Annotated in this window: 56 protein-coding genes and 1 pseudogene (2 of these 57 only partly in view); 28 read left to right on the top strand and 29 right to left on the bottom strand. The window is 62.9% G+C overall.

Going from position 1 to position 56,384, the window contains the following annotated elements; translation table 11 throughout:
* The 10 genes from V5F23_RS24605 to V5F23_RS24650 all read left to right on the top strand — a co-directional run.
* Window positions 1–856 carry the 3' portion of an aldehyde dehydrogenase family protein gene (locus V5F23_RS24605; RefSeq protein WP_042732236.1) on the top strand. 665 nt of this gene lie to the left of the window's left edge, so the window shows 856 of its 1,521 coding nt (coding positions 666–1,521); its start codon lies off the left edge, out of view; the stop codon is at window positions 854–856.
* Between the two features lie 260 nt (window positions 857–1,116).
* Window positions 1,117–2,487 (top strand): ethanolamine permease, encoded by a 1,371-nt coding sequence (eat, locus tag V5F23_RS24610; RefSeq protein WP_047736351.1) that lies wholly within the window; start codon window positions 1,117–1,119, stop codon window positions 2,485–2,487.
* Window positions 2,488–2,686: 199 nt separating this feature from the next.
* Window positions 2,687–4,081, top strand: a complete 1,395-nt coding sequence (locus tag V5F23_RS24615; protein ID WP_047736352.1) for an ethanolamine ammonia-lyase subunit EutB — start codon at window positions 2,687–2,689, stop codon at window positions 4,079–4,081.
* 11 nt (window positions 4,082–4,092) lie between these two features.
* Window positions 4,093–4,917, top strand: a complete 825-nt coding sequence (gene eutC, locus V5F23_RS24620) for an ethanolamine ammonia-lyase subunit EutC (protein WP_338496854.1) — start codon at window positions 4,093–4,095, stop codon at window positions 4,915–4,917.
* Window positions 4,918–5,024: 107 nt separating this feature from the next.
* Entirely contained in the window at window positions 5,025–5,486 is a 462-nt protein-coding gene (locus V5F23_RS24625) for a GNAT family N-acetyltransferase (RefSeq protein WP_042732233.1), read from the top strand.
* Window positions 5,487–5,839: 353 nt separating this feature from the next.
* A complete protein-coding gene (locus V5F23_RS24630) occupies window positions 5,840–6,487 on the top strand; it encodes a DedA family protein (RefSeq protein ID WP_047736353.1) in 648 nt (215 codons plus the stop codon).
* A 6-nt stretch (window positions 6,488–6,493) separates the two neighbouring features.
* Entirely contained in the window at window positions 6,494–7,306 is an 813-nt protein-coding gene (locus tag V5F23_RS24635) for a M90 family metallopeptidase (protein ID WP_338496856.1), read from the top strand.
* A gap of 111 nt (window positions 7,307–7,417) precedes the next feature.
* The gene (gene ppa / locus V5F23_RS24640) at window positions 7,418–7,945 is read left to right on the top strand and encodes an inorganic diphosphatase (protein ID WP_003205933.1); all 528 of its coding nucleotides are present in this window, start codon (window positions 7,418–7,420) and stop codon (window positions 7,943–7,945) included.
* A 196-nt stretch (window positions 7,946–8,141) separates the two neighbouring features.
* The gene (locus V5F23_RS24645) at window positions 8,142–8,873 is read left to right on the top strand and encodes a helix-turn-helix transcriptional regulator (protein WP_042730590.1); all 732 of its coding nucleotides are present in this window, start codon (window positions 8,142–8,144) and stop codon (window positions 8,871–8,873) included.
* 600 nt (window positions 8,874–9,473) lie between these two features.
* The gene (locus V5F23_RS24650; RefSeq protein WP_212803063.1) at window positions 9,474–10,532 is read left to right on the top strand and encodes a PDDEXK nuclease domain-containing protein; all 1,059 of its coding nucleotides are present in this window, start codon (window positions 9,474–9,476) and stop codon (window positions 10,530–10,532) included.
* 92 nt (window positions 10,533–10,624) lie between these two features.
* Here the strand turns inward: V5F23_RS24650 and V5F23_RS24655 are convergent, their stop codons facing one another.
* Complete coding sequence (locus V5F23_RS24655) at window positions 10,625–11,053, bottom strand: type I restriction-modification system subunit M N-terminal domain-containing protein (protein WP_244868243.1); 429 nt, start codon at window positions 11,051–11,053, stop codon at window positions 10,625–10,627.
* 217 nt (window positions 11,054–11,270) lie between these two features.
* Between V5F23_RS24655 and V5F23_RS24660 the strand changes: the two are divergent.
* Window positions 11,271–11,693: pseudogene (locus tag V5F23_RS24660) on the top strand (restriction endonuclease); the annotation flags it as partial.
* 269 nt (window positions 11,694–11,962) lie between these two features.
* On the opposite strand, the gene V5F23_RS24665 reads toward V5F23_RS24660, so the two are convergent.
* Together V5F23_RS24665 and V5F23_RS24670 are read right to left on the bottom strand one after the other, a co-directional pair.
* A complete protein-coding gene (locus V5F23_RS24665; protein WP_212803064.1) occupies window positions 11,963–12,322 on the bottom strand; it encodes a DUF6124 family protein in 360 nt (119 codons plus the stop codon).
* Between the two features lie 459 nt (window positions 12,323–12,781).
* Window positions 12,782–13,954, bottom strand: coding sequence for a hypothetical protein (locus V5F23_RS24670; RefSeq protein ID WP_212803065.1), 1,173 nt, complete (start codon window positions 13,952–13,954; stop codon window positions 12,782–12,784).
* A gap of 119 nt (window positions 13,955–14,073) precedes the next feature.
* Between V5F23_RS24670 and V5F23_RS24675 the strand changes: the two genes are divergently transcribed.
* The 6 genes from V5F23_RS24675 to V5F23_RS24700 are packed head-to-tail and all read left to right on the top strand — an operon-like array spanning window position 14,074 to window position 19,809.
* Entirely contained in the window at window positions 14,074–14,697 is a 624-nt protein-coding gene (locus V5F23_RS24675; RefSeq protein WP_212803066.1) for a CDP-alcohol phosphatidyltransferase family protein, read from the top strand.
* Window positions 14,698–14,708: 11 nt separating this feature from the next.
* Window positions 14,709–16,466: a bifunctional alpha/beta hydrolase/class I SAM-dependent methyltransferase gene (locus V5F23_RS24680; protein ID WP_212803067.1), complete on the top strand. Its 1,758-nt coding sequence runs from the start codon at window positions 14,709–14,711 to the stop codon at window positions 16,464–16,466.
* Complete coding sequence (locus V5F23_RS24685) at window positions 16,466–17,800, top strand: phosphatase PAP2/dual specificity phosphatase family protein (protein ID WP_042730586.1); 1,335 nt, start codon at window positions 16,466–16,468, stop codon at window positions 17,798–17,800. The genes V5F23_RS24680 and V5F23_RS24685 overlap by 1 nt, the downstream gene beginning before the upstream one ends.
* Window positions 17,793–18,245 carry a hypothetical protein gene (locus V5F23_RS24690; protein ID WP_047736360.1) on the top strand — a complete coding sequence of 151 codons (453 nt, stop codon included), beginning with the start codon at window positions 17,793–17,795 and terminating at the stop codon, window positions 18,243–18,245. The genes V5F23_RS24685 and V5F23_RS24690 overlap by 8 nt, the downstream gene beginning before the upstream one ends.
* A gap of 9 nt (window positions 18,246–18,254) precedes the next feature.
* The gene (locus V5F23_RS24695; protein ID WP_042730584.1) at window positions 18,255–18,875 is read left to right on the top strand and encodes a lysophospholipid acyltransferase family protein; all 621 of its coding nucleotides are present in this window, start codon (window positions 18,255–18,257) and stop codon (window positions 18,873–18,875) included.
* 1 nt (window position 18,876) lies between these two features.
* A complete protein-coding gene (locus V5F23_RS24700; RefSeq protein WP_042730583.1) occupies window positions 18,877–19,809 on the top strand; it encodes a phosphatidate cytidylyltransferase in 933 nt (310 codons plus the stop codon).
* A 126-nt stretch (window positions 19,810–19,935) separates the two neighbouring features.
* On the opposite strand, the gene V5F23_RS24705 is transcribed toward V5F23_RS24700, so the two are convergent.
* From V5F23_RS24705 to V5F23_RS24765, 13 genes are all read right to left on the bottom strand, one after another.
* Window positions 19,936–21,093 (bottom strand): glutathionylspermidine synthase family protein, encoded by a 1,158-nt coding sequence (locus V5F23_RS24705; protein ID WP_338496866.1) that lies wholly within the window; start codon window positions 21,091–21,093, stop codon window positions 19,936–19,938.
* Between the two features lie 12 nt (window positions 21,094–21,105).
* A complete protein-coding gene (locus tag V5F23_RS24710) occupies window positions 21,106–21,804 on the bottom strand; it encodes a DUF1190 domain-containing protein (RefSeq protein WP_042730581.1) in 699 nt (232 codons plus the stop codon).
* Window positions 21,805–21,822: 18 nt separating this feature from the next.
* Window positions 21,823–22,251: a DUF350 domain-containing protein gene (locus tag V5F23_RS24715; protein WP_042730580.1), complete on the bottom strand. Its 429-nt coding sequence runs from the start codon at window positions 22,249–22,251 to the stop codon at window positions 21,823–21,825.
* Window positions 22,252–22,266: 15 nt separating this feature from the next.
* A complete protein-coding gene (locus V5F23_RS24720) occupies window positions 22,267–22,932 on the bottom strand; it encodes a DUF2491 family protein (protein WP_212803068.1) in 666 nt (221 codons plus the stop codon).
* Window positions 22,919–23,953, bottom strand: a complete 1,035-nt coding sequence (locus V5F23_RS24725) for an ion channel (protein WP_042730578.1) — start codon at window positions 23,951–23,953, stop codon at window positions 22,919–22,921. Before V5F23_RS24725 ends, V5F23_RS24720 begins: the two co-directional genes overlap by 14 nt.
* Window positions 23,954–24,239: 286 nt before the next feature.
* Window positions 24,240–24,938: a PspA/IM30 family protein gene (locus V5F23_RS24730; protein ID WP_042732433.1), complete on the bottom strand. Its 699-nt coding sequence runs from the start codon at window positions 24,936–24,938 to the stop codon at window positions 24,240–24,242.
* Window positions 24,939–24,960: 22 nt separating this feature from the next.
* Entirely contained in the window at window positions 24,961–25,542 is a 582-nt protein-coding gene (locus V5F23_RS24735; RefSeq protein ID WP_338496870.1) for a YjfI family protein, read from the bottom strand.
* Between the two features lie 294 nt (window positions 25,543–25,836).
* Complete coding sequence (locus V5F23_RS24740; RefSeq protein WP_042732431.1) at window positions 25,837–26,682, bottom strand: DUF2135 domain-containing protein; 846 nt, start codon at window positions 26,680–26,682, stop codon at window positions 25,837–25,839.
* Window positions 26,683–26,685: 3 nt separating this feature from the next.
* Window positions 26,686–28,305, bottom strand: coding sequence for a DUF2300 domain-containing protein (locus V5F23_RS24745; protein WP_123579634.1), 1,620 nt, complete (start codon window positions 28,303–28,305; stop codon window positions 26,686–26,688).
* Window position 28,306: 1 nt separating this feature from the next.
* On the bottom strand, window positions 28,307–32,875 hold the full coding sequence (locus tag V5F23_RS24750) for an alpha-2-macroglobulin (protein ID WP_338498987.1): 4,569 nt from the start codon (window positions 32,873–32,875) through the stop codon (window positions 28,307–28,309).
* Window positions 32,872–33,510 (bottom strand): DUF1175 family protein, encoded by a 639-nt coding sequence (locus V5F23_RS24755; protein WP_162489263.1) that lies wholly within the window; start codon window positions 33,508–33,510, stop codon window positions 32,872–32,874. The genes V5F23_RS24750 and V5F23_RS24755 overlap by 4 nt, the downstream gene beginning before the upstream one ends.
* Window positions 33,511–33,518: 8 nt before the next feature.
* Entirely contained in the window at window positions 33,519–35,228 is a 1,710-nt protein-coding gene (locus tag V5F23_RS24760; RefSeq protein ID WP_338496873.1) for a DUF2138 domain-containing protein, read from the bottom strand.
* A gap of 33 nt (window positions 35,229–35,261) precedes the next feature.
* Complete coding sequence (locus V5F23_RS24765; RefSeq protein ID WP_042731665.1) at window positions 35,262–36,050, bottom strand: DUF2135 domain-containing protein; 789 nt, start codon at window positions 36,048–36,050, stop codon at window positions 35,262–35,264.
* 270 nt (window positions 36,051–36,320) lie between these two features.
* On the opposite strand from V5F23_RS24765, the gene V5F23_RS24770 reads away from it, so the two are divergent.
* The 5 genes from V5F23_RS24770 to V5F23_RS24790 all read left to right on the top strand — a co-directional run bounded on the left by V5F23_RS24770 (window position 36,321) and on the right by V5F23_RS24790 (window position 42,743).
* On the top strand, window positions 36,321–37,454 hold the full coding sequence (locus V5F23_RS24770) for a Fic family protein (protein ID WP_212803071.1): 1,134 nt from the start codon (window positions 36,321–36,323) through the stop codon (window positions 37,452–37,454).
* A 123-nt stretch (window positions 37,455–37,577) separates the two neighbouring features.
* A complete protein-coding gene (locus V5F23_RS24775) occupies window positions 37,578–37,820 on the top strand; it encodes an exodeoxyribonuclease VII small subunit (RefSeq protein ID WP_003185917.1) in 243 nt (80 codons plus the stop codon).
* Complete coding sequence (gene ispA / locus V5F23_RS24780) at window positions 37,817–38,704, top strand: (2E,6E)-farnesyl diphosphate synthase (protein ID WP_042731667.1); 888 nt, start codon at window positions 37,817–37,819, stop codon at window positions 38,702–38,704. The genes V5F23_RS24775 and ispA overlap by 4 nt, the downstream gene beginning before the upstream one ends.
* Window positions 38,705–38,817: 113 nt before the next feature.
* On the top strand, window positions 38,818–40,716 hold the full coding sequence (gene dxs / locus V5F23_RS24785) for a 1-deoxy-D-xylulose-5-phosphate synthase (protein ID WP_338496875.1): 1,899 nt from the start codon (window positions 38,818–38,820) through the stop codon (window positions 40,714–40,716).
* A 146-nt stretch (window positions 40,717–40,862) separates the two neighbouring features.
* The gene (locus V5F23_RS24790) at window positions 40,863–42,743 is read left to right on the top strand and encodes a TonB-dependent receptor (RefSeq protein WP_338496876.1); all 1,881 of its coding nucleotides are present in this window, start codon (window positions 40,863–40,865) and stop codon (window positions 42,741–42,743) included.
* 126 nt (window positions 42,744–42,869) lie between these two features.
* Here V5F23_RS24790 and V5F23_RS24795 read toward each other — a convergent pair whose 3' ends face one another.
* From V5F23_RS24795 to nrdR, 12 genes are all read right to left on the bottom strand, one after another.
* Window positions 42,870–43,655, bottom strand: coding sequence for a cobalamin-binding protein (locus tag V5F23_RS24795; RefSeq protein ID WP_338496878.1), 786 nt, complete (start codon window positions 43,653–43,655; stop codon window positions 42,870–42,872).
* Window positions 43,655–44,074, bottom strand: coding sequence for a hypothetical protein (locus V5F23_RS24800; RefSeq protein WP_042729439.1), 420 nt, complete (start codon window positions 44,072–44,074; stop codon window positions 43,655–43,657). Before V5F23_RS24800 ends, V5F23_RS24795 begins: the two co-directional genes overlap by 1 nt.
* Window positions 44,071–44,688 (bottom strand): GTP cyclohydrolase II, encoded by a 618-nt coding sequence (gene ribA / locus V5F23_RS24805; protein WP_042729440.1) that lies wholly within the window; start codon window positions 44,686–44,688, stop codon window positions 44,071–44,073. Before ribA ends, V5F23_RS24800 begins: the two co-directional genes overlap by 4 nt.
* A gap of 109 nt (window positions 44,689–44,797) precedes the next feature.
* Entirely contained in the window at window positions 44,798–45,556 is a 759-nt protein-coding gene (locus V5F23_RS24810; protein WP_212803074.1) for a transporter substrate-binding domain-containing protein, read from the bottom strand.
* An 11-nt stretch (window positions 45,557–45,567) separates the two neighbouring features.
* Window positions 45,568–46,071 (bottom strand): phosphatidylglycerophosphatase A, encoded by a 504-nt coding sequence (locus V5F23_RS24815; protein ID WP_042729442.1) that lies wholly within the window; start codon window positions 46,069–46,071, stop codon window positions 45,568–45,570.
* On the bottom strand, window positions 46,068–47,033 hold the full coding sequence (thiL, locus tag V5F23_RS24820) for a thiamine-phosphate kinase (protein WP_123579627.1): 966 nt from the start codon (window positions 47,031–47,033) through the stop codon (window positions 46,068–46,070). Before thiL ends, V5F23_RS24815 begins: the two co-directional genes overlap by 4 nt.
* A gap of 18 nt (window positions 47,034–47,051) precedes the next feature.
* Entirely contained in the window at window positions 47,052–47,552 is a 501-nt protein-coding gene (gene nusB, locus V5F23_RS24825) for a transcription antitermination factor NusB (RefSeq protein WP_042729444.1), read from the bottom strand.
* Complete coding sequence (gene ribE, locus V5F23_RS24830) at window positions 47,549–48,025, bottom strand: 6,7-dimethyl-8-ribityllumazine synthase (RefSeq protein ID WP_003206025.1); 477 nt, start codon at window positions 48,023–48,025, stop codon at window positions 47,549–47,551. Before ribE ends, nusB begins: the two co-directional genes overlap by 4 nt.
* A gap of 216 nt (window positions 48,026–48,241) precedes the next feature.
* Window positions 48,242–49,333, bottom strand: coding sequence for a bifunctional 3,4-dihydroxy-2-butanone-4-phosphate synthase/GTP cyclohydrolase II (ribBA, locus tag V5F23_RS24835; protein WP_042729445.1), 1,092 nt, complete (start codon window positions 49,331–49,333; stop codon window positions 48,242–48,244).
* A gap of 16 nt (window positions 49,334–49,349) precedes the next feature.
* Complete coding sequence (locus V5F23_RS24840) at window positions 49,350–50,015, bottom strand: riboflavin synthase (RefSeq protein ID WP_053144091.1); 666 nt, start codon at window positions 50,013–50,015, stop codon at window positions 49,350–49,352.
* A gap of 46 nt (window positions 50,016–50,061) precedes the next feature.
* Entirely contained in the window at window positions 50,062–51,195 is a 1,134-nt protein-coding gene (ribD, locus tag V5F23_RS24845) for a bifunctional diaminohydroxyphosphoribosylaminopyrimidine deaminase/5-amino-6-(5-phosphoribosylamino)uracil reductase RibD (RefSeq protein WP_053144089.1), read from the bottom strand.
* Window positions 51,192–51,656, bottom strand: coding sequence for a transcriptional regulator NrdR (gene nrdR / locus V5F23_RS24850; RefSeq protein WP_013694316.1), 465 nt, complete (start codon window positions 51,654–51,656; stop codon window positions 51,192–51,194). Before nrdR ends, ribD begins: the two co-directional genes overlap by 4 nt.
* 127 nt (window positions 51,657–51,783) lie before the next feature.
* Here nrdR and V5F23_RS24855 point away from each other — a divergent pair, with 127 nt between their 5' ends.
* The 3 genes from V5F23_RS24855 to trxA all read left to right on the top strand — a co-directional run bounded on the left by V5F23_RS24855 (window position 51,784) and on the right by trxA (window position 53,955).
* The gene (locus V5F23_RS24855; protein WP_042729448.1) at window positions 51,784–52,248 is read left to right on the top strand and encodes a YbaY family lipoprotein; all 465 of its coding nucleotides are present in this window, start codon (window positions 51,784–51,786) and stop codon (window positions 52,246–52,248) included.
* Window positions 52,245–52,904 carry a 50S ribosomal protein L11 methyltransferase gene (locus tag V5F23_RS24860; RefSeq protein ID WP_123579624.1) on the top strand — a complete coding sequence of 220 codons (660 nt, stop codon included), beginning with the start codon at window positions 52,245–52,247 and terminating at the stop codon, window positions 52,902–52,904. Before V5F23_RS24855 ends, V5F23_RS24860 begins: the two co-directional genes overlap by 4 nt.
* A 178-nt stretch (window positions 52,905–53,082) precedes the next feature.
* Window positions 53,083–53,955: a thioredoxin gene (trxA, locus tag V5F23_RS24865; protein ID WP_123579623.1), complete on the top strand. Its 873-nt coding sequence runs from the start codon at window positions 53,083–53,085 to the stop codon at window positions 53,953–53,955.
* Between the two features lie 42 nt (window positions 53,956–53,997).
* Here trxA and V5F23_RS24870 read toward each other — a convergent pair whose 3' ends face one another.
* Window positions 53,998–54,357, bottom strand: a complete 360-nt coding sequence (locus V5F23_RS24870; protein ID WP_338496888.1) for a hypothetical protein — start codon at window positions 54,355–54,357, stop codon at window positions 53,998–54,000.
* Window positions 54,358–54,483: 126 nt separating this feature from the next.
* Between V5F23_RS24870 and V5F23_RS24875 the strand changes: the two genes are divergently transcribed.
* From V5F23_RS24875 to V5F23_RS24885, 3 genes are all read left to right on the top strand, one after another.
* Entirely contained in the window at window positions 54,484–55,071 is a 588-nt protein-coding gene (locus V5F23_RS24875; RefSeq protein ID WP_338496891.1) for a DUF2796 domain-containing protein, read from the top strand.
* 139 nt (window positions 55,072–55,210) lie between these two features.
* A complete protein-coding gene (locus V5F23_RS24880) occupies window positions 55,211–55,921 on the top strand; it encodes an ABC transporter ATP-binding protein (RefSeq protein ID WP_053144081.1) in 711 nt (236 codons plus the stop codon).
* A 1-nt stretch (window position 55,922) separates the two neighbouring features.
* A protein-coding gene (locus V5F23_RS24885) for an ABC transporter permease (RefSeq protein WP_338496893.1) crosses the window boundary here: on the top strand, window positions 55,923–56,384 show its 5' end (the start). Its footprint extends 804 nt past the window's final position; only the first 462 of its 1,266 coding nucleotides appear in the window; the start codon lies at window positions 55,923–55,925; its stop codon lies beyond the right edge, outside the window.

The following is a 56,384-nucleotide window of genomic DNA, read 5'->3' on the forward strand; positions in this document are numbered from 1 at the left end:
GGCCGGCGAGGCCCTGGCCACCAGCAAGCGCATCGCCAAGATCGCCTTCACCGGTTCCACCCCGGTGGGCTCGCACATCATGAAATGCGCCGCCGAAAACATCATCCCGTCTACCGTGGAACTGGGCGGCAAATCGCCGAATATCTTCTTCGAAGACATCATGCAGGCCGAGCCGAGCTTCATCGAAAAAGCCGCCGAAGGCCTGGTGCTGGCGTTCTTCAACCAGGGTGAAGTCTGCACCTGCCCGTCCCGCGCCCTGGTCCAGGAGTCGATCTACGACGAATTCATGCAAGTGGTGATGAAGAAGATCGAACAGATCAAGCGTGGCGACCCGCTGGACACCGACACCATGGTCGGCGCCCAGGCGTCCGAGCAGCAGTTCGACAAAATCCTCTCGTACCTGGAAATCGCCAAGGGCGAAGGCGCCCAGTTGCTGACCGGCGGCCAGGTGGAAAAACTCGAAGGCAACCTCGCCAGCGGCTACTACATCCAGCCGACCCTGCTCAAGGGCACCAACAAGATGCGCGTGTTCCAGGAAGAAATCTTCGGCCCGGTGGTAAGCATCACCACCTTCAAGGACGAAGCCGAAGCCCTGGCGATCGCCAACGACACCGAGTTCGGCCTCGGCGCCGGCCTGTGGACCCGCGACATCAACCGCGCCTACCGCATGGGCCGGGCCATCAAGGCCGGTCGCGTCTGGACCAACTGCTACCACCTGTACCCGGCGCATGCCGCGTTCGGTGGCTACAAGAAGTCGGGCGTCGGGCGTGAAACCCACAAGATGATGCTCGACCACTACCAGCAGACCAAGAACCTGCTGGTGAGCTACGACATCAATCCGCTGGGGTTCTTCTAAGCCCTTGGGGCAAGGCAGGTTCTCCTGCTTTGCCCCTTCGACAGCTATCGTGAGCAAGCTCGCTCCCACAGGGATCTGTGGATAACTCTTTTTCCAGGGTTGGCAACAGTTCCACTGTGGGAGCGAGCTTGCTCGCGATGGCGCCCTCACTGACAACATCAATTTACCGCCCCAACGCTCTGGCACGAGCCTTGCGTGCCCGCTCCACAGCAATCCCGAAAGTCCAACAGATCAAACAATAAAAAAGACAGAGAGGACTTATGACTTCTACCACCCAACTCAAACCCACACTCGGCACCCTGCATTTATGGGGCATTGCCGTCGGCCTGGTGATTTCCGGCGAGTACTTCGGCTGGAGCTATGGCTGGGGCACCGCCGGGACCCTGGGGTTCCTCGTCACCGCGCTGATGGTCGCGCTGATGTACACCTGCTTCATCTTCAGCTTCACCGAACTGACCACCGCCATCCCCCATGCGGGCGGGCCGTTCGCCTACAGCCGGCGGGCGTTTGGCGAAAAAGGCGGACTGATCGCCGGGATCGCCACGTTGATCGAATTCGTCTTTGCGCCACCGGCCATTGCCATGGCCATTGGCGCCTACCTCAATGTGCAGTTTCCGGAACTGGACCCCAAGGTCGCGGCGGTCGGCGCGTACGCGGTGTTCATGACCCTGAACATCCTCGGCGTCAGCATCGCCGCGGCGTTCGAGCTGGTGGTCACCGTGCTGGCGGTGGCCGAATTGCTGGTGTTCATGGGCGTGGTTGCGCCTGGCTTCAGCTTCAGCAATTTCGTGCTCAACGGCTGGTCCGGTGCAAATGAGTTCAGCCTTGCCTCAATACCGGGCATTTTTGCGGCGATTCCGTTCGCGATCTGGTTCTTCCTCGCCATCGAAGGCGCGGCCATGGCCGCCGAAGAAGCCAAGGACCCGAAACGCACGATTCCTCGCGCCTATGTCAGCGGCATCCTGACCCTGGTCTTCCTGGCGATCGGCGTGATGATCATGGCCGGCGGCGTGGGCGACTGGCGGCAACTGTCGAACATCAACGACCCGCTGCCCCAGGCAATGAAAGCCGTGGTCGGCAACAATTCGACCTGGATGCACATGCTGGTGTGGATCGGCCTGTTCGGCCTGGTGGCGAGTTTCCACGGGATCATCCTGGGTTACTCGCGGCAGTTCTTCGCCCTGGCCCGGGCCGGCTACCTGCCGCGGGGCCTGGCGAAACTGTCGCGCTTCCAGACCCCGCACCGGGCAATCCTGGCCGGCGGCGTGATCGGCATCGCGGCGATCTACAGCGACGGCCTGGTGAACCTGCAGGGCATGAGCCTGACGGCCGCGATGATCACCATGTCGGTGTTCGGCGCCATCGTGATGTACATCATCAGCATGCTCAGCCTGTTCCGGCTGCGTAAGGTCGAACCAGACCTGGAACGCACCTTCCGCGCACCGGGCTACCCGATCGTGCCGGGCATTGCACTGTTCCTGGCCGTGGTCTGCCTGGTGGCGATGGCCTGGTTCAACACCGTGATCGGCCTGGTGTTCCTGGCTTTCATGGTGGTCGGCTACCTGTACTTCCAACTGACCGCCAAACAACGCTCCAGCGCCCCGGCGGACGCTATGCTCACAGGTATATGAGGTTGCATCGGCGCCGGGCCGAGGGCCAGGTGCCTGCTATCTGAAAGTGGACACTGCCCCTGTGGGAGCGAGCTTGCTCGCGATAGCTGTGTATCAGTCGACAAGTATTTTGCTGACACCCTGCTATCGCGAGCAAGCTCGCTCCCACAGGGTTACGGGTTGTATTTGAGTCATTTAGAAAACCAGGAGGACACCGCCCATGGCCGGATTCGCCCATTCCGTCGGCGCCCAGACCTATCGCTTCGACAGCCTCAAGGACCTGATGGCCAAGGCCAGCCCGGCGCGTTCCGGGGATTTGCTCGCTGGCGTCGCGGCGCTCAACGATGGCGAGCGGGTGGCCGCGCAAATGGCCCTGGCTGACCTGCCCCTCAGCCATTTCCTGCAAGAAATGCTGATTCCTTACGAGAGCGACGAAGTCACCCGGCTGATCGTCGACACCCACGACAAACACGCCTTCGCCACCGTCAGCCACCTCACGGTCGGCGGTTTTCGCGACTGGCTGCTCAGCGACGCCGCCGACGAGCACAGCCTGCGCGCCTTGGCCCCCGGCCTGACGCCGGAAATGGTCGCCGCCGTGTCGAAAATCATGCGCGTGCAAGACCTGGTGCTGGTGGCGCAGAAAATCCGCGTGGTGACGAAATTCCGCGGCACCCTCGGCCTGCGCGGGCGCCTGTCCACACGCCTGCAACCCAACCACCCCACCGACGAACCGGCCGGCATCGCCGCAAGCATCCTCGACGGCCTGCTCTACGGCAACGGCGACGCCATGATCGGCATCAACCCGGCCACCGACAGCACGGCCTCGATCTGCGCCATGCTGGAAATGCTCGACGCCATCATCCAGCGCTACGACATCCCAACCCAAGGCTGTGTGCTGACCCACGTCACCACCTCCATCGAGGCGGCCAACCGGGGCGTGCCCCTGGACCTGGTGTTCCAGTCCATCGCCGGCACCGAAGCGGCCAACGCCAGTTTCGGCATCAACCTGAACGTGCTGAAAGAAGGCTACGACGCTGGCCTCAGCCTGAACCGCGGCACCCTCGGCAACAACCTGATGTATTTCGAAACCGGTCAGGGCAGCGCGCTGTCGGCCAACGCCCACCACGGCGTGGATCAACAGACCTGCGAAACCCGGGCCTACGCCGTGGCACGGCATTTCAACCCGTTCCTGGTCAACACCGTTGTAGGCTTCATCGGCCCCGAGTACCTGTACAACGGCAAGCAGATCATCCGCGCCGGCCTCGAAGACCACTTCTGCGGCAAGTTGCTGGGCGTGCCGATGGGCTGCGACATCTGCTACACCAACCACGCCGAAGCCGACCAGGATGACATGGACACCCTGCTGACCCTGCTGGGCGTGGCCGGGATCAACTTCATCATGGGCATCCCCGGCTCCGACGACATCATGCTCAACTACCAGACCACCTCGTTCCACGACGCCCTCTACGCCCGCCAGACCCTGGGCCTGAAGCCGGCGCCGGAGTTCGAGCAATGGTTGGCGAACATGGGCATCTTCACCCAGGCCGACGGCCGGGTGCGGTTTGGCGACAACCTGCCACCGGCGTTTCGTCACGCCCTGGCTCACCTGGGATGAGTGACCTGCCGATGGACAAAAAACCAGTCGATTCGCAAAACCCCTGGCTGGAACTGCGCCGCCTGACCCCGGCGCGCATCGCCCTGGGCCGCACCGGTACCAGCCTGCCGACCCAGGCACAATTGGACTTCCAGTACGCCCATGCCCAGGCACGGGACGCGGTGCACCTGGCCTTCGATCACCAGGGCCTTCGCGCACAACTGGCCGAGCGCGGCCGCGAGAGCCTGTCGCTCCACAGCGCCGCCAGCGACCGCAACAGCTACCTGCAACGGCCGGACCTGGGCCGCCGCCTGGACGAGGCCTCGGCGCAGGCACTGGACGACTACGCGGCCGCCCATCCCGGTGGCGTGGACCTGGCCATTGTCGTGGCCGACGGCCTGTCGGCGCTGGCGGTGCATCGCCATACCCTGCCCTTCCTGGCGCGGCTGGAGGAGCAGCTCGCCGACGACGGCTGGTCGGTGTCGCCGATCGTCCTGGTGGAACAGGGCCGGGTCGCAGTGGCCGATGAAGTGGCCGAACGGCTCGGCGCCAAAATGTCGGTGATTCTCATCGGCGAACGCCCCGGCCTCAGCTCGCCGGACAGCCTGGGGCTGTATTTCACCTACGCCCCCAAGGTGGGGCTGACCGACGCGTACCGCAACTGCATCTCCAACGTCAGGCTCGAAGGCCTGAGCTACGGCATGGCGGCCCATCGTTTGATCTACCTGATGCGCGAGGCCTGTCGCAGACAGCTTTCGGGGGTCAATCTGAAGGACGAAGCCCAGCTCCAAACGCTTGAATCGGAAAATGGTGCCGATATGAAAGGTAATTTCCTACTGATGCCGCCCCGAAGCTGATCCGTACTGCCAATTGCGTTTTTGATCCAATTTCAGGCAGCATCAAAAGCACGGCAGAACGCCGTTGTTGTCAGACTCCATGTCGACCTTTGTAAACGAGACCTGCCATGCGGATTATTCAAGCGACCCTGGAACACCTGGACCTGCTGACCCCATTGTTCGTCAAATACCGGGAATTCTATGGCTCGCTGCCATACCCGGACTCGTCCCGGGCCTTTCTCGAAAAGCGCCTGCGTCGCAAGGAGTCGGTGATCTACCTGGCCCTGCCCGATGACGACGACAGCAAGCTGCTGGGCTTCTGCCAGCTCTACCCGAGCTACTCGTCGCTGTCCCTCAAGCGCGTGTGGATCCTCAACGACATCTACGTCGCCGAAGATGCCCGCCGCCAACTGGTGGCCGACCACCTGATCCGCACGGCGAAAAAAATGGCCAAGGAAACCCATGCCGTGCGCATGCGCGTCTCCACCAGCAGCAACAACGAAGTGGCGCAGAAGACCTACGAATCCATCGGTTTCAAGGAAGACACCGAGTTCAAGAACTACGTGTTGCCGATCAGCGACGACATCTGACCCCTGTAGCTGAGTCCCCCTGCCACAACACCAAACCTTCTGTGGCGAGGGGATTTATCCCCGCTGGACTGCGAAGCAGTCCCAAAACCTGTGCATGCTGTGTATCAGACTGACCGAGTCGCCTGCTTCAGGGCCGCTCCGCGCCCCAGCGGGAGCAAGCTCCCTCGCCACAAGAGCCTTCACTCAATTGCACACCACCGAAATCCCTAGCTACAAACTCACCACGCTCCCCGCCCTCCAGCCCGTATAATCCCGGTCTTCCCGGCTTGTAAGCAAAAGCTACATACTCTGTAGCCATACTCAAAGCCAGACCCAAACGCCTGCCCCTCAGGCCGTCACCACAGGTGTATTGCATGGATTTCAATCCCCTCGACCTCATTCTGCATCTCGACGTGTACCTCGACATGCTGGTGACCAACTACGGCACTTGGGTCTACGCCATCCTGTTCCTGGTGATCTTCTGTGAAACCGGCCTGGTGGTGATGCCCTTCCTGCCGGGGGATTCGCTGCTGTTCATCGCCGGCGCGGTGGCCGCCGGGGGGGCCATGGACCCGCTCCTGCTGGGTGGCCTGCTGATGCTGGCGGCGATCCTCGGCGACAGCACCAACTACCTCATCGGACGCACCGCGGGCGAAAAACTGTTCAGCAACCCGAACTCGAAAATCTTCCGCCGCGACTACCTTCAGCAAACCCATGACTTCTACGACAAGCACGGCGGCAAAACCGTGACCCTGGCGCGCTTCCTGCCGATCATCCGCACCTTCGCCCCCTTCGTCGCCGGCGTGGGGAAAATGCCGTATGCACGTTTCTTCGGCTTCAGCGTCCTGGGCACCGTCCTGTGGGTCGGCGGCCTGGTCACCCTCGGTTTCTTCTTCGGCAACGTGCCCTTCATCAAGCAGAACCTGTCGTTGCTGGTGGTGGGCATCATCCTGGTGTCGCTGTTGCCGATGGTCATCAGCCTGGTCCGCAGCAAAATGGGCCAGCGCGCTTCGAAAGCCTGATCGCCCATGTGGTCCCTCAGCAACTGGCGCCGCCAACGCACCCTGGCCAAGCATCCCGTGGCCGAAGACACCTGGCAACGCGTGCGCCATCAGTTGAGTTTCCTCGACGGTATCAGCGCCGCCGAGGACCAGTGGCTGCGTGAAGCCTGCGTGTTGTTCCTGCATGACAAACACCTGACCGCCCTGCCCGGCGTCGAACTGCACCAGGAACAGCGCCTGCTGCTCGCCGCCCAGGCCCAGTTGCCGTTGATGCACCTGGGCGAGCTGAACTGGTACCAGGGTTTCCACGAAATCGTGCTCTACCCCGACGATTTCCTCAGCCCCCAGCGCTACCGCGACGCCAGCGGCATCGAACATGAATGGGACGGCGAACACAGCGGCGAAGCCTGGCCACAAGGGCCGATCATCCTCGCATGGGACGGCGTGCTCGCCAGCGGCGGCTGGGAGGGCTACAACCTGGTGATCCACGAGCTGGCGCACAAACTCGACATGCTCAACGGCGACGCCAACGGCCTGCCGCCCCTGCACGCCGACATGCGGGTCAGCGACTGGGCCGAGGCCATGCAACAGGCCTACGATGACCTCAATCGCCAGCTGGACCAGGACCCGGACGTCGAAACCGCCATTGACCCGTACGCGGCGGAAAACCCCGCGGAGTTCTTCGCCGTCACCAGCGAATACTTCTTCAGCGCCCCAGACCTGCTGCACCAGGCCTATCCACGTGTCTACGAACAGCTCAAGGCGTTCTACCGCCAGGACCCGTTGGCCCGGTTGCGGCAACTTCAGGCCGAAGATCCGGTCTATCAGGCGTCATACTAAGGTCTCTACGACCCTGGTAACGTGGCAACAGCGGCTGAATATGCCTATAATCGCCGCCACTTTTTGGTCAATCCGACCAGTCATTTGGTCAACTAACGGGGGCACCGCCCAATGAGCTACAGCAAGATTCCGGCTGGCAAAGACCTGCCGAACGACATCTACGTCGCGATCGAAATCCCGGCCAACCATGCCCCGATCAAATACGAAATCGACAAAGACAGCGATTGCCTGTTCGTTGACCGTTTCATGGCCACCCCGATGTTCTACCCGGCCAACTACGGTTACATCCCCAACACCCTGGCCGACGACGGCGACCCCCTCGACGTGCTGGTCGTGACCCCCTACCCGGTTGCTCCAGGCTCGGTCATCCGCGCCCGTCCAGTCGGCATCCTGAACATGACCGACGACGGCGGCGGCGATGCCAAAGTCATCGCAGTGCCACACGACAAACTGTCGCAACTGTATGTCGACGTGAAGGAATACACCGACCTGCCACCGCTGCTGATCCAGCAGATCGAACACTTCTTCGCGAACTACAAAGACCTCGAAAAAGGCAAGTGGGTCAAGATCGAAGGCTGGGCCGGCGCAGACGCCGCCCGCGAAGCCATCACCAAGTCGGTTGCCGCCTACAAGGGCTGATACTGAATGTGTGGAAGAACCCCGGTTTGCACCGGGGTTTTTTTATGATTGAATTTAAATAAATACAACTATGTATTAACAACGTTTAACTGCGTTTAGCCCATCTATTTCAAATCCTGCAAACGGAAAGATTGTCTTATAAATCTGCACGACATGTTTATTGCTCAAAACACGGTCGCCTCTAAACTTTCCGTTTATGAAAATTATCTCCAGTGGCGACCGCTTCAGAGCCCTTCTCAAAGAAGCCAACATCCGTTCCGCCGACTTCGCGAAGTTGTACGGTGTGAAATCCCAGCACGTGAACAACTGGTTCAATCGTGGCATTCCGCCCGGTCGCATCCACGCCATCGCGGGCCTGCTGACCGTCAGCCCGCAATGGCTCGCCACCGGAGAAGGCCCGCAAACCCCGCTGGGCCTCGGCCCCGGCACCACCTATGAAGCCGCTGAAGTCCAAGGCGTCTACAGCGTGCTGGAAACCCAGGACATCGACCTGCCCTTCTACACCGAAGCCCCGGTCAGCCCGGGCAGCAGCAAGACCCACATCATCGAAGTCCCCGACCAAACCATCCGCCTGCCCCGCAGCCACCTCGAATCCCTGGAAATAAATCCCGGCGACGCCATCTGCACGACCATGGTCGGCGACAGCATGGCCGAACGCATCGAAGACGGCTCCACCCTCGCCATCGACCGCGGCCTCACCCAGGTCGTCGACGGCCAGATCTACGCCCTCGAGCACGACGGCATGCTGCGTATCAAATACCTGCACCGAGTCCCCGGCAACCGCCTGCGCCTACGCAGCCACAACAGCGCTGCCTACCCCGACGAAGTCTTCAGCGCCGAACAGATCGAAGCGCAAAACATCAGGGTATTGGGCTGGGTATTCTGGTGGTCGACCCTCAATAAGCAGCGACCGCAGGTGTACGAATGAGCCCGTGGACATAAGGCTGTGACAGGCGCTTTTGTGGCGAGGGAGCTTGCTCCCGCTGGGCTGCAAAGCAGCCTCTGCTTTCCTCTGAATCACCCTAACCCAATGATTCCACACCACTTACCCCTAGGCTTCCAACCAAAACCCGCGTATCCTCCGCCCCACCTTTGCGAGCCCACGCCTCGCACCGACAAGGCAGATCACTTTCTGACCAAGTCCCACAGCCGGCCGCAAGAGCCGGATGTACGTTTTGAAGGCTGGTAAGGTTTGTCAAAAACGAATTGAATCAGTCAACGAGAAGCCGGCCATAAGCCGGCTTTTTAATGTCTGGTGGAAAGTTATACATTCGCGTCAGCGGCGCAGACACTTTCCCCTAGCAGCGAGCAACAAAGCCCCTAAAGTAAGCAGTTTCATTTTTTATTGAGGGAAATCTCCGAGAGGATCCAACCCGCTTGCGCCTGACAAACGCGCAGCTTAGTCTTCGATCGTCGCTGCCAAGTCAATGACCAGACCTAACAGCCCGCCACTGATTAGACGCCAAGCGTCCTCATTCGCATGACGCTTATGATCCCTGTCTGTTGCCCTAAACCATGAGGGAAAAGCATGAGCGAACCCCCTGCTAGCCTAAGCATGCCTCCAGAGGGTTATGGTGACTGGCTGACTGACCTCAAGAGCCGTATTCATCATGCGCAACAGCGCGCCTCATTGGCAGTGAATCGCGAACTGGTCTTGCTCTATTGGCAGATCGGTCACGATATTTTGATCCGGCAAACACAGCAGGGCTGGGGAGCCAAGGTGATCGACCGCTTGTCTCAAGACTTGCATGCGGCCTTTCCCGATATGAAAGGCTTTTCCCCACGTAACCTCAAATACATGCGCGCCTTTGCCGAGGCCTGGCCGGACGCAGAATTTGTGCAAGGGGTGCTTGCACAATTGCCTTGGTACCACCAGTTGGCGCTGCTGGACAAACTGCCAAACCCTGAAACCCGCTGCTGGTATGCCGCCAAAGCAATCGAGCACAACTGGTCACGTAACATTTTAGTGATGCAGATCGAGACCCGCCTGCTAGAGCGCAGCGGCAAGGCAGTCAGCAACTTCGAGAGCCATCTGCCCAAACCACAGTCCGACCTGGCTCGCGAATCACTGAAAGATCCTTACCGCTTCGACTTCCTCGGCCTGACCTATGAAGCACAGGAGCGTGAGATCGAAAACGCCCTGATCAAACATGTCACCGATTTCCTGCTGGAACTAGGCGCAGGCTTTGCCTTCGTCGGTCAACAGGTGTTGCTGGATGTAGGCGGCGACGAGTTTTTCATCGACCTGCTGTTCTATCACCTCAAGCTACGCTGCTATGTCGTGATCGAACTCAAGGCAGGCAAGTTCAAACCCGAACATCTGGGCCAGCTAAGCTTTTACCTCACCGCAGTAGATGCCCAGCTCAAACACCCTCAGGACGGCCCGACCATTGGCCTTCTGCTGTGCAAAAGCAAGAATAAGGTAGTGGCTGAATACGCTCTGCGTGATAACGCCCGCCCCATCGGGGTGGCTGAATACCAATTAGTGGAGTCCCTGCCCGCGGAACTGCAAACCAGCCTACCGAGCATTGAACAGATCGAGCGGGAGCTGGCAAGTGATGACAAGTCCATGGAGGACGATTCGTAATGAAATTGCTACCTCACTCCCTCCAGGCCTCAGCCGTCAACGGCAGATCATTCAGCTCAGCGCGGGCTTCACGCCAGGTCGGGTAGTGTTCCTCAATCATTCCCCTCGCCGAGTTTGCTCGGGTCGTTGAAATCAGAGAAATCACTGCGGGCAAGCCGGGCGTTGGCGTCGATCAGCGGCTGGATGATCTGCGTATTGATTTTGTCGCCGATATCAGGCTTGCCCTTCAGGGCGACCATGTCCGTGAAGCTGGCACCAAATGGAATGGTCACCGGCGGAGCGAAGTCATCCGAGTTACCGTATTTATCTGAAATGTATTTGATGAACAGCATGAACAGGACGTAGTCCTTGTACTGGCTGGCATCCATCCCGCCGCGCAACTCGTCACATGCGGCCCAGAGAGATGAGTAAAGGTCAGATTTTTTGATAGCCATTGGCAATCCTAGCTGGGAGGAAAAAAGCGCATAGCCGTCGCCTCGCCTGTTGCTGCGCTTGGGAAATGCCCATTGCGCCGGCGCCATACGAAAACTCAGAATTGTTTTTTGCGAGGCGGACGTTTTACCTTGGGTTAACTAGCGAACCTCATCCATTTCAGTCCCGCCGGGCCAGTAGATTGTCCATAGTTTTGAAGCATTCCGTCTTAAGGGCAGCTCTGACGCACCGGAAACGGCAAGCAGCAGATCATGGAAGTCTCACCCGAAGCCGCATGACATTCAGTGAAGTGGATTCTGGCTGCCTCCCTCTAACCGTTTTGAAGTGATCGTGCTGGATGTGCTGCACCGTCTGGGCTATGGCGCGAGCCGCAATGATCTTCAACGAGTGGGTGGCTCCGGCGATGCGGGGATCGACGGAATCATTTCGCTCGACAAGCTAGGGCTTGAGAAAGTTTACGTTCAGGCGAAACGCTGGCAGAACACCGTTGGCCGTCCTGAGCTACAGGCCTTCTATGGAGCGCTCGCAGGACAGAAAGCAAAGCGAGGCGTGTTTATTACTACTTCAGGGTTTACCGCTCATGCGATCGATTTCGCCAAGTCGGTAGAAGGCATTGTGTTAGTAGATGGAAATCGTCTGGTGAACCTGATGATGGATCATGAAGTGGGTGTTACTTCACGCTTGCTGAAGCTTCCAGCATTGGATCGTGATTATTTTGATGATGAGTGATGAAGGCTGTTCCAAGTCCTCGGCCATAAAAGGTAGAAAATTCGGAAATACCGATTTCTCATCACCGCCTCCGGCACCAGCACGCCTTGCTCGAAAACGTTCTTGATGTGCTCTTTGATAGTCGACTTGGCCTTTCCTGGAGTAACGCTGCGGATTTGTGCAAGGGGTACTTGCATAATTACCCTGTTAGCGTTTGACAACCCTTCGCCTACAAAAAAGGTCTTGCCGAGCAAGACCTTTTTTCATACCTGGGGTGAGCGCGGCCCTTGTTACCTCACCTCAACAATATCCAAAGCCCGATTCGCCAGCAGCTCACTCACCTCAATCACCTGCAAAATCCCCAACGCAAAATGCCGTCGTGATCCCTCAAGACCAAACGCCAAATCACTGATCATGGCATTGGCCGAAGCCAGGTTTTCACTGAGATTAGCCAGCAGACATTCCGAATCAACATCCGGTGCGATACAGAAGATGGTGCCGGGCTTGTCAGGCGTTTCGTCCTTCGGCGTAGGCTTCAGGTGGTAATCCAATGCCCGGTTGGCAGCGTCATCAAGCTTATTGTTACGAGCAGACTGAGCGCGAGATACATGCTCATCTGCGGTCGGAGGGTTGGGTGTAATTTTTGCCATCGACTTAGGTTCCTATAAGTGATGCTGCTACCACCTCGCGACTAAACGAGAGGGCGGCAGCTGTGCGCAGGTTAGTCGACCGGTGAACCTAAGAATCCCGGCGCGCCCGGGGGCGCCCTACGCACAGCCACCATCAATACAGGAACAGCACAGCCTGTCCGACGGGACTTGGTACGCCTTAGGTTGAAACGGGCGACTAAACCCGATCACTGATGCTCAGTGATAGGACTCAAACTACCGACGCCCTCCAAGGTGCACAAGCCGGCGGATTCTGGCGTAGTTGTAGGCAATAGCGCAAGGCGATGTCGGTCGGGGCTAGCCTCGTGGAATCACGATAAACAGCTGGTCAGGATGTGGCTGATGAGCCGTTATCGCGAGCTGGCTCACTCCCACAGTGGGGGCGCGGATGCCTGCTATGGCGGTGAATCTGTTGGTTTGATGTGCCTGATCCGGCTCGGTCTACGCAATAGGGCAAACAAAACTCCTGGCACCCCCGGCTGCAACGCCCATCAAGTTTACGGGTCGTTGATCGATGGCTTGGAGTCGAACCAACTCCATGCCTTCACGTCGGTACACTGAGCTGCCATTTGAATCAGCGTGAACGACATACCCTCCGTGTTTTACACCCACGCGTTTTTTTTCGAGCTCGATGCTGGCCGAGACCAGGACATGAAAATCCAGTACGTTGTTCTTATGCAGGATCGTTGCGCCCACAAAGTGTTCTGCACATATTTCCAAAGCGATTTGCAGCCCATGAACAGCAGGGGTTTCTCGATAACCGCCTGGCATGAATATCTTGTCGAACCATAACTCCGCCCCATACAACTCTTCCAGTCCTTCATTTCCTATGTTGGGGTAGCGTTTATGCTGATAAAAAACGTTTCCTTGCCAGATGATGAAACCGGTATTCCTGACGATTCCATGTGCGGTTCTCGCGCCTTTTGATCCCATATCGGTGATGACCGCTTTCGTAGACCTTGCGTAATCGCCATAAACCCCCTTGTTCAGGCGATCCCTCTGCGGTATTTCGTCCACCACCGCGTCCATTTCCGCACCATATTTAACCTTGTTGATATCCCTGGCTTGCCCCAAGGATTTCAACTCCCCCGTCTCCCTTTTCAACATCCTGGAATCGGGTCGTACCATTGATTTGGACCACAGTGTCGTACCCGGGACCAGTATCAGCGTCGGGTTTCTATTTGAGACATCAACCCATGCAGCCCGGATGATTTCCTTTTCTTCTTCCGAAAGAAACGAAACAGGTTTTTCCTTGGAAAAGAAGTATTCGGGGGCGACAGCCAGACAGTAATCCAATTGATGCTGAACGACATTAGCGGCGAATATTGTTGTCGCCATGTGCTCCAGGGCTCCAATCCTGTTGTGTATGTGGACAAGGCTATCCCTGACCGGGATTCGTAATCTGCGCGTATCGAAGTCCCAGATCACCACTAGCACGTTTGGCATCCTTTCCTCCCCCTGGCTGCTGAGCGGTGCCGCAAGCCGGATGGCCGCATGGTGCGTTAAGGCACTTGGCGCATGTCCAGGAAAATTCAGCTTAGGTGAGCCAACGCATTCAAACAAACCACCTCGACTGGATGACTTCTCATGCACCACTAAAATCTGGCGACTCATTGCGTCCTAGATGCCTACCCGCACGCATTCCCAACAAATACCCACCAGCAACCCCTCAACCTATCGTAATCTCGCACCTGAATCCTTCACGCCCGCCACCGGCCCGAGATCCCGCCCCGATGCCTTCCATTTACCAGCTCAAGCCCGCCTTCCAGAACCTGCTGCGCCCTACCGTCCAACGGCTCTACGACAAGGGCGTCACGGCGAACCAGGTCACGCTGCTGGCCGGTGTGGTTTCCGTGCTGGTGGGGGTGGTGGTCGCCTGGTTTGCCAGCCATCCGTGGGTGTTTGCGCTGGTCCCCGCGTGGATGTTCCTGCGCATGGCCCTGAACGCCGTGGACGGCATGCTGGCGCGGGAGTTTGGCCAGCAATCGCATCTGGGCGCCTACCTCAATGAGCTATGCGATATCATCGCCGACGCTGCCCTGATCCTGCCTTTCGCCCTGCTTCCCGATGCCAGCCTGCTGTTGGTGTTGGGGGTCACGCTGCTGGCGTTGTTCAGTGAATACGCCGGTGTGCTGGGGGCGATGGTCGGGGCTTCGCGGCGCTATGACGGGCCCATGGGCAAAAGTGACCGGGCCTTTGCGCTTGGCGTGCTGGCGACCGGCATAGCGTTAGGCTGGCTCGGCGCCGCGTGGGTCAACGGTGTGATGGCGGTGGTTGCCGCCCTGCTGGTTTATACCTTGGTCAACCGGGTCCGTCGTGGCCTGGGCCAAGTGAAGGAAAACGCTCCCTCAGCATAAAGGAACTTGCAATGCGCGAAGCTCAAGACCGGACATTCACCACCCATGACGGCGTGGAGTTGTTCTACCGGCACTGGCCGGCCGTGGCCGCGGACCCGGGTGAACCCCGCAAGGCCGTGCTGTTGTTTCACCGGGGTCATGAGCACTCCGGGCGCATCGCGCACCTGGTGGATGAACTGGATCTGCCCGGCTTCGAGTTTTTCGCCTGGGACGCACGGGGCCACGGCCAGTCGCCCGGCGCACGGGGCGACAGCCCGAGTTTCGCCACCAGCGCGCGGGATGTGCAGACCTTCTGCGACCACATCGGCGCAACGCACCAGATCGACGAACAGAACATCGCCGTGGTGGCGCAAAGCGTCGGCGCGGTGATCGCCTCCACCTGGGTCCACGACTACGCGCCGCGCATTCGCTCGCTGGTGCTGGCCTCGCCGGCATTCAAAGTGAAGCTCTACGTGCCGTTCGCCCGTCCGGGGCTGGCGCTGATGCGCAAGTTTCGCGGCAATTTCTTCGTCAACAGTTACGTCAAGGCCAAGTTCCTCAGCCATGATCCAGAGCGGGTGGCGTCCTACGACAACGACCCACTGATCACCAAGGCGATTTCGGTGAACGTGCTGCTGGGCCTGTACGAAGCCGCCGATCGCGTGGTGGCCGACGCCCAGGCGATCCAGGTGCCGACGCAGTTGCTGATCTCCGGCTCCGACTTCGTCGTGCATCGCAAACCCCAGGAGCAGTTCTTCGAACGGCTGGGCAGCGTGCACAAGGAAAAACACATCCTGCCGGGGTTCTTCCACGACACCCTGGGCGAGAAGCACCGCGCGCCGGCCGTCGCCAGCGCCCGCCGCTTCATCCTGCAGAATTTTGCCCGCCCGCTGGACCGCCCCTCCTTGCTGGATGCGGACCGCATCGGCGCGACCTGCGCCGAGTCCGAAGCCCTGGCAACCCCCCTGCCCCACAATTCGCCGCGCGACCTGTACTGGCGCATGACCCGCGCCAGCATGCGCTTTGGCAGCAAACTGTCGGCCGGGGTGAAGCTGGGGTTCGACACCGGGTTCGATTCCGGCAGCACGCTGGACTACGTATACCGCAACCGCCCCACCGGCACCTCGCCGATCGGCAGGATGATCGACCAGAACTACCTGAACTCCATCGGCTGGCGCGGCATTCGCCAGCGCAAGCTGAACGTCGAGGAGTTGCTGCGCCTGGCGATGGGCAAGTTGCGCGATGAGAATCGCGAGGTACGCATCGTCGACATCGCGGCCGGTCATGGCCGCTACATTCTCGAGGCACTGCAAGGCGTCAGCCCGCTGCCGGAGTCGATCCTGCTGCGTGACTACAGCGACATCAACGTGCGCGACGGCAGCGCGCTGATCGTCGAAAAAGGCCTGGGCGAGATCGCGCGCTTCGTCAAGGGCGATGCCTTCGACCGCCAGGACCTCGCGGCCCTGGACCCCAAGCCGACCCTCGCAGTGGTGTCCGGCCTGTACGAGTTGTTTGCCGACAACCAGATGGTCGGCGGTTCTCTCGCCGGCCTGGCCGAAGCCGTGGAGCCCGGTGGTTTCCTGGTCTACACCGGCCAGCCGTGGCACCCGCAACTGGAGCTGATCGCCCGCGCCCTCACCAGCCACCGCGCTGGCCAGGCCTGGGTGATGCGTCGACGCAGCCAGGCCGAGATGGACCAACTGGTGGAAGCGGCGGGTTTCCGCAAGATCACCCTGCGGGTCGATGAGTGGGGCATCTTCAGCGTTTCGCTGGCGCAGCGCGTGCAGTGATGAGCGCTGTCATCGCCCCGCCTCGCGAGCCCGGCCTGCTGAAACCGGCGGTGTGCTGGCTACTGCTGCTCGCCCCGCTGTTCTTCAGCACCTACGGCTTCGCCACCTGGGTCACCTCCCAGCGTGACGACGTCGGCAGCCTGGTGTTCGGCTGGGAAAGCCACATGCCATTTTGGGCCTGGACCATCGTGCCTTACTGGTCGATCGACCTGCTTTACGGCCTGTCGCTGTTGCTGCCCACCAGCCGCGCGGAACTCAAGCGCCACGCGTTGCGCCTGCTCACGGCGCAGGCAATCGCCGTCAGTTGCTTCCTGATCTGGCCGTTGCGCTTCACCTTCCCTCGGCCGGAAATGGACGGCGTATTCGGCTGGCTGTTCGACGTGCTGGCCGGCTTCGACAAGCCGTTCAACCAGGCGCCGTCGCTGCACATTGCCTTGCTGGTGATTCTCTGGGTCTGCTACCAGCGGCACTTGCAGGGTGCCTGGCGCTGGCTGATGCACGGCTGGTTCGCGCTGATCGGGGTGTCGGTGCTGACCACTTACCAGCATCACTTCGTCGATGTGCCGACGGGCGCGCTGGCCGGTTGGCTGTGTGTCTGGCTGTGGCCACTGGACCGGCCGAGCCCGCTGCAAAGCGCTCGCCTGACCACCGACCGCAGCCGCTTGCAACTGGCCTTGCGTTACGGCGTGGGCGCGGCGGCGTTGTGCGTCCCGGCGTTCGCCTGGGGCGGCGCGTGGCTGTGGTTGATCTGGCCGGCGGTGGCGGTGCTGCTGGTGGCGCTGAATTATCTGTTGTTGGGCGCCGATGGTTTTCAGAAGCGCGCCGATGGCCGGTTGAGCCCGGCGGTGCGCTGGTTGCTGGCGCCCTACCTGGCGGCGGCCTGGGTCAATTCCCGTTGGTGGACACGCCAGCATCCGCAACCGGACCACGTGACCGATAACGTCTGGCTGGGGCGCGTCCCGACGCCACTGGAACTGCAGGACAGCGCGTTTGCCGGGGTGCTCGATCTCAGCGCCGAATTGTCCATGGACAGCCACGCCATCGCCTATCGCTCGCTGCCGGTGCTCGACCTCACGGCGCCCACCACCGAACAATGCCTGGGAGCCGCGCAGGCCATCGACAGCCTGCGTCAACACGGGCCGGTGCTGGTCTGCTGCGCCTTGGGCTATTCGCGCAGCGCCACGGCCGTGATCGCCTGGTTGCTGCACAGCGGCCGGGCGGCGAACGTGGACGCCGCGATCGTGCAGATCCAGCGCGTTCGCCCACGCATCGTCCTGCATCGGGCTCATCGCCAGGCACTGGAACCGCTACGCCAAGGCGCGCCCCATGAGTGACCTGCAGCTGCACACCGTGGCGAGCCTGCTGCGCCGGGGCCATTGCCTGGATCAGTTCTCCACCGGCCTGACCCTGTTGGCCGCGCTGCTGGGGCTGGGGCAATGGCTGCTGGGCAACGTCAATCCGTGGCTGCTGCTGTTCAGCGGCGTGCTGTTCAGCCTCGGCGTGCTGCAAAAATACTGGGCGCTGCGGGTGGCGTTCGATGCCGATCTGTTCCAGCGCATGGCCGACGATCAGCAACCGTTGGCCGAACGCACCCAGGCGCTGGACCAGGCCCTCAATACGCTCGGCCTGCAACCGGCCGAACGCGCCGGCCGCCCCTGGACCGAACGCAGCCTCGGCGCTCTGCGGCTGCTGCGCAGGCAGTCGCTGCTGCTGGCGGCACAAGTTGTCTGGACGCTGGGCTTCATCCTGGCCAGCCCTTGGTTAGCTTTTTCAGGATAAGGAATCCTCATGTTCGAACCCGTGGTTGCCAATCTCATCACCTCCGCCGCCCGCATGGTCACCGGCGCCCGCAGCCTGTGGCTCGGCAGTTCGCCGCGACCGGTACAGCGGATCTACTTCGCCAACCACAGCAGCCACGGCGACTTCGTGCTGCTCTGGGCCTCGCTGCCGCCGGCGCTGCGCAAGCTGACCCGGCCCGTGGCGGGCTCCGACTACTGGCAGAAGAGCCCCTTGCGTCGCTACATCATCAACCGGGTGTTCAACGGTGTGCTGGTGGACCGCGAACGCAAGGACCCTTCCTACAACCCCTTGCAACCGATGCTCGAAGCCTTGGAAAACGGCGACTCGCTGATCATCTTCCCCGAGGGCACGCGCAACCCGGAAGAAGGCTTGCTGCCCTTCAAGAGCGGGATCTACCACCTGATGAAAAGCCACCCCGAGGTCGAGGTGATCCCGGTGTGGATCGCCAACCTCAACCGCGTCATGCCCAAGGGCCGAATGCTGCCGCTGCCGCTGTTGTGCACCACCAGTTTCGGTGCGCCACTGAGCATCGAAGAGGGTGAAAGCAAAGAGCAATTTCTTGAACGCAGCCGTGCCGCCCTGCTGGCACTGGCCCCGGAGCACGTCTGACATGGATCGATATACCGTGATGTTGTTCAGCGGGATTGGCGCCATCCTGGTGCTGGCTTCGCTGATCGGTTTCATTCTCAAGCTCAAGACCCGCGGCACGCCGAACTCGGTCATCGACAACCTCAACGCGCGGATCAACGCCTGGTGGATCATGGTGCTGGTGATCGGCGTCGCGTTCTGGCTCGGCAATGCGGCGGTGATCCTGTTGTTCTATGCCGTGTCGTTCTACGCCCTGCGCGAATTCCTCACCCTGACGCCGACCCGGCGCAGTGACTACCCGGCGCTGGTGGCCGCGTTCTACCTGGCGCTGCCGCTGCAATACCTGTTGATCTACTACGACTGGTACGGGCTGTTTTCGATTTTCATCCCGGTCTACGTGTTCCTGCTGCTGCCGATCCTGGCGTCCCTGGGTGGCGACAGCACGCACTTTCTGGAGCGCGCTTCCAAGGTGCAGTGGGGGTTGATGATCGCGGTGTTCTGCATCTCGTTCGTGCCGGCGCTGCTGACCCTGGACATCGCCGGTTTCGAAGGCCGCAACCTGTTACTGATCGCGTACCTGGTGATCGTGGTGCAACTGTCGGATGTGCTGCAGTACGTGTGTGGCAAGCTGTTCGGCAAGCACAAGATCGCCCCCAACCTGTCCCCGTCGAAAACCGTCGAGGGCTTTGCCGGCGGGATCTTCCTGGCTTCGCTGATCGGTGGCGCGCTGTGGTGGATCACCCCGTTCAATCCCTGGCAGTCGTTCCTGATCGCGTTGCTGATCAACCTGCTGGGCTTTGCCGGCGGCATCGTCATGTCGGCGATCAAGCGCGACCGCGGCGTCAAGGACTGGGGCCACATGATCGAAGGCCACGGCGGCATGCTCGACCGGTTGGACTCGGTGTGTTTTGCCGCGCCAATCTTCTTTCACCTGGTGCGGTACTGGTGGACTTGAGCAATCTGTGAGAGCGGGCTTGCTCGCGAAGGCGGCGGTACAGTCAACATTGATGTTGCTTGTCACATCGTCTTCGCGAGCGAGCCCGCTCCCACAAAAGCTCCGTTGCACTTCACGCTGCGGCAATCAATCCAGAATCAGGTGCGGCAAGAACCGGCTGGAATCCTTGGTGATCAGGCTGTTGTCTTCGCGCACGCCAATGCCGGCCGCCTGGTCGCCGATGACCCAGGAGCCGATCAGCGTGTAGCTGTCGCCGAAGCGCGGCAGGGGCGCGAGCTGCTGGAGGATGAACGGTGCGTCGGTGTAGGGGCCGTCTTCCTTGACCACCAGGCCATCGGCCGTCTGCAGTTCAATGTTGGCGCCTTCCCGGGAAAAGAACGGCTTGCGCACCCAGCCCTTGGGCACAGGGGTGCCGGGGTTGGGGTCCAGGTGGGACTCGAGCAGGTTCGGGTGGCCTTTGTTGAACTCCCACAGCAGCGGCAGGATGCCCTTGTTGGAAATGATCGATTTCCAGGCCGGTTCGAAAAACTGCGTGTCACTCTGGGCGATCGCCGCGCCAAAAGGCTCGTGGAAGATGAATTCCCAGGCGTGCAGCTTGAACAGATGGGGAATCCGACGCTCCTGCAAGTCGACGAAACGGCCTTCACTGTTCAGGCCGATGTCTTCGATGTCGATGTGCCGCGACTCGATGCCGACGGCCTCCGCAATGAGGCGCAAGTAATCGGTGGTGCCCTTGTCCTCGACCGAATCCTTCATCGAGGCAAAGTAGAACGGCTGGGTGAGCTGCAATTGGGCAAACGCCTGGTGCAGCTTGGTGTCGATGCTGTTGAACTGGTCGACATGCTGGGGCAGCAGGCCGCGCTCGATGCATTGCTCCAGCCAGCCCCACTGGAACGCCGCCGCCTCGTAGAGGCTGGTCGGCGTGTCGTAGTTGAGCTCCAGCAGCTTGGCGGGGCCATTGCCGTTGTAGGAGAAATCCATGCGCCCATACAGGTGCGGATGGCCTTCGAGCCATGACGTGCGGACCATGTCGAAAAACGCCGGGGGAATGCTCAGGCGCTCCAGCATTTGCTCGCTCTGCACCACGCGGGCGACAAGGTCCATGCACATGTCATGGAGCTCGGTGGTGGGGTCTTCGAGGTCGTCCTCGATCTGTTTGAGCGTGAACTGGTAGTACGCGCTTTCGTCCCAGTAGGGTTCGCCGTCGATGGTGTGGAACAGAAAGCCGAGACGCTCGGCCGTCTGCTTCCAGTCATGCCGCTCGACGCAATGGATCTTCTTCATGACCTTCGCTCCTCAGCCGCCGGAGCTCGAACCGCCCCACCCGCTGCGGGCGCTGGCCTTGCTGCCGAAGCCGCCACGGGAGGTGGAGGACGCCACGGAAATCGGCTTGCTGGTGCGAATCGAATCGGTGTAGCCGCCGTAGCGCGCCTGGTTGGACTTGGTGAAGGTCGAGCCCCTGGAAACCCGCTGGGACAGCGTCGAGGACCCGTAGTCACCGCGATCATCGCGGTAGCGGTAGACCGGCTCGGAGTAATAGCTGTTGCGGTTGCTGCTCAGCATGTTGCCGATCAACAGCCCGGTCAGCAGGTTACTGAAGCCCGAGCCGCCCGTGTTCGCTTCCGAGGCTGGCAGTTGGGCCCTGGCCGCGTCCACCTGGGATTGGGTGACCTCGCCATCGGCGCTCAACTCGAAACCGCCCAGCTTGGGGATGAACTTGCCGTTCGAGTCCAGCTGGCACCAGTCGGCGACGAAGTCGGCATCGCAATCGGCGCGGTTGTCGTACACCGGCGCAATGCGGCGATGCTCGGCCATGGCGTTCATGAAGGCGTCGGAACAGACATCCACCGGCAGCTTTTCATCGACACACTGTTGCACGGACTGGAAGTTGTATTTTTTCTGCAACTGGTAGGTTTTTTCCGTCGGCCCGCAACCGGATATCGCCATGGCGACCGATGCGGCCAGCGAAAGCTGAACGTACTTGCTTCGTTTCATCGCAGGCTCCTGGCGCAATCAGTTCGTGGAAGGCGTCATGCACGCGGCGTTCAACAGGCCGACGCTGATGGCCACCGCGGCGATGTAAATACCAGCGGCGATTTCGCCCTGCTTGATGCGCGCTGAAGCGCCCTTGAGCACCAGGCTGGTCACCAGGAAGGCCAGCAACTGGACGAACGCGGCTATCACTGCCCAGACGATGAAATCGAGCAGGCTGACCGAGTAGGCAATCACATTACTGGCCGGGATGGCGAAGCCGATGAGCGCGCCACCCAGGGCGATGGCGGCGGCCACGTTACCCGAGCGGATCAGTTCGAACTCCTTGTGCGGCGTGACGTGGATGTAGATGAACTGGAACAGCGCGAACAACACGGCGGCGCCGAGGATGTACAGAACGAAGCCGAACACGGCGGCTTTGTTCAGGGAAATGGAGAGTGCTTCAAACATGGACGTCTTCCTTATTCAAATGGTGTGCAGGTCTGTGGTGTACAGCGAAATGCCCAGCGAAGTACTCAGGCTGATCGTCCCTTCGGCGTCTTCCTCGACGGAGAACAACAGGAACTCGCGACGATCCGTCAGGCCGGTGTCGCGGGCGTACAGCATCGAACGGTGCTCGACGGTGTAGGACTCATCCGGGTTGCTCACGCGTTCGCTCAACGCCACCAGCTCGGTCTGGCCGTCCTCGGTGCCCCATTCGCGGGTGTATTCGACGCCGTCATGGGTGTAGGTCGGCAGGCCGATCAAGCTCTGGGGGCCGGCCAACCGACGCAGCTCGGCTTCGCTGTTAACCGTGACGTAGCTTACGTAGTTGAACAGGATCACCGATTCGACCTGCCCATCCACCGCGCCACTGGTGTGCACTTGCAGCCAGTAGTCTTCGTCGTTCATGTAGAAACGCGCCAGCCAGTTCGACTGACCCAGGTCGACGACGCCCATGCTCCAGATTTCCTGGGCGCCTGGGATGATCACGGCGCTGTTGCCGTCGAGCAGCAACTTCAGCGTGCTGTCGAACATCACGCCCTTGCCGCAGGCCAACCCCAGCGGCCCGTTGGCAGGCAGGGCCGCGCTTGTGGTGTTGCTGTTCGCGTTCGGGGCTTCGAGCCCCATCAACTGTTTAAACCATCCCATTGGAGATGTCCTTGAGACGTGTGGAAGCAATGTAGAAGAGTTCGCCACCCTCGACGCGCGTGGCGCCGGGCGGGTTGATCGACGGGTGCTGGGCACCGATGGCGCGGTAACCGATCAGCGTAGCGTTATGTTGCTCTTTCATCCGCGTGTACAGCTCGCCGAACGTGGTTTCGAAACGTTCGGGCAGTTTCATCAGGTACTGGGTGGCGCCCTGGCCCACGCACAGCAACTCGTTGATGATCACGGACGAGCCCGGGTCCTGGGAGGCGCGCACCAGCATTTCAATCGCCATGCTCGACGTGCATTCCAGGCTGGGCGCGTAGGCGCTGGCGAGGGCGGCGATTTCGCTGTCGTTGAAGTGGGCGACCACATGCCCGGCCGGGCCGAGCTGGTTGACCGCCAGCACCGTGGCGAGGGTCAGGTCGTCGGAGTGGGTGCGGACCAGGACGCGCTCGGCACCGGGCACGCCGGCGCGCCGCAACAGTGCGACGGAGGACAGGCTATCGCCCTTGATGAAGGACGCCTGGCCGGGCATGGGGTTTTCTTCGAGGTCGCAGTCGCAAATGACGATCAGGTTGTCGTTGGACGTTTCGTCCTGCAGCAGCAACTCAATGACCCGCTCGCTGGAGGCCCCTTCCCAGCCGATGAGAACGGTGTGTCCGACGGTGCCGGTGAAATCGCCCTTGCCCTTCATGCCTTTTCTCCATACATCGATGACGCTGCTGGTGGTCTTGCCGATGGCCGCCGTCAGCAGCGCGATGCCGCCGAGCATGACCCAGGTCGCAACGAAAATCCGCCCCGCCGCGGTCTGTGGCGACAGGTCGCCGTAGCCGACGGTGAGCGTGGTGGTGAGATAGAAATAGATAAACGTGGCGGCGGCGATCAGGTGCTGCTCGCCCAGCAACACCAGGCCGATCCAGGCCGTGGCCAGGTGCACGCCCACGGCCATGACCAGGCCGGCCCAGCCGAAGCGCTGGAAGAACGACGATGCGTAGGCACGCAATAAAAGGAAAATAGACATCGTGTCCCTGACTCCGTGGGGCTGATTCCTGGCGACGTCATCGCGCTGGCGGGTGAATGCCTGAGCGTAGTGACCGGACAGCATTAAACCTGTTGCGAAGCGTGGATAAAAGTACTGCGTCACAATTACATCCAGGAGCGCCGGACACGATTGTGGCGAGGGAGCTGGCTCCCGCTGGGGCGCGAAGCAGCCCCAAAGAATGGGACTGCCGCGCAGTCCAGCGGGAGCAAGCTCCCTCGCCACAGGTTTTGTGCTCGGCCTGCCTTGGTTGTTCAGCCCGAACAGATTACTCCGCCGATTTTTTCTTCAGGCGTTCCAGGATCGCATTGGCGCTGCCTTCGTTCGGGGTGATGCCGGCCTCGCGCAGCTTGCGCTCCAGGTCGGTGCCGGTGGAGGCATCGGCCAGTTCGTCCTGGGCTTGCAGCTCAGCCGCACGCTGCTGCTGCTTGGCTTGCAGGCGATTCAACGTGCCGACGGCGGTTTCCAGCTTGCCGTTGGCACCGCCGCTGGCGATGGAGGCACTGACCTGGGCCTTCTGCACGCTTTCCCGGGCCTTGGCCATGTCCACTTGCTGGCGCAGGCTCTTGATCCGGCTTTCGGCCTTGGTGATGTCCTTGCGCATGTTCTCGGCATAGCCACCGAATTCGGCCGCCTGCTTCTGCTCGACGTCCAGTTCGTTGGTCAGGGTCGAAATGGCCTCGGCCACTTCCAGCGCCAAGTCTTCACGGTTGGCCTGGATCGCGGCCAGGGCCTTGGACTCCAGGTCCTTGATCTTGGCGTTGTATTCGCCGACACGGTCGGTCGCCAGCTTGTGCTTGGCCATGATGGTGACCAGCTCGCGCCGGGCGTTGGCCAGCGCGGTGTCGGCGTCGCGGATTTCCTGATCGAGGATGCGCAGGGCCTGTTGATCGACGATCGCTTCGCCGACTTCGCTGGCACCGCCACGCAGCGCGGTGAACAATTTGCTCCAGATGGACTGAGTCATTGGATAGGTTCCTGTCGGCGAATTAGATGAAGAAGCGTTCGAAGGCTTCGCTGGCACGCTGGACGTTGTCGACCAGGGTCTTGACCTCGGTGACGACGTTGGTCAGGTTGGACCCTGCGCTCAGCGCACCAAACATGTTGTAGACGACTTGCCCGTTGGGCATGGTCTCGATGCCGATCGAGGACAGCGGGAACATTTCCCGACTGCGCAGGACGGCGTCGTTGAAGGCCGTTACGTCGTTGATCGACTCGATGTCCACCAGGACGGTATCGACGATGATCTGGTCGCCCACCACCGCGATGTAGATGGGCAGGCCCCCGAAGTCGTTCATCTCCAGCTTGATGCTGGACTCGGAGCCTTGGACGAGGGAGAGGGTGATTTCATTGGCAACCACTTCATCCAGTGCCTGCAAGACGCTGTAGAGGCGATCGATGTTCCAGTTGTTACCTGCGCTCATGTAATCCTCCGTCATGATTGAGCCCGCCAGAATCGGCTGACGTAGCTGTTTCTCCATCTGCTTGAGCAGGCTCCGGTTTTCCGGAAGCACCCAAGTTTCATGTTTCACATACCCGGCGGCACTCAGGCCCGCGCGCATCTGCTTCATGTAGAAGCTCGACGGTTTTTTCGCGGCAGGCTTGGAGCGCTCTGCGTCGCTCGCCGAATCTGCTGGAGAGCTGTTTGGCATGGTGCTGACCCCACTGTGAAAAACTCACGCGTGAGAAACACTACAGGTAACGTTCACAACCCTCAATAGCTCACGCGTGAGATTTTTCACACCTGCGCACAGCCATTGAAACACCCTGTGGGAGCGAGCTTGCTCGCGAAGGCGTCAGGCCAACCAACGCCTTGGCAGCTGTTGCACCGCTTTCGCGAGCAAGCCCGCTCCCACAAGGAGGCCCTACGGATAACTGAAACTCTTGACCAACGTCAGCTCGCCCACCGCCCTCATCGGCACCACGAAGGTCTCGATTTTTTCGCTCGGCGTGCCTTCCTCGGTGATCACCGTCACCTGCGCGGTGGTCAGGGCTTGCACCGCTTCGGTGCCGCCGCTTTCCCCGCCCTCTTCACCTTCGTTCTCGTCGGCGATATCACGGTAACCGCCGCCGTAGTAGTTCACGTACACCAGGTACTGGCCCTTGATCGGTGCAGGCATCGAGAAGATTTCCGGGCCATAGCCGGTGGTGACGTCGACGTCGAGGGCCGCGCCATTGGGGGCCACGCGGTCGCCGTACCAGATGTGCGCTCCGTCGGGCGTGACGAGGTGCAGGTCCAGGTCGGTGCCGTCGCTGTCCCAGGTCAACAGCACCCGCAGCTTGGCCGGGCTGGCGCCGCCGCTGGTGTGGAGAAACTGCGTGCGATGGCGATGTTGGCCATCGGGGCTGCGCACTTCGACGCTGTTGCTGCCATTGGGGAAGGAGAACGGCCGGTCGAAGCGGCCTTCAGGGTCGAGCTTGAGCGGCATGCTCACGCCGTTGACGATGAGCTTGCCCGGCTCGCGCTCGCCCTTGGGCGCCGCGGCGATCTGGCCGGTGATGCGCGCGGTGGCGGCCTGCCCCTGGGGCGTATTGACCGACGAGGCCGGGTAGTTGACGACCTGGCTGTAGTTTTCGCCGTCACCGCCCGGCGCGCCGCTGCGCCAGCCGCCGATCGGGGTATCGAGCTTGACGGGGTCGGCGGCGTAGGTCGATGGCAACGCGGTCAGGGCGCAGAGCAACAGCAAGACCTGTGGATAACGGAGTGTCATGGTCTATTCCAGCAAGAGGTGACGGGCGAGCCCTTCGATATAGTCTTCGTCCTGGCCGTTGGGATGTGCTTCAAAGGCCAGGTGCAGGTATTCATGTGTCAGGTCGAGGCGGTCTTGCAGCGACAGCACGCCGCGCACGTAGATGCGCTGGCGCTCGCGGTCGACATAAGGCCGGCCGAAGGCAACGCGGCAGACGGCGAAGGTGCTGATCTCGTTGTAGCCGACTTCGCTTTCCAGGCGCGAACGCCAGCCCCGCCGCTGTTTCAGCAGCCAGTCCTGGGCCGCGGGCAGCGCCTCGCAGGACGCCACCGGATTGTCCCAGCGGCTGAGGCTGGCGCGGGGGTAGGCGTGCAACAGGATGGCGTCGTAGCGCTGGCCGGCGTTGGCTTGCTCCACCGCTTGCAGCCAGGACAATTTGTCCGGGCCGGCCTGGTCGGAGTGATAGGTCACGTCGGTGCCGGCCAGCACCAGGTCGCTGGTCCAGGCTGCGATGGCCCGGGTTTCAGGGGCGGCCGGGCGAGGCGCGACACGCTGGCGGTGGCTGCTGTCGTCAATGCTCAGGCAGTCGCCATGGCGCTGGGCGTTCTGCAGCAGGTAGGTGCGGATCGCCACGGCCAGCGCCTTGGCGGCCTCGGCGGGTTCAGCCTTGGCTTCGCGTTGCAGAACCCGGGCGACGTACTCCTCCCGATCCAGTCGCGCGACCAGCTTGCCGGGCGTCAGGAACAGTTCGCCATCGCTGTGGATATCCAGTTGGTTGCCGTTGGCGAACTCGACCCGGTAATCACCTCGCAGTTGCCCCGGTGTGGCCGGACGGTCGCCGGACAGCACCCGCTGCAATGGATAGCGGGCAAACAGGCCCACCTCCACGCAGCGCCCGGTTTCCGCCGGCCAGCGGGACGGCAGCGCCGCCGCCAACCCCTCGCCATAGACCTTCAGGACCTGCTGGCTGGTGCCACGCCCACCGGCCCAGACGGGCGTGCCGTCCACCAGCCAACCGGCGAAACCGCCCTGGCGCGATGCAGGGCCCTGGTCGCCCAGCCAGCTCCAGGTCTTGACCCGCAGGCGACTGCCCAACTCGCCCACCAGCCGGCCGTCCGCCGCGTTGAGCACCACGTCCAGCAGCACCCGGCGCGCCTGATCCTGGGCCGGTAAGGAAGCCAGGGCCTTGAGCAGCTCGGCGACCGGCACTTGGGTCTGGGGTTGCAGGGTCGGCAGGTCCAGCAGCCAGGCCGGCGCCTGGCGGGCTTGCCAGTAGTCACGCCAGTTGGCCGCCGAGAGCCCGAGCCGCTGTGGCTCGAAGTACAAGCCGCAAGACTTCACCAGGGCCTGGTCGCGACCGATGCTCTGCCCGGCATTGCAGCAATAGACTTCTTCCTTCGATTCACCGCGACAGGCATAGGCCGGCTCGCGAGCATTGGTGTCCACCAGCCAGGCGTAGACGAATAGTTTCCACAGGCTGCCCAACGGTGCCTGCAAGGTGTCGGGCAGCGGCTGGCGATCCAGCACCTGCGCCGGGCTCACCCGCAGCAGTTGGCCGTCGAAGGCCAGGCGCAGCGGCTCGTCCTGCGCCGTTGCCAGCGCAGGAATCAAGCACAACAGACACCAGGCCAGCCGCCTGCGCATGTCAGTTGACCGTGACCTGACCGAGCGCCGGTTTCTGTTCCCGCGCCTGATTCTGCGGCGCGTAGACCTGGGTGAAGCGCACCGGCGGCAGGTTGAACTGGCCTTTCTGGGAGAAGCGCACCAGATGACGCAAGCGCAACTCGCCACTGAGGGCATCCACCGGCACCGCGTAGGCCATCTGGCCCGGCTCGAAGCGCGCCTTTTCCAGGGCCGTCGGTTCGCTGTCGGCCTTGCCCACCAATTGGATGCCCCAAGTGGTGCGCTCCACATCGGCGCCCGGCGGCAGCGGCACTTCGAGCATGCCGTAGCGCAGCGGTGTCGGCGCCTTGCTGTTGATGATCACTTCGTCCAGGTACAGGCTGTCGCTGGACAACGGTTTGTTGCCCACCGGTTCGAGCTTGAAGGTGAACGCTTCGTCGCCCGGCACCAGGCGTGACAGGCGACGGGTGATCGAGACGGCCATCGATGCCACGGGCGGTTGCTGGCTCTGGAAGCTCAGGGCTGCTTGCAGCGGACGTTCCTGGGCACCGTTGAGGGCCAGCGAGGTCGGAACCTGCGCGCCCTGCCATTGCCAGTAGGTTTCACCGGTGGCGCCTTGTCGGGCTTTCCAACCGTCACCCGGCGTCAGCGTGACCGCCGGCGCGGCCTGCTCGATGCTGCGTTGCAGCCAGCTCAAAACCAGGGCCCGTTCCAGGGTCGACTGTTGTGGCAGTACTCGCTCCAGCAAGGCCTTGGCGCGAGCAGGGTCAAAGGCTTGCAGCGACAGCACCAGTGCCTCAGCAAACGGTGCGGAACTGACCGCCAGTTGCTGCTGCGCAGCGTCCACCTGGCGATTGAACGCCTCTGGCGACGGCATTTTCAGCTGCCTGGCCAGGGACGCGGCCAAGACGCGGGCGCTCGCCAGGCCCAGGGCCGAATCCGGCGCGTTCATGACCAGGCTGTCTTCACCGCCGTCCATCACGCTGTCGGCACCCGCGCCACGGGCCTTGGCCAAGTCGTCCATCAGGCCGCTGAGCAAGGTGTTCACCGGCAGTTGCATCTGCTTGGCGAACGACAGGATCAGCGCCCGCTGCAACAGCGGCGTATCACCGGCCTGCTTGGCGTAGACCTCCAGCACGCGCTGCCAGTGTTCCGGCGGCAGGCTGATGTCCAGGGCCTTGCTGGCGTACCAGTCGGCGTAATAGGCATAAGCGGTCAGGAATGCATCCGGCTCACCGTCCTGGCCCCACCAGGTGAAGCTCGCCGACGGCCCGGCCATCTGCACCAGGCGCAGGCGACTGTTTTGCATGATCAGGCGCAAGCGGTCACGGGTCTGGGGGCTCGACGCCAGGCTCGGGTACGCGATGCTCAACGGCAGCAATTGGCTGGCCGTCTGTTCGACGCCGCCATAGGGGTAGCCCAGCAGATCGTCCAGGGCCGACCGGAACAGCGCTTGCGGACTGTCGTCCAGGCGCAGGCGGATATCGCTGGCGTCGGCCGGCAGGTTCAGCGGGGTATCGCCGCCCGCCACATCGACGCGCTGGCCCTGGGTCACTTGCCAACCGCTGCCACTGGCGTTCAGGTTCACGGCCAGGGCGTCCTGCGTCTCGCCGTTCAATTGCAATTGGACACTCAGGTCGCCGTTGCTCAGTTCCATGGCCGGCAGCGCCACGTAGTTGATGCCTTTCTTCAGTTCCGCCACCAGCCGTTGTTCAGCGCCGGCGTAACGGATCAACAACTCGGCCTTCAACGGTTTCTCCGACTGACTGAAGGCGAACAGGCCCAATTGCGGCTTGTCGCCCGCGCGGAAGCGGGTCGGGCCGCTCCACTTCAGGTACAGAGGTTTTTCCGAAGCGATGAATTGTTTCTTCTGGCCCACCTGGCCATCGTCGGCGATGGCCCGGGCAGTGATGCGCCAGCGGGTCAGGGAGTCCGGCATCTTGAAGGTGAAACGGGCCTTGCCGCTGGCATCGGTGACCAGCTCCGGCTGCCAGGCAGCGGTGTCGACGTCTTCACGACGCGGGCGCTCCAGCACCTTGACGCCACGCTCGCTGCGGTTGGCCTTGCCCGGTGCGCCTGGGCTGCCCGGCAATGCCACGTCGTAGCTGATGAACGACAGGCTGGCGCTGGTGCGTACGTTGTTGCGCCGCGGGTGGTAGAAGAACTGGTCGATGGTCGGCGCCACTTCCGGCTGCAGGGCGTAGACCATTTCGTCCACCACGCTGACCGTCAGGTGCGCCGGGATCGCCTTGCCGGCGAACTGGGTGCTCAGGTCAACGGTGACCGTATCGCCCGGCCGGTAGCTAGTCTTGTCGGTGACGACGGCGACGTCGATCTGCGGCGTGACCACCTTCAGACCGGCGTTCTGGAAGCTGTACTGGCCACCCTTGGTGTAGAGCACCGAGAACGTCATGTTCGGCGCAAAGGCGTCCTTGACCGGGATGCGCGCGCGATACTGGGTCTCGCTGAGCTTTTCCATCTTCAGCCAGTCGCCGCCCTTGGACAGCAGCGCCGTGGCCTCGACCTTGTCACGTTCCAGGGACAGCAGCGCATCGCTGACCGGCTCAGGGAACGTGATCAATGCCAGGGCTTCGTCGCCGGTCTTGTACTCGGCTTTATCGAGGACGATCTCGACAGTGCCCGGCACGGCCTTGATGCCGTCGCCCGTCACCGCATGGGCGGTGGCGCCGATGACCCGGCCGTGTTCGTCCTTGAGGGTCAGGTTGTAGGTACCGGGCCGGTCGAAGGTCAGGCTGAAGCCTTTGTCCTTGGCCGTCAGCTTGCCGTCGCCGGTGCTCTGGTCTTCCAGGCGCACCCAGGCGTAGCTGCCCGGTGTCACGGCTTTGCTTTGCTCGCTGCCACCTACGTTGGCGTAGCTGAACGCGACCTTCTCGCCGACCGCACTGAAACGCTGGCGGGCGCCCAGGCTGAAGTTCGCCGCGCCGCGGTCGATCAGGATTTCCTTGGTGGTCTTGACCCGATACGCCGCGCCATCGCTGGCGAATACGGTGAGGGTGTAGCGGCTCGGCTTGTCGGCGGCCGGCAGGTCGAGGGTCGCGTTGCCCTTGTCATCGGTGGTGACTTCGCTGCTGGTCAGTTCTACCGGGAATTGCCCCAGGTATTGCAGCTCGTTGTCCACCATCGACAGTTGCTGGGCGCGCAGGCTCAGGCTGACCTTGGCATTGACCACCGGCTTGCCGTCCGGGTACAGCAACACGAGGTTGCCCTTGACCGGTTCGCCCGTGCGGTAGTCCTGCTTGGCCAGGTTCAGGGCGATCTCGAAGTGCGGCTTGATGTATTCGGCCACACGGAAGGCGCTGCTGTAGAGCTGGTCCTTGTAGCTGAAGCGCAGCTCATAACCACCGGCGACGGCGTTTTCCGGCAGTTGGAAGCGGCCTTGGGTCCCGGCCTTGGAATCGAGCTTCAGGGCCAGGGTCTGCAAGGCGGTGCCGGTGGCATCCAGCACGCTGACGTTGACGTCGGCGGCCGTCGGCTGCACCGAATCACGGGCGTTCTTGAACTCACGACCGACGATCTTCAGCGACACCCAATCCCCCGGGCGGTACAGCGGCCGGTCCGTGAAGGCGTAGAGCTTGGTGTCGTAGATTTCGCTGTCGTAGTAGAAGTTTTCCGAAACGAAGACCCCGCCCTCCTCGTCCTCGCCAATGACGAACGAACGCTCCGGGCTCACGTGCTTGAGGCGCAGCAAGCCATCCTCGTCGGTGGCACCGCTGCTCATCACGCCCAGGCCGTCGGTCCACAGCACGTTGACCTTGGGCACCGAGCGCCCTTCATGCTTGCGCGCGGCCCAGACCAGCAGTTCGTCGCCGGCGATCTTGCTCACCGCCACGGTGTTGGAAACGAAGACCATGGTGGTGGCCCGGTACTTGCCGATCAGCGCTTCCACCAGGTACAGGCCTGGTTTCAATTGGCCCAGCGGCACGTAGACGTTGCCCGGGGCGACGCTGACGAACTCACTGGACGAGCCTGCCAGGTTGACCCCGGCAGGCGGCTGGATCGGCTTGGCTTGCCACAGCGGGTAACGGAACTGGCTGACCACCGGCAGTCCCGGGATCAAGGCAAACTGGGCCGGTGCGTCGTACGGCGTCGGCGCGACCAGGGCGTCGCCGATCTTCAGCTCCGGCACTTCTTCGGTCACTTGCTGGCGAGACTCGTAGGAGAACGCCCGCTGCATCACCCGGCGAGACTTGCGATACCAGTTGTCCCACAGGTACGCGAGGGTGTTCGACAAGCCTTCGCCCTTGAACTGACCATCACTGACCACGCGGTGCAGGTTTTTCTGGCGCTTGAGGAAATCCAGCGGCTTGTCGATACGATAGACGCGGATGTCGGCACCGCCATAGGGCTCCATGCGGAACCGGCGGTAGTCGCGGCCCGGCGCTTCGAGGCGAACCATGGCCTGTTCGTCGCTGGCGAAACTGCTGTCGGCCAGCAGGAAGAAGCTCTCGCCGGACACGGGCGTGTAGCCGCTGGGCTCCACCGTGTCTTCGGCGTTGACGACAGGTGCCAACAACAAGGCAAACAACAGGGGTAGTTTCGAACACAAGCGCAGCATGCGGGCACCGGTCATTGGGAGAGAAAGTTGAGTCGATAGACGCCGATGAAGTTGGGGTTGGCTGCGTCGGGTATCCATCGGGTGTCCTTCCAGTTCATGAGTTGTTGCAGGCTTGCGGAGCGCATGCCGTTGTCGGTAGGGGTGGTGGTGCCGGTGTGATAGGCGATGTAGCGGCCCATCCAGATCATCAGGTGCTGGTCGTCGCCCTGGTCGAAGAACATCAGGTCGCCGGGGCGGGCCTGGGCGACATCGCGCCCCACCAGGCGACTGTTGAACTGGATCAGCTTGATGGCGTTGACGTAAGGGCCGACCTTGCCGCCGCCCTGCTGCCATTGCTGGGCGAGGCGGCGCTGCGCATCGCTCAACGGCAGCTCAGGTGGCAGGTAGCGGTTGGACAGGCCATTGCTGCGCAGCCATTTGTCGTCGTGGACCTTCAGCGCCTCGTTGGCGGCAAAACGCACCAGCCCGGCACAATCCTGCTGGTACCAGCGCGGGCTCGGGCCCCGGGTCAGTTGCTCCTGGGCGATGCGCACGAACCAGGCCCGAAAGACCTTGGACTGCTCCACATCCAGCGCCGGCGTCTCGAGCGCGAACGCCTGCCCCGCCAGCAACAGCGCCAGCAGCAACACCCACGACCGGGGATTGCGCATCCGTGCGGTCACAGCGCTTTCCATTCCAGCGGCAGCCATTGCCAGTGACCGTCCGGCTCACTGCCGGCCGGCAACGTCAGGGCGTACTTGCCGTAGCCACCGAGGGTGCGCAGCTTCGGAATCAGATAGGTTTGCGCGGCGTTGTAGAACACCGGCTCCATGTCCTGGGGCAGGCTGTCGAGGGTTTCGTGCTGCATCAACTGCGCGATGGAGTCCGGGCCGAAATAGATCGGCATCAGCAGGTCCTTGGGCACCACGTCAGCCATCGGCGGGAAGCGCTTGTCGAGGGTGCCGAGGGCCTTGTCCACTAGTTTGTCGTCCAGGGAAAACAACAGCGTCGACCCGTGGCGCGCCAGGCTGACCCGCATGAACGCCTTGCCGGTGATGGCGTCCGGTTGCAGCGAATCCTTGGCCAGGTAAGGACCGAAGTTGGAACTCACCTGCCGTTGCCACTGGTGCATCGCGCCTTCCTGCTTCTCGACCACCGGGAAGGCGTGCTCAGCGACATTGTTTTCGTAGGCGCCCACCATCGAACCGAACAACTGGCCCAGGTCGGCGTCGAGCTTGCCGTCGTCTTCGTTCAGGCTCGCCACCAGCAACGGCGTGTAAAGACGCGAATCGGCGTACCAGCACAGGCCGGCCGCGCCGGTCACGTGGTCGATCATGGCCTGGGCGGCCTTTTCATCGGCGCCAAGTTTTACCAGCAGCGGCTTCTGGGGCGCAGCCGCCAGGGGCAAGGTCACGCAGGCGCTGGCGCCCATGGGCATGGCTTGCCAGATCGGCTTGAAGTCGAAGTCTGGCTGGTTTTCCAGTTCGTCCATGGCCAGGAAGCTGTGCCAGCCCTTGTCGTCCATGTCGAAGCGCAGCCCGGCGAAATTCGGGATGAACCGCTGGTAACCCATGGCGAGTACGCTGGCGTTGACCGAAATGCGTTGCTTGACCTCCGGTGCCTTGGCCGGCAGACCGAAGGCTTCGGGGAAGAGTTTGTCGCCGTTGAGCAGGGCCGCCAGGGCGGTGGTCGACACACTGCCGCGCTCCTCCGATGGGCCGTTGGCCGGGTCGTAGAGCTTGGTCGGGTTGGACAGCACCACCAGCTTGTCGCCATGGGAGGCGAAGACCAGGGACTTGCTGGCGTTGTAGGTCAGTTGATAGAGCGCGACATCGTCGCCGCCGACCCGCAGGTCGCTGAGTTTGCTCAGTTGCGTATCGTCCAGGGCAACCTTGGCCAGCGGCTCCAGCACCTTGGCCAAGCCACCGCGGTCCATCACCAGCAGGAAATCCTTGAGGCGACCATCGGCCCCACGCCACAGCGCGACATCGGCCGGCTGGTCGAACAGTTCCTCGATCAGGCTGTCCTGCAACTTCAGGTCATGCTCGTAGATGATCCGGCGCAGGCTGCCGATCAGGCCGAGGCGGTCGGCGTGGGCTTCGTAGTAGAAGACGAAGTCTTCGGTGAGCGTGGCCTTGAGGAACGGCACCGCCAGCAGGTCCTTGGGCAACTGGCTCAGGGAATGGGCCTCGAGCAAGCCGTCGGGGCGGCTCAGGCCGAGTTTCTCCAGGGCCAGCGCCGTGGGCGGCGCCTTGGGCTTGTGCATGAACCAGCCCAACCCGGCGGCTACACCGGCCACCAGGCACAGCCCGATCAGCAACGCCGGCCAGCGACGCGCAGGTTTAGCGACAGCTGTCGCAGTGGTCGGGGAAGCAGTGTTGTCGCTCATATTCACAAGGGCCTGTTCATCCGTGGAGCGGAATTAGTAGTTGAAAGTCTTGACCAGCAGCAGATCGCCAATGGCGCGCAGGGGCACGACAAAGGTCTCGCGTTTTTCGTCGACGGTGTTTTCGTTGAGCACCAGGTTGATCTGCGAGGTGATCACCTCGTTCTGGTTGCTGCCTTCATCGAAGTTGTAGCCACCGCTGCCGTAGTTGCCCCAATAGTTCACGTAGACCAGGTAGGTGCCGTGCATCGGCGCGGTCATGGTGAACATTTCCGGGCCGGGGCCATCGACGCCATCCGGGTCCAGGCCGCCGCCGTTGCTCAGCGCAGGCTGGCCGAAGAATGCATGTTGGCCGTCCGGTGTGACGATATGCAGATCCAGCTCGGCCTTGGGATCGTCCCAACCCAGCACCACCCGGATCTGTGCCGGGGTGCGCAGGTTGTTGGCTTCATAGAACTGCACCCGCTTGAGCGACCGGCCCTCGGAACTGCGCACTTCGACGCTGTTGGAACCGGCGCCAAACGCATACGGCCGGGCGAAACGCCCTTCGTCGTCGGTATAGAGGTTCAGTGGATTGCCGTTGACCGCCAGGCTGTGGGGTTGGCGCATCGTGCCCATGGCCTTGATCTGGCCTTCGATCATCGTGCGATTGCGCTGCACGCCCCGGTCGATGGGGGGCGTGGGGTAGGCAACCTGGGGATTTTCCGTGCGATCGAGCAGGCCACTGTAGCGCCAGCCGCCCACCGGCTCGGACATCTGCGCCGAAGGCTGCGCCCACGCCAAGGGTGCGACCACTAACGCGATCAACAGTGTAGGAAAACGCATGTATGCCTCCTGCCATGCACAACGCAACCTGGCGCCCTTCCCCGGCGCATTTTTTATCATTTATCAGGTTTCGTCCGAAAGCCCGCCATACGGGGGCTGTAGATGGCGCGAAGGTTAGCGACTCGGCCAATGATTCACAATCGGGGAACGCGCGATTCTGTGTGGGAAATCACGGACTGAGCAATGCGTGAGCCGATTAGCCGTCCTATTCGGCTCACAAAATGAGCCGAATAGCGTTACTATTCGGCTCATCACTGCCTGGACAGACTCATGACACCTCACTGGATTTGGCAACAGCCCGATTGGCCCGACTTTCGCTGGCAGCCCGAAGCATTGGCGCCCTTGCTACGTGAATGCGTGCAAGCCCAAGGCCAACTGCTGGGCATGACCGGTGCCGTCACGACCTCGCTCAACGCGCAGAACGAGCTGGATGCGCTGCTGCAAAACATCGTGACCTCGTCGGCCATCGAAGGCGAACAACTGAACGTAGGGTCGGTACGCTCGTCCCTGGCCCGGCGCCTGGGGCTCGAATGGGCTGACGACAATCCGGTCAGCCCGCGCAGCGAAGGTCTGGCACAACTGCTGCTGGACGCAACCCGACATTTCAATCACCCCCTGACGGTCGAGCGATTACTGGAGTGGCATGAGTGCTTGTTTCCTGAGCAGGCCGCTTTTACTCACCGGCAGATCCGCGTCGGCGCGTTGCGCGGCGAGGAACCGATGCAAGTGGTTTCGGGCAGGCTGGACCGCCCCACCGTTCATTTCGAAGCGCCGCCTCAACAAGGCCTGGAACAGCAACTGCAAACGTTCATCAACTGGTTCGAGGCCAGTCGTCACCAGGCTGGGCTCGACCCTCTGCTGCGTGCCGGAATCGCCCACTTCTGGTTTGTCACCCTGCACCCGTTCGATGATGGCAATGGTCGCCTTACCCGTGCCCTTACTGACCTTGCACTGGCCCAAGGCGAACCCCAGGCGATTCGTTTCCACGCCATGTCCGTGAGCATCCTGGACAACCGCGCGGGCTATTACCGTGTCCTTGAACACTGCCAGAAAGCCACGTTGGACATTACCGATTGGCTCATCTGGTTCCTGCAGACCCTGTTGCGCAGCCTGCAAAAAGCCATGTCGCAGATCGAGCGAGTGCTGGGCAAGGCACGGTTCTGGCAAGCTCATCGCTCGTCAGCAATCACCCCAGAACAGACCAAGGTACTGAACCGATTACTCGATGGGGGTGAAAGGGGTTTCGAGCAGGGAATCAGCGCCGCTCAGTACCAGGCCGTGGCCAAGGTATCGAAGGCGACGGCAACCCGACACCTGGCGGAGTTGCTGGAGAAAGGTTGCCTGCAGCGCCTGCCAGGAGGTGGGCGCAGCACTCGATACAACATCAATTACCCAGAGCCGTGAGATCGCCTTCGCGGCAAGGGAATCCATCCCCGCCGGAGCGCGAAGCACGCACCCCCTGATTTGCCCCACCCCCCCATGTCTGCTAGTGTCGCGCCGGTTTAACAGTCAACCGGAAGCGCCGCCATGGCCCGTAAAAAAGCAGCACTGGATTTCGAACAATCTCTGGCCGACCTGCAAACGCTGGTCGAGCGGCTGGAGAACGGCGAATTGTCGCTGGAAGACTCGCTGACCGCCTTCGAGCAGGGTATCGGCTTGACTCGCGACTGCCAGGCGGCGCTGGCCCAGGCCGAACAGAAAGTGCAATTGCTGCTCGAACGCGACGGCGAGTTGACCGAAGAGCCTTTCGACGCGGAACAGCCTGAATGATCGCCGCCTATCAGGCCAGCAGCCAGGCCCGGGTCAATGCTGCATTGGACACCTTGTTCAGCGCTCCGAGCCCGGAGCTGGCGCGGTTGTACGAAGCCATGCGCTACAGCGTGATGAACGGCGGCAAGCGTGTCCGCCCGCTGCTGGCCTATGCCGCCTGCGAAGCGCTGGGCGGCGAGGCTCGGCAGGCCAACGGCGCGGCGTGCGCGGTGGAGCTGATCCACGCCTACTCGCTGGTCCACGATGATCTGCCGGCCATGGACGACGACGACCTGCGTCGCGGCCAGCCCACCACGCACAAGCAATTCGACGAAGCCTGCGCGATTCTCGCCGGCGACGGGTTGCAGAGCCTGGCCTTCAGCGCCCTGCTCGACCCCGCCCTGAGCGATTGCCCGGCGCAGATCCGCCTGGACATGGTCAGTGCCCTGGCGCTGGCGGCGGGCCCTGCCGGCATGGTCGGCGGCCAGGCCATCGACCTCGGTTCGGTGGGCCTGAAACTGGACCAGGACGCGCTGGAATACATGCATCGGCACAAGACCGGTGCGCTGATCGAGGCCAGCGTCAAGCTGGGCGCCCTCGCCAGCGGTCGGGCCACGCCGGAGCAGTTGCACGCCTTGCAAGCCTACGCCCGAGCCATCGGCCTGGCGTTCCAGGTGCAGGACGACATCCTCGACGTCGAAAGCGATACCCAGACCCTCGGCAAACGCCAGGGTGCCGACATCGCCCGCGACAAGCCGACTTACCCGGCCCTGCTCGGCCTCGATGCCGCCAAGGCCTACGCCCTGGAGCTGCGCGACCAGGCCCTGGCCGCGCTGCGACCCTTTGACGCGGCGGCCGAGCCGTTGCGTGAGCTGGCCCGCTATATCGTCGAACGACGCAGCTGATACGGGGTCAACCCTTCAGACTGCGTATCGGCCAAGTTCCGGCCAACGCGTGGGCAGCTTGCGATGCATAAGGTAAACTGCCGCCTCTTTCTATACCTATAACGATTCGCCTGATGCCCACGACGTTTCAAGAGATTCCCCGCAAGCGCCCGACCACGCCCCTGCTGGACCGTGCCAACACGCCGGACGGCCTGCGCCGGTTGGGTGAAGCCGAGCTGGAAACCCTGGCCGATGAGTTGCGCCTGGAACTGCTCTACACGGTCGGCCAGACCGGTGGGCACTTCGGGGCCGGCCTGGGCGTCATCGAGCTGACGATCGCCTTGCACTACGTGTTCGACACCCCGGACGACCGGCTGGTGTGGGACGTGGGGCACCAGGCCTACCCGCACAAGATCCTTACCGGCCGTCGCGAGCGCATGGGCACGTTGCGCCAGAAGGACGGCGTGGCGGCATTCCCGCGCCGCTCCGAGAGCGAATACGACACCTTTGGCGTCGGCCACTCCAGCACGTCCATCAGCGCCGCCCTGGGCATGGCGATTGCCGCCCGCCTGCAGAACAGCGACCGCAAGGCCATTGCCGTGATCGGCGACGGCGCACTGACCGCCGGCATGGCGTTCGAGGCGCTGAACCACGCGCCGGAAGTCAACGCCAACATGCTGGTGATCCTCAACGACAACGACATGTCGATCTCGCGCAACGTCGGTGGTTTGTCCAACTACCTGGCGAAGATTCTCTCCAGCCGTACCTATGCCAGCATGCGCGAAGGCAGCAAGAAGGTCCTGTCGCGCCTGCCCGGTGCCTGGGAAATCGCCCGGCGCACCGAGGAATACGCCAAGGGCATGCTGGTTCCCGGCACGCTGTTCGAAGAACTGGGCTGGAACTACATCGGCCCCATCGACGGCCACGACCTGCCCACATTGATCGCCACCCTACGCAACATGCGCGACCTCAAGGGCCCGCAGTTCCTGCACGTGGTCACCAAGAAGGGCAAAGGCTTCGCCCCGGCGGAAGTCGACCCGATCGGCTATCACGCCATCACCAAGCTCGAACCCCTGGACGCACCGGCCGCCGCCCCGAAAAAAGCCGGCGGACCGAAGTATTCCGGCGTGTTCGGCCAGTGGTTGTGCGACATGGCCGCCGCCGATCCGCGCCTGGTGGGCATCACTCCGGCCATGAAGGAAGGCTCGGACCTGGTGGCGTTCAGCGAACGCTACCCGCAGCGCTACTTCGACGTAGCGATTGCCGAGCAGCACGCCGTGACCCTCGCCGCCGGCATGGCCTGCGAAGGCGCGAAACCGGTGGTGGCGATCTATTCGACCTTCCTGCAACGCGGCTATGACCAATTGGTGCATGACGTGGCGGTGCAGAAACTCGACGTGTTGTTCGCCATCGACCGTGCCGGCCTGGTGGGCGAAGACGGTCCGACCCACGCCGGCAGTTTCGACCTGTCATTCCTGCGCTGCATCCCCGGCATGCTGGTGATGACCCCGAGTGATGAAAACGAGCTGCGCAAAATGCTCACCACCGGCCACCTGTTCAATGGCCCGGCGGCGGTGCGCTACCCCCGTGGCACTGGCCCGAATGCGCCCATCGAAGCCAACCTCGACCCCATCGAGATCGGCAAGGGCGTGACCCGTCGCCAGGGCCGGCAAACCGCGCTGCTGGTGTTCGGCGTGCAACTGGCCGAAGCCCTCAAGGTCGCGCAGACCCTGGACGCCACGGTGGTGGACATGCGCTTCGTCAAACCCCTGGACGAAGCACTGGTCCGCGAGATCGCTGCGGGCCATGAACTGCTGGTGACCGTCGAGGAAAACGCCATCATGGGCGGCGCCGGGGCAGCGGTCAGCGAGTTCCTGGCCCGGGAAAACCTGCTCAAGCCGGTGTTGCACCTGGGCCTGCCGGACATCTACGTCGAACACGCCAAGCCTGCCCAGATGCTGGCCGAGTGTGGCCTGGACGAGGCCGGCATCGAAGCCTCGGTGCGCCAGCGATTGCAGTTGCTGGGGTTGTAACTCAGACCACCACCGAACCCTGTGGGAGCGGGCTTGCTCGCGAAGGCGGTGTATCAGTCAATATCGAATTCGACTGACACACCGCCTTCGCGAGCAAGCTCGCTCCCACATTGGTTTTGTGTAGACCAAATAATCACGGAACACCCATGAAACTGCGCCTGGCCCTCACCCTGTCCCTACTGCCAACCCCCGACCTGCTGGCCGACACGTTCGAGCGCGAGCAGGCGCTGAAGCTGCCCGACATCGTGATCAGCGCCAACCGCCAGGTCGAGGCGCGCAATGACAGCAGTGCCGCCAACACAGTCTTCACCCGCGACGACATCGAGCGCTTGCAGCCGGCCAGCGTCAGCGACCTGCTCAGTCGCGTGCCGGGGGTACAGGTCGCGCCGCTGGGTGGTCGCGGCAGCCTGCCGGGGATCTACATCCGCGGCACCAAGTCGGCCCAGAGCCTGGTATTGGTGGACGGCCAGCGCATCGGCAACGCCACCTCCGGCGACAGCAACCTGCAACGGCTGAACATCAACCAGATCGAGCGGGTGGAAGTACTGCGAGGCTCGCGCTCGGTCCTCTATGGCGCCGATGCAGTGGGCGGAGTCATCCAGATCTTTACCCGTCGAGGCCATGAACAGGGCCTGCAACCGCGCCTGCACCTGGGCGTCGGCAGTCACCAGACCTGGGAGCGTAGCCTGGGGCTGTCCGGCGGCGATGAACAGACGCGCTTCAACCTCGGCGCCAGCCTGGACGAATCCGCCGGCACCAATCGGACCCACACCTCCTACGCCAGCGACCGCGACGACGACGCCAACCGCAACCAGTCGCTGAGCCTGAGCCTGAGCCATGCGCTGGCAGACAACCTGGAAGTCGGGCTGAATCTGCTGGATAACCGCGGCAAGAGCGAATACGACAACCCGTTCGGCCGCTTTGACCCGGCGACGTTCGAATCACTGCCCCAGCAGCCGTACAGCGAGTTTGCCGTGAGCAGCTTCAGCAGCTACGTGGATGGACGCATCAACGACACCTGGAAATCCCGCCTCGAAGTGGGCCACAGCGAAAATCGAGAGAAGACCTTCGACAAGCTCAGCGATGTCCGCGAAGTGTTCAACACCTACCGCGACTCCGTGACCTGGCAGAACGACGTGACGCTGGATGAGCACAACAGCCTGATCGTGGGCGGCGATTGGTACGAGGATCGGGTCAACAGCAGTACATCGTTCGACGAGGACAGTCGCTGGAACCGCGCCGCGTTTATCCAGCACCGCTATCAGGCCGAGGCGTTTTCCACCGAATTGGGCCTGCGACGCGACCAGAACCAGCAATTCGGCGGCCAGAACAGTTGGAGCGGCACCCTCACCCTGCCGGTTTCGCCGGGCAACGACCTGTTGCTGACCTACAGCGAAAGTTTTCGCGCGCCGACCTTCAACGACCTGTACTACCCGGACTACAGCAACCCGAACCTCACCCCCGAGACCGCCAAGAGCTACGAACTGCAATGGCGCAGCCAATTGGGCGAGGACACCCGCCTGGAGACCTCGCTGTATCGCACTGACCTCAAGGACGCGATCATTTTCGGCAGCCAGTCACGCCCGCAGAACGTCGCCTCGGCGCGGATCAACGGCGTCGAAATGGCTTTGATGCAGGATCTGTTCGGCTGGCAGGGCAACCTGGCCGTGGCCGTGATCGATCCACGGGACAGGGACAGCGGCCACACCCTGGCCCGCCGCGCCCGCCGGACCCTGAGCCTGGATCTGGACCGTTCATTCGACCGACTGAGCCTCGGCGCGACCTGGCAAGCGGTGAGCAGCAGCTATGACGATGAGAACAACCGCCATGCGCTGGGTGGTTATGCCCTCCTGGGCTTGCGCAGCGGTTGGGCGCTGAGCCGGGAAGTGAAACTGGAGATGAAGGTGGATAACCTGCTGGACAAGGGTTACAGCCGGGCGCTGTATAGCCATGATGGGGCCCAGTATGGGTATCGGGAGGAAGGTCGGACGTGGTTGTTTGGGGTGACCTGGACACCGTCACTCTGATCCAGAGCTTGTGGTGCCTGGACTGGCCTCTTCGCGGGCAAGCCCGCTCCCACAGTTGATCGATGTTGTCGCTCAAGACGCGGTCAGCTGTGGAGCGAGCTGGCTCGCGATTGCAAGCGCCGCGGTCTATTTGTCCGGCGCAATCAATTCACACAGCCGGGCCGTCGCCTCGATCATCTGCCCACTGGGCCGCTCCAGCCCCTTGTCGGTCACCCGCAGCAATCGCCCTTGCGCCACCGGCCAGGCTTTCCAGGCATCGAGCTGGGCCTGTTCCGTGGCCAGGATCGCCTGCGGCTTGCGCTGCAACACCGACTCCACGCTCACTTGCGGCGCCGGCAGGCTCAGGTCGGCGAACACATTGCGCGCGCCGCACACCGCCAGGGCATCGCTGATGATCTGGCCACCGCCCACGGTATAGAGCGGCCGGTCCCACACCTGATAGAACACCGGCAGCGGTGGCTCGCGCCGGTAGCGTTGGCGCAGGCCCTCCAGGCGCTCGCGCAACTGCGCCGCGCGTTGCATGCCCCGTTCCGGCCGGCCAAGCTGCGCGGCGATGGCTTCGATTTGCGTGATCAACTGGTCGAGGTCGTGGGGGTCGACCACATGGATGGCGATGCCCAGGCCCTTGAGCTGCTCGCGCTGGGCCGGTCCGACGCTGCCCGGCCAGAGCAGGAGCAGGGCGGGCTTGAGGCTGAGCAAGCGCTCCATGTCCAGTTGCCCGTAACGCCCTACCGAAGGCAGGTTTTCCAGCACGGCGGGACGCTCACCGCCGTCCAGCACGCCCACCAGCAGGTCGGCGCAATCGAGCTCGACAACGATTTCCGATAACGAAGGCGCCAGGCTGACCACCCGTGGGGCCGCAACCGCCGAGGCACTGACGGCCAGCAGCACAACCGCCAGCCAGCGGTGCATCAGCCGAGTTGACGCGGGATGCGGTACAGGTAGAACAACACGGCCGTGGACAACGCCAGCAGCATCAACGGCACCGCTTCGAGGCCGACGAACACCGCCAGCGCACCGACCCAGGCCGGCAGCGCGGCGACCAGGAGCGCCGCACGCCGACGGGCGGCCAGGGTAATCCAGGCTTGGGGCTCATCCGCCGTGTCGAGGGCTTTCTGGGTGGCGATCAAGGCGTTCTTGTAGGGCCCGAAGAAACGCAGGCTGACAAACATCGACGCCACGCCCGCGATGAACAACGGCATCGCCAGCACCGGCAGGATCGCCTCGCCCTGGCCGAACACCGCGTTGATCACGAACAGCGGCAGCAAGGCCAGCGCCAGGTACTGCCACCACGTGACGGACAGCCGCCGCCGGACCTGACCACGCGTCACGCCCGGTCGACCTCGCCCTGGTGCTCGTTGCCCATCATGTGGTCGAGCTTGCTGGCCTTGGTCGCCAGGTAGAGCTTGTTGTGGGGATTATGACCGGTGTGCAGCGGCACGCGCTCGGCCACTACGATGCCCATGTCGGTCAACGCCTTGACCTTGCGCGGGTTGTTGGTCATCAACCGCAAGGACGTGACCCCCAGGTGCTCGAGCATCGGCTGGCAGATGCTGTAGTCGCGCATGTCGGCGGCAAAGCCGAGGCGCTCGTTGGCCTCGACGGTGTCCGCGCCGCCATCTTGCAACTCATAGGCGCGAATCTTGTTCAGCAGGCCAATGCCCCGCCCTTCCTGGCGCAGGTACAGCAATACGCCCCGACCTTCGCGGGCAATTGCCTGCAAGGCCGCCTCGAGTTGCGAACCGCAATCGCAGCGCTGGCTGAACAAGGCATCGCCCGTCAGGCATTCGGAATGCAGACGGCCAAGCACCGGTGCGCCGTCGGCGAAATCACCCAGGCTCAGCACGACGTGCTCGCGGCCGGTGGCTTCATCGAGAAAACCATGCATGGTGAATTGCGCAAAGGGCGTTGGCAGCTTGGAGGCGGCAACAAAAACGACAGGCACCGGTGTGCTCCTGATCTAGTACTGGAGTTTCGCAGAGGCGGGCATTGTAACAGCACGTCAAGACAGACGCTTAGGCTGAATTGTCGGCCATAACCATCGAAAAGTTTGATTACGGCTTCGGTGGATTGCCATTCTCGTCGAACGGATAGGGTTGTTTCCAACGCTCGAAGATCGGTTTCAACTTGCCGCTCTTGACCAATACCTCCATGCGCCGGTCGAACAGCGCGCGCAAGGCCCGGCCGTTCTCGTTGTTGGCAAACCCCAGGTAGAGCGGCAGGTTGATCAACGGCGAGAGCTTGTACTGCTGGGGATTGTCGGCCTTGGCGAGCACCTGCTGGATCTCCATCAGCGCATCGATATAGAAATCGGCACGATCATGGGCAAGCATCGGCAAGATCCCCACCGCCCGGTGAATTTCGTTGTAACGCCGGATGTTGGGCAGGTAGCTGTTGTATTCGTAGCCACGCATCCACACCAGCCGGTAGTTACCGACGGTGGTCAGCGTCGGGGACGGCTTGGAAGCCAGCCCCAGGGCATAGATGTGATCGACGTCGTAGTGCCAGTGAGGGTAGAGCAGGCCTTCGGTTTCATCGCGGTAGGCGCCCACCTGTGCGTCGACTTCGCCGCGCTGCACCAAACCGATGGAGCGGGTGTACGGCACGCTGCGGATCTCCAGCTTGACGCCTTCAGGCTCGAACACCTCGCGCAGGATGTCCCAGGCCATGCCCTGGCCATCGGCCTGGGTGTAATTGGACCACTCCTCGCTGGCCGCGCGGATCTTGCCCGGCAGCGGCGCCGGGTCGGCCGCCCGCACGCCGAGGCAGGCCCCCAGACACAGCAACAGCAGTAGTGCGCGGCTGACGCCCATTCCTGGCTCCCTCAGGTGAAACACCACACCAATCCTTGCATTGCCAGCCAGGCAAAGACCCCGGCCAGGACATCGTCGAGCATGATACCGACGCCTCCGTGAACATGCCGGTCGATCCAGCGGATCGGCCATGGCTTGAGGATATCGAAGAAGCGAAACACCAGGAAACCCATTACCAGCCAGTACCAGCCTTCCGGCACCAGCCAGAGGGTGATCCACATGCCGACCATTTCGTCCCAGACGATGCCTTCATGATCGTGCACCCGCAGGTCATCCGCCACTTTGCCACAGAGCCAGAAGCCAAACAGCATGGTGAGGCCCAGCATCAGCCAGTAGCCCCAGTCCGGCAACATCTGCCACAACGGTATGAAGGGTAGCGCAACCAGCGAGCCCCAGGTGCCCGGCGCTTTAGGCAAGGTTCCCGAACCGAAGCCGAAGGCCATGAAATGCCAGGGATTGCGCCAGACCGAGGGCGGAACGAACTCCGCCGGGACCTGGTTGGGATGATCTGTCACGGTGTCTCCCGAAAATGTTGGTAGCCCCGGATGTGCGGGGTGATGTCCTGTCCATGGCGGTCGACCAGCGTCACGCCCTCGCCTGCCGCTACGCGACCGATCACATGGATCGGCCAGCCTTCGGCTTGCAGCGCCGGCAACCCGGCTGGCGGCAAGGTAAACAGCAACACGTAATCGTCGCCGCCACTCAGGGCCGCATCCGTCGCGCCCGGCACGCCAAGGAACGCCACTAAAGCCTTGGACAACGGCAGGCGGTCCCGTTCAACCTCAATGGCCACGGCGGATGCCTGGGCAATATGCCCGCAATCGGCCAGCAGGCCATCGGAAATATCCATTGCCGCGCGGGCCTTGCCCCGCAGCGCCAGGCCCAAGTCGATCTGCGGCCGGGGCGACCAGTAGTGTGCCAGCAGGGGGGCGGCGACAGCGGTTTCGGCGATGCGCTGGCCAAGCACCAGCGGCAAGGCGCCAGCGGCGTTGCCCAACTCGCCGCCGACGCAGAGCAGATCGCCAGGTTGCGCGCCGCCACGGGTCAGGGCTTGGCCGGCAGGCACTCGGCCAAACACCGTCAGGGTCAGGCTCAACGGCCCTCGTGTGGTGTCACCGCCCACCAGCGTTACGCCACAGGCCTGGGCCATCTGGTTCAAGCCGCGGGCATAGGCCAGCAGCCAATCGGCGGTCACCGTCGGCAGGGTCAGGGCAAGGGTAAAGGCAACCGGAGTGGCGCCCATGGCGGCCAGGTCGCTGACCGCAACGGCCAGCGAGCGCTGGCCGAGCAGGAACGGATCGCAGGGATCAGGGAAGTGCACACCGGCCACGAGGGTGTCGGTGGACACCGCCAGTTGCTCCCCAACAGGCACAGCCAGCAAGGCGCAGTCGTCGCCGATCCCCAGCGCAACGCCCTCGCCGCCCTGCGCACAAGGCGCGGCGGCGAAGTAATTACGGATCAGCTCAAATTCGCCCATAGCCGCCGCAAGCGCCGTTCAGCGCTTGAACGCCTTCACTTCAGCTTCACGCAGGCGAGGGGCCAGCTTGTCGAGGACACCGTTGACGAACTTGTGGCCGTCGGTGGAACCGAAGACCTTCGCCAGCTCGATACCCTCGTTGATCACCACGCGGTACGGAACGTCGACGCGCTTGAGCAGTTCCCAGGTGGACAGGCGCAAGACCGCCAGTTCAACCGGGTCCAGCTCTTCGATGGTCAGGTCCAGGCACGGCGCAAGCGCGGTGTCGATTTCGGTCTTGAACTGCGGAACCCCGTGAAGGATTTCGCGGAAGTAGGCGCCGTCGACATCACTGAAATCGTTATCGACCCGGAATTGCGCTTCGATCTCGTTCAGCGATTGCTTGGCCATGTGCCATTGATACAGCGCCTGAGTCGCGAGCTGACGGGCTTCGCGACGCTTGGCGCTTTTCGACGGCTTGCCGGCATCGGCGGGCTTGGGATCGCGCGGGTTGAAACGATCGCTTTCGTCGCTAATCACTTGGCCTCCAACTGCGCCAGCAGGCTGACCATTTCCAGGGCGGACAGGGCCGCTTCGGCACCTTTGTTACCGGCTTTGGTGCCGGAACGCTCGATGGCTTGCTCGATGGAATCAACGGTCAGCACACCGAAGGCGACGGGCACGCCGAACTCCATGGACACCTGGGCCAGGCCCTTGGTGCATTCGCCGGCCACGTATTCGAAGTGCGGGGTACCGCCACGAATGACCGCGCCCAGGGCGATGATCGCCGCGTATTCGCCCTTTTGCGCGACTTTTTGCGCAACCAGCGGAATTTCGAAGGCGCCAGGCGCACGGATGATGGTGATGTCGCTTTCGCTCACGCCATGGCGAACCAGGGCATCGACCGCACCGCCAACCAGGCTCTCGACCACGAAACTGTTGAAACGGCCGACTACCAGAGCATAGCGGCCTTTAGGGGCGATGAAGGTACCTTCGATGGTCTTCAGGGTCATTCGTCAGATCTCTTAAAGAGCCAGAGCGCGTTCTTTACGCGCTCTTTCAGTGATATTAGCCACGAATACAAAGCCTCAACGCAGCGAAGTGTAAACCTTTGTGGGAGCGGGCTTGCCCGCGAAAGCGATGGAACCTTCAACATTGATGTCGACTGACACATCGCCTTCGCGGGCAAGCCCGCTCCCACAAGGGCCCCCTTCACTGAACAAGGGCCATTATTCGGAGGGCACGTATTCTACAACTTCCAGATCGAAACCGGATATCGCATTAAATTTCATCGGTGCGCTCATCAGGCGCATTTTACGCACGCCCAGGTCGCGAAGGATCTGCGAACCGGCGCCGACGATGCTGTAGGTGGTCGGCTTTTTCACCGCCGCCTGGTCGCCGGTCTCGCGGATGTGCGCCAGCAGCACATCGCCATCGAGCGGATGCCCGAGCAGCAGGACCACGCCACTGCCGGCCTCGGCCACCGCCGCCATGGCGGCCCGCAGGCTCCAGCGGCCGGGCTGCTTGACCATCAGCAGGTCGCGCAGCGGGTCCATGTTATGCACCCGCACCAGGGTCGGTTCGTCGGCGCACACGGTGCCCAGGGTCAGCGCCATGTGCACGTCGCCTTCCACCGAATCACGGTAGGTCACCAGGTTGAACTGGCCCAACTCGCTGTCCAGGGGCTGCTCGGCAATCCGCTGAACGGTACGTTCGTGGATCATCCGGTAGTGGATCAGGTCGGCGATGGTGCCGATCTTGATGCCGTGTTCGGCGGCGAACGCTTCCAGCTCCGCGCGACGGGACATGGTGCCGTCATCGTTCATCACTTCGCAGATCACACCGCTGGGCTCGAAACCGGCCATGCGCGCCAGGTCGCAAGCCGCCTCGGTGTGACCGGCGCGGGCCAGGGTGCCACCGGCCTGGGCCATCAGCGGGAAGATGTGGCCAGGGCTGACGATGTCTTCGGCCTTGGCGTCTCTCGCGGCGGCCGCCTGCACGGTGCGCGCCCGGTCCGCAGCGGAGATACCGGTGGTCACGCCCTCGGCGGCCTCGATGGACACGGTGAACTTGGTGCCGAAGCCGGAACCGTTGCGCGGCGCCATCAGCGGCAGCTTCAGCAGTTCGCAGCGCTCGCGGGTCATCGGCATGCAGATCAGGCCGCGGGCGTGCTTGGCCATGAAGTTGATGTGCTCGGCCTTGCAGCACTCGGCGGCCATGATCAGGTCGCCTTCGTTCTCGCGGTCTTCGTCATCCATGAGGATGACCATCTTGCCTTGGCGGATGTCTTCGACCAGTTCTTCGATGCTATTGAGCGCCACGCGGCACCCCCTTGGGTCAGGATTTGAGGTAGCCGTTGGCGGCCAGGAAACTTTCGGTGATATTGCCGCCGGATGCAGGCTCCGCGGCCTTGTCACCGAGCAGCAGGCGCTCCAGGTAACGGGCCAGCAGGTCGACCTCCAGGTTGACCCGGCGACCCGGCCGATACGAGGCCATGATGGTTTCGCTCAAGGTGTGCGGAATGATCGTCAGCAGGAACTCGGCACCGTCCACGGCATTGACCGTCAGGCTGGTGCCATCGACGGTGATCGAGCCTTTATGGGCGATGTACTTGGCCAGTTCCTTCGGCGCGCGGATACGAAACTCCACGGCCCGTGCATTATCGGTACGCGAAACCACCTCGCCGACGCCGTCCACGTGGCCGCTGACCAAGTGGCCGCCCAGGCGGGTGGTGGGAGTCAGGGCTTTTTCCAGGTTGACCGGGCTGCCGCTCTTGAGGTCGTTCATCGCGGTGCAGTCGAGGGTTTCGCGGCTGACGTCTGCCAAAAAGCCATTGCCCGGCAGCTCGACGGCCGTCAGGCACACGCCATTGACCGCAATGCTGTCGCCCAGCTTGACGTCGCTCAGGTCGAGCTTGCCGGTTTCGACGTGGACCCGCACATCCCCGCCCTTGGGAGTGAGTGCACGGATGCTGCCGATGGATTCGATGATGCCGGTAAACATGGAGTCCTCCTCGAGAACAGGCCGCCGCTTGCGCGAAAGCCGGGAATTATACGCTGGCCGGGGACACGGGAACGGCGATGACTCGCCAGTCATCGCCCACGGCGCGGATTTCGGTGATTTTCAGTTCCGGGGCGTCTTTCATCCGCGCCAGCGGCCAGTCCAGCAACGGACGCGCCGAGGAGCCGAGGAACTTGCCGGCGATGAACAACTGGAATTCGTCCACCAACCCTTGCCGGGCGAACGCCCCTGCCAGGCGCGGACCGGCTTCCACCAGCACCTCGTTGACGCCGCGGGCGGCCAGCGCCACCAGTAATTGATGCAGATCGACCTGCCCGTCATCCCCCGGCACCCGCAGGCATTCGGGGCCATTGGCGTATTGTTCCTCCACCGCCATGCAGGTCGCGACCAGCGCCGGGCCGGCCTTGAAGAACGCCGCGTCCAGCGGGACCCGCAGGCGACCGTCCACCAGTACCCGCAGCGGCGGACGGCTCATGGCCAGGGCGGTCTGCTGCGCGTCGAGCCCGAGTTCATCGGCGCGCACGGTCAGCCGGGCATTGTCCGCCAGCACCGTATCGGCGCCGGTCAGCACCACGCTGGCCTGGGCCCGCAGGCGTTGCACCGCCGAACGTGCGGCCGGGCCGGTGATCCACTGGCTCTCGCCGCTTTCCATGGCCGTGCGGCCATCGAGGCTCATCGCCAACTTGACCCGCACGAACGGCAAACCGTGCTCCATGCGCTTGAGGAAGCCCGGGTTGAGGGCCCGCGCCTCGCCTTCGAGCACACCGCTCTCGCAGGCGATGCCGGCCTGGGCCAGCCGTTGCAGGCCGCGACCGGCGACTTCCGGGTTCGGATCCTGCATCGCCGCGACCACCCGGGCCACGCCGGCGTTCACCAACGCATCGGCGCACGGGGGCGTGCGCCCGTGGTGGCTGCACGGTTCGAGGGTCACATAGGCGGTGGCGCCCCGGGCCAGCTCACCGGCGGCGCGCAAAGCATGGACTTCGGCATGGGGTTCGCCGGCGCGCACGTGCCAGCCCTCGCCGACCACCTGCCCGTCACGCACGATCACGCAACCGACCCGGGGATTGGGGTGGGTGGTGTAGCGACCGCGCCGCGCCAGCTCCAGCGCACGGGCCATGTAGTGGGCGTCAAGGACTGCCTGCTGCGACGCGCCGGTCATTCTTTCACCGGTTCACGGGCCAGGCGGTCGATTTCCTCGCGGAACTCGTTCAGGTCCTGGAAGCGTCGGTACACCGAGGCGAAACGGATGTAGGCGACTTCGTCGAGCTTCTGCAACTCGGCCATCACCAGCTCACCGACCACCAGGGACTTGACCTCGCGCTCGCCGGTAGCCCGCAGCTTGTGCTTGATGTGCACCAGCGCCGCTTCCAGGCGCTCGACGCTCACCGGACGCTTTTCCAGGGCGCGCTGCATACCGGCGCGCAGTTTTTCTTCGTCGAACGGCTGGCGGCTGCCGTCGGTTTTGATCAGGCGCGGCAACACCAGTTCAGCGGTCTCGAACGTGGTGAAGCGTTCGCCGCAGGCCAGGCATTCACGCCGGCGGCGGACCTGTTCGCCCTCGGCGACCAGTCGCGAGTCGATGACCTTGGTGTCGTTGGCACCGCAGAAGGGACAGTGCATGGTGGCAGGCAACAAAAAAAGGGAGGGCCATGGTAGCGCATCCCACTGGCAAGACAAGCCATAGGGTTTACGGTATACAGACGGGCTTACCGTCTGATTCATGGAAATTACCTTGCTGGAGCCACACATGCCGCTACGATCGCTCGTTTTGCTCAGTCTTTTCAGCCTGCTGATGGCGTGCAGCAGCGATGCGCCCAAGCCCGCTGCACCCGCACCGGCACCCGCACCGAAACAGGCCCAGGAAAAAGCCCGCCAGGCCGCCGAGCTGGGCCCGCTGCCCGCCTACCAGCGCGAATTGAGCGGCACCTTGCAAGGCGTGCCGGCCGGGGCCGAAGTCGAACTGGCGCTGCTGGTGATCGATGACAAGGACCGTCCGCAACAGCTGCTTGCCAGTTCCAGCCTGATCGGCACCAACCAGGCCCTGCCCTTCCACCTGCGGTTCAACCCGGAAGCGTTTCCGGTCGGCGCCCGCGTGGAACTGCGTGGACGGGCCAGCCAGTCGGGCCAGTTGATCCTGCACCTGCCGGAACAGCGCATCACCCAACCGACCACCCAGGCCCTGGGCGCCCTGCAATTCGTCAAGGCGCCATGAACGCCCCGCACGACCTGCAAGAGGCCTTGGGCCAATTGCTGGGAGACGCGCGCCTGGTGGCCTGCCCGCTGCCCGACACCGACCTGAAGCTGTGGCTGATCGACGGCGACAACATGGACCGCGCCTTCAGCCCGGAAGAAACCCGGCGCATCCTTCACGAACCGCCCTACTGGAGTTTCTGCTGGGCCAGCGGCCTGGCCATGGCCCGCTACCTGGTCGAACAACCGCAGTGGGTCGAGGGCAAGCGCGTGCTGGACTTCGGCGCCGGCTCCGGCGTGGCCGGTATCGCCGCGCTCAAGGCTGGGGCGCTGGAAGTGGTGGCCTGCGACCTCGATCCGCTGGCGATCGCGGCGTGCCGAGCCAATGCCGCGCTCAACGGCGTGGAGCTGGGTTATTCGGCGGATTTTTTCGCCGAGGCCGACCGCTTCGACCTGATCCTGGTGGCCGACGTGCTCTATGATCGGACCAACCTGCCGTTGCTTGACCAGTTTCTCAGTCGCGGACGCGAAGCCTTGGTGGCCGATTCAAGGGTGCGGGATTTCCAGCATCCGCTGTACCGGTGTATCGAAAGGCTGCAAGCGATGACCTTGCCGGACCTGGCTGAGCCTGAGGAATTTCGGCATGTGAGCCTGTATCACGCGCGGCGCGAGAGCTAAAAGCTTCGCGAGCAAGCCCGCTCCCACAAGGGATCTCAAGTGTTCGCGCGCGCCCTGTGGGAGCGGGCTCGCTCGCGAAGGCGGCCTACCCGATACCACGGGACGAAAGACCTCCCCGCTTTCAGCCACCCCCACCAAGCCGTATAGTTGCCCCATTCAAGCGTTCTACGAGATTCCCATGAGCCAGGACACGCCTTACATCTTCGACGCCACCACTGCCGACTTCGACCAGTCGGTGATCGCGAACTCCTTCCACAAACCGGTGCTGGTGGATTTCTGGGCCGAGTGGTGCGCGCCGTGCAAGGCCCTGATGCCGATGCTGCAAAGCATCGCCGAGAGTTATCAGGGTGAACTGCTGCTGGCCAAGGTCAACTGCGACATCGAACAGGACATCGTCGCCCGCTTCGGGATTCGCAGCCTGCCAACCGTGGTGCTGTTCAAGGACGGCCAGCCCGTCGATGGCTTCGCCGGGGCCCAGCCGGAATCCGCGGTGCGGGCAATGCTCGAGCCGCACGTGCAGATGCCGCCGCCAGCCGCCGCCGACCCGTTCGAGCAGGCACAGGCGCTGTTCGACGACGGTCGTTTCGCCGACGCCGAAGCCCTGCTCACGGTGCTGCTGGGCGAAGACAACACCAACGCCAAGGCGCTGATCCTGTATGCCCGTTGCCTGACTGAACGGGGTGAACTGAGTGAAGCCCAGACGGTGCTCGACGCGGTGAAAAGCGACGAACACAAGGCCGCCCTGGCCGGTGCCAAGGCGCAGATCCAGTTCCTTGGCCTGGCGAAAAACCTGCCGGACGCCGCCGACCTCAAGGCCCGCCTGGCCAAAGACCCGCAGGACGACGAAGCGGTGTACCAGCTGGCGATCCAGCAACTGGCGCGCCAGCAGTACGAACCGGCCCTCGAAGCCCTGCTCAAGTTGTTCATGCGCAACCGCAGCTACAGCGAAGGCCTGCCGCACAAGACACTGCTGCAAGTGTTCGAGCTGCTGGGCAACGACCATCCACTGGTGACGACCTACCGCCGCAAGCTGTTCGCCGCGCTGTACTAAAAAAGCAGTGGCGAGCGATGAGCCTCAAGCGGCAAGACAGTTCTAGCTTGCAGCTTGCCCTCCGGCCCAGCTATAGAGCGGCGTGTCGCCGCCGCTCAATACCTTGACCTCGGCACTGTGTCGCAACCGCACCAGCAAGCGTTTGCCCGCCGAGGCGCTGCCCGTCAATCCTTCGAGTTGCTCCAGCAGGTCAGGGCCGCTCAGTTGGCCAGCCTTGCGCAACAATTCCCTGGCAAGCTGCCACGGCGCGTCGTCCTGGTTGGCCGGCCTGGCCGCAGGTGCCACCGCCTCGGCGGGCTTGATCGCCTGTAACTGCGCGCCCAACTGCGCCCAGTCGCCCTCGTCCATGTCGATTGACAGGTCCACCGGCCAATCGCCGACCGTTCCGCGTATCCGCAACATCACCGTGCTCCTGAATATTTCATGTACGCATGCTCCCATGGGCCTTGCGCGACGCCAAGCAGCCGGTCAAACTCTGTTCACGTTATAAGATTACATAACAGATCATCGACCTCTCGGAGACCCGTCATGCGCCGTTTGCTTCTCGCCCTGCCGTTCGCCCTGCTGCCCCTGGCCGTCGCTCACGCGGCGGTCGAGCACGACCATGACCACGACCATGAACACGGCAGCCTGGGTGCCCACGAACACGGCGTCGGCCGGCTCAACGCCTCGCTCGACGGCCAGACCCTGGAACTGGAGCTGGACAGCCCGGCGATGAACCTGGTGGGTTTCGAGCACCCCGCCACCAGCGACGCCGACAAAGCCAAGGTTGCCGCTGTGCGGGCGAAGCTGGAGAAACCGGCAACGCTGGTCAACCTGGCCGATGCCAAATGCACCCTGGAGCAGCAGGAACTGGAAAGCCCGCTGTTCGGCGATGAGCCGGACCACGAGGACCATGACGAAGAGGCCGATGGCGACGAACATCACCACGAACACAGCGAAATCCACGCCCGCTACCAGTTCCGTTGTGTCGCACCCAGCGCCTTGACGCACCTGGACCTGGCGTCGCTGTTCAAGGTCTTCCCGGCCACCCGGAAGATCCTGGTGCAGATGATCGGCCCGAACGGCCAGCAAGGCGCGGAACTGACGCCCGAAGCACCGGCCCTTAAATTTTAAGTATTGCGCATCACCCCTGTGGGAGCGGGCTTGCTCGCGAAGAGGCCGGCACATCCAATACAGATGCAGCCTGACACACCGCTTTCGCGAGCAAGCCCGCTCCCACAGGGGCTACTCCACAACCCTGACGTTGGCCACCATGACCCAAGCACTCATCGAACTGTCCGACCTGGGCTTCAGTTGGCCCGGGCATCCGCTGCTGCTGGACATCCCGGCGTTTCGCCTGGAAAGCGGCGAGACGGTGTTTCTCAAAGGCCCGAGCGGCAGCGGCAAGACCACCCTGCTGGGATTGCTCGGCGGCGTGCAGACACCGGACCGGGGCAGCATCCGCCTGCTTGGCCAGGACCTCAGCAAACTGGGCGCGGGCAGCCGGGACCGGTTTCGCGTGGATCACACCGGCTACATCTTCCAGCAATTCAACCTGCTGCCGTTTCTCTCGGTACGCGAGAACGTCGAGCTGCCCTGCCATTTTTCCAGGCTGCGGGCGCAACGGGCCAGGCACCGTCACGGCAGTGTCGACCAGGCCGCGGGCACGCTGCTGGCCCACCTGGGGCTGACCGACCCCAGTTTGTTGGAACGCCGGGCCGATTCGCTGTCCATCGGCCAGCAGCAACGGGTCGCCGCTGCCCGGGCGTTGATCGGCCAGCCGGAGCTGGTGATCGCCGACGAGCCAACCTCGGCCCTGGATTATGACGCCCGGGAAAACTTCCTGCGGCTGCTGTTCGCCGAATGCCGCGAGGCCGGCGCCAGCCTCTTGTTCGTCAGCCACGACCAGAGCCTGGCGCCGCTGTTCGACCGCAACCTCTCGCTGGCCGATCTCAATCGCGCCGCCACGCCTGTCGAGGTCTGAGATGTATTTGTTCCGTCTTGCCATGGCCAGCCTGGCGAACCGTCGTTTCACCGCGATCCTCACCGTGTTCGCCATCGCCCTGTCCGTCTGCCTGCTGCTGGCGGTGGAGCGGGTGCGCACCGAGGCGCGGGCCAGTTTTGCCAGCACCATCAGCGGCACCGACCTGATCGTCGGCGCCCGTTCCGGCTCGGTGAACCTGCTGCTGTATTCGGTGTTTCGCATCGGCAACGCCACCAACAACATCCGCTGGGACAGCTTCGAACACTTCGCCAGCAACCCGAAAGTGAAGTGGGCGATTCCCATGTCCCTCGGCGACTCCCATCGCGGTTACCGGGTGATGGGCACCACCGAGGCCTATTTCGAGCATTACCAGTATGGCCGCCAGCAACACCTGGAACTGGCCGATGGCCGGGCCTTCGCCACCGACCCTTTCGAAGTGGTGCTCGGCGCCGAAGTGGCCGAG

Source organism: Pseudomonas sp. WP18 (assembly GCF_036689585.1).
Taxonomy (GTDB): Bacteria; Pseudomonadota; Gammaproteobacteria; order Pseudomonadales; family Pseudomonadaceae; genus Aquipseudomonas; species Aquipseudomonas chlororaphis_E.

Coding starts and splice junctions, on each gene's coding strand:
- eat (WP_047736351.1), top strand. CDS start 1,117: ATGACTTCTACCACCCAACTCAAACCCACACTCGGCACCCTGCATTTA.
- V5F23_RS24615 (WP_047736352.1), top strand. CDS start 2,687: ATGGCCGGATTCGCCCATTCCGTCGGCGCCCAGACCTATCGCTTCGAC.
- eutC (WP_338496854.1), top strand. CDS start 4,093: ATGGACAAAAAACCAGTCGATTCGCAAAACCCCTGGCTGGAACTGCGC.
- V5F23_RS24625 (WP_042732233.1), top strand. CDS start 5,025: ATGCGGATTATTCAAGCGACCCTGGAACACCTGGACCTGCTGACCCCA.
- V5F23_RS24630 (WP_047736353.1), top strand. CDS start 5,840: ATGGATTTCAATCCCCTCGACCTCATTCTGCATCTCGACGTGTACCTC.
- V5F23_RS24635 (WP_338496856.1), top strand. CDS start 6,494: ATGTGGTCCCTCAGCAACTGGCGCCGCCAACGCACCCTGGCCAAGCAT.
- ppa (WP_003205933.1), top strand. CDS start 7,418: ATGAGCTACAGCAAGATTCCGGCTGGCAAAGACCTGCCGAACGACATC.
- V5F23_RS24645 (WP_042730590.1), top strand. CDS start 8,142: ATGAAAATTATCTCCAGTGGCGACCGCTTCAGAGCCCTTCTCAAAGAA.
- V5F23_RS24650 (WP_212803063.1), top strand. CDS start 9,474: ATGAGCGAACCCCCTGCTAGCCTAAGCATGCCTCCAGAGGGTTATGGT.
- V5F23_RS24655 (WP_244868243.1), bottom strand. CDS start 11,053: ATGGCGCCGGCGCAATGGGCATTTCCCAAGCGCAGCAACAGGCGAGGC.
- V5F23_RS24665 (WP_212803064.1), bottom strand. CDS start 12,322: ATGGCAAAAATTACACCCAACCCTCCGACCGCAGATGAGCATGTATCT.
- V5F23_RS24670 (WP_212803065.1), bottom strand. CDS start 13,954: ATGAGTCGCCAGATTTTAGTGGTGCATGAGAAGTCATCCAGTCGAGGT.
- V5F23_RS24675 (WP_212803066.1), top strand. CDS start 14,074: ATGCCTTCCATTTACCAGCTCAAGCCCGCCTTCCAGAACCTGCTGCGC.
- V5F23_RS24680 (WP_212803067.1), top strand. CDS start 14,709: ATGCGCGAAGCTCAAGACCGGACATTCACCACCCATGACGGCGTGGAG.
- V5F23_RS24685 (WP_042730586.1), top strand. CDS start 16,466: ATGAGCGCTGTCATCGCCCCGCCTCGCGAGCCCGGCCTGCTGAAACCG.
- V5F23_RS24690 (WP_047736360.1), top strand. CDS start 17,793: ATGAGTGACCTGCAGCTGCACACCGTGGCGAGCCTGCTGCGCCGGGGC.
- V5F23_RS24695 (WP_042730584.1), top strand. CDS start 18,255: ATGTTCGAACCCGTGGTTGCCAATCTCATCACCTCCGCCGCCCGCATG.
- V5F23_RS24700 (WP_042730583.1), top strand. CDS start 18,877: ATGGATCGATATACCGTGATGTTGTTCAGCGGGATTGGCGCCATCCTG.
- V5F23_RS24705 (WP_338496866.1), bottom strand. CDS start 21,093: ATGAAGAAGATCCATTGCGTCGAGCGGCATGACTGGAAGCAGACGGCC.
- V5F23_RS24710 (WP_042730581.1), bottom strand. CDS start 21,804: ATGAAACGAAGCAAGTACGTTCAGCTTTCGCTGGCCGCATCGGTCGCC.
- V5F23_RS24715 (WP_042730580.1), bottom strand. CDS start 22,251: ATGTTTGAAGCACTCTCCATTTCCCTGAACAAAGCCGCCGTGTTCGGC.
- V5F23_RS24720 (WP_212803068.1), bottom strand. CDS start 22,932: ATGGGATGGTTTAAACAGTTGATGGGGCTCGAAGCCCCGAACGCGAAC.
- V5F23_RS24725 (WP_042730578.1), bottom strand. CDS start 23,953: ATGTCTATTTTCCTTTTATTGCGTGCCTACGCATCGTCGTTCTTCCAG.
- V5F23_RS24730 (WP_042732433.1), bottom strand. CDS start 24,938: ATGACTCAGTCCATCTGGAGCAAATTGTTCACCGCGCTGCGTGGCGGT.
- V5F23_RS24735 (WP_338496870.1), bottom strand. CDS start 25,542: ATGAAGCAGATGCGCGCGGGCCTGAGTGCCGCCGGGTATGTGAAACAT.
- V5F23_RS24740 (WP_042732431.1), bottom strand. CDS start 26,682: ATGACACTCCGTTATCCACAGGTCTTGCTGTTGCTCTGCGCCCTGACC.
- V5F23_RS24745 (WP_123579634.1), bottom strand. CDS start 28,305: ATGCGCAGGCGGCTGGCCTGGTGTCTGTTGTGCTTGATTCCTGCGCTG.
- V5F23_RS24750 (WP_338498987.1), bottom strand. CDS start 32,875: ATGACCGGTGCCCGCATGCTGCGCTTGTGTTCGAAACTACCCCTGTTG.
- V5F23_RS24755 (WP_162489263.1), bottom strand. CDS start 33,510: ATGCGCAATCCCCGGTCGTGGGTGTTGCTGCTGGCGCTGTTGCTGGCG.
- V5F23_RS24760 (WP_338496873.1), bottom strand. CDS start 35,228: ATGAGCGACAACACTGCTTCCCCGACCACTGCGACAGCTGTCGCTAAA.
- V5F23_RS24765 (WP_042731665.1), bottom strand. CDS start 36,050: ATGCGTTTTCCTACACTGTTGATCGCGTTAGTGGTCGCACCCTTGGCG.
- V5F23_RS24770 (WP_212803071.1), top strand. CDS start 36,321: ATGACACCTCACTGGATTTGGCAACAGCCCGATTGGCCCGACTTTCGC.
- V5F23_RS24775 (WP_003185917.1), top strand. CDS start 37,578: ATGGCCCGTAAAAAAGCAGCACTGGATTTCGAACAATCTCTGGCCGAC.
- ispA (WP_042731667.1), top strand. CDS start 37,817: ATGATCGCCGCCTATCAGGCCAGCAGCCAGGCCCGGGTCAATGCTGCA.
- dxs (WP_338496875.1), top strand. CDS start 38,818: ATGCCCACGACGTTTCAAGAGATTCCCCGCAAGCGCCCGACCACGCCC.
- V5F23_RS24790 (WP_338496876.1), top strand. CDS start 40,863: ATGAAACTGCGCCTGGCCCTCACCCTGTCCCTACTGCCAACCCCCGAC.
- V5F23_RS24795 (WP_338496878.1), bottom strand. CDS start 43,655: ATGCACCGCTGGCTGGCGGTTGTGCTGCTGGCCGTCAGTGCCTCGGCG.
- V5F23_RS24810 (WP_212803074.1), bottom strand. CDS start 45,556: ATGGGCGTCAGCCGCGCACTACTGCTGTTGCTGTGTCTGGGGGCCTGC.
- thiL (WP_123579627.1), bottom strand. CDS start 47,033: ATGGGCGAATTTGAGCTGATCCGTAATTACTTCGCCGCCGCGCCTTGT.
- ribE (WP_003206025.1), bottom strand. CDS start 48,025: ATGACCCTGAAGACCATCGAAGGTACCTTCATCGCCCCTAAAGGCCGC.
- V5F23_RS24840 (WP_053144091.1), bottom strand. CDS start 50,015: ATGTTTACCGGCATCATCGAATCCATCGGCAGCATCCGTGCACTCACT.
- ribD (WP_053144089.1), bottom strand. CDS start 51,195: ATGACCGGCGCGTCGCAGCAGGCAGTCCTTGACGCCCACTACATGGCC.
- nrdR (WP_013694316.1), bottom strand. CDS start 51,656: ATGCACTGTCCCTTCTGCGGTGCCAACGACACCAAGGTCATCGACTCG.
- V5F23_RS24855 (WP_042729448.1), top strand. CDS start 51,784: ATGCCGCTACGATCGCTCGTTTTGCTCAGTCTTTTCAGCCTGCTGATG.
- V5F23_RS24860 (WP_123579624.1), top strand. CDS start 52,245: ATGAACGCCCCGCACGACCTGCAAGAGGCCTTGGGCCAATTGCTGGGA.
- trxA (WP_123579623.1), top strand. CDS start 53,083: ATGAGCCAGGACACGCCTTACATCTTCGACGCCACCACTGCCGACTTC.
- V5F23_RS24870 (WP_338496888.1), bottom strand. CDS start 54,357: ATGTTGCGGATACGCGGAACGGTCGGCGATTGGCCGGTGGACCTGTCA.
- V5F23_RS24875 (WP_338496891.1), top strand. CDS start 54,484: ATGCGCCGTTTGCTTCTCGCCCTGCCGTTCGCCCTGCTGCCCCTGGCC.
- V5F23_RS24880 (WP_053144081.1), top strand. CDS start 55,211: ATGACCCAAGCACTCATCGAACTGTCCGACCTGGGCTTCAGTTGGCCC.